55 protein-coding genes (1 of these 55 only partly in view) are annotated in these 55,251 nt (G+C 62.8%); 31 read left to right on the forward strand and 24 right to left on the reverse strand.

Annotated features, from left to right (window positions below; all coding sequences use genetic code 11):
- The 5 genes from CAG18_RS00005 to dapA form a co-directional block, all read left to right on the forward strand.
- Positions 1-1,534: T6SS effector BTH_I2691 family protein (locus CAG18_RS00005; protein WP_305879968.1), on the forward strand; the 1,534-nt coding region annotated here is incomplete at its 5' end.
- Positions 1,531-2,346, forward strand: coding sequence for a DUF6708 domain-containing protein (locus CAG18_RS27195; protein ID WP_256573324.1), 816 nt, complete (start codon positions 1,531-1,533; stop codon positions 2,344-2,346). The genes CAG18_RS00005 and CAG18_RS27195, both read left to right, overlap by 4 nt.
- Positions 2,343-2,600 carry a PAAR domain-containing protein gene (locus CAG18_RS00015; RefSeq protein WP_039613302.1) on the forward strand — a complete coding sequence of 86 codons (258 nt, stop codon included), beginning with the start codon at positions 2,343-2,345 and terminating at the stop codon, positions 2,598-2,600. Before CAG18_RS27195 ends, CAG18_RS00015 begins: the two co-directional genes overlap by 4 nt.
- A 103-nt stretch (positions 2,601-2,703) precedes the next feature.
- Entirely contained in the window at positions 2,704-2,856 is a 153-nt protein-coding gene (locus tag CAG18_RS26995) for a hypothetical protein (RefSeq protein ID WP_023661540.1), read from the forward strand.
- A 121-nt stretch (positions 2,857-2,977) separates the two neighbouring features.
- The gene (dapA, locus tag CAG18_RS00020; RefSeq protein WP_061550797.1) at positions 2,978-3,844 is read left to right on the forward strand and encodes a 4-hydroxy-tetrahydrodipicolinate synthase; all 867 of its coding nucleotides are present in this window, start codon (positions 2,978-2,980) and stop codon (positions 3,842-3,844) included.
- 214 nt (positions 3,845-4,058) lie between these two features.
- On the opposite strand, the gene CAG18_RS00025 is transcribed toward dapA, so the two are convergent.
- The gene (locus CAG18_RS00025) at positions 4,059-5,735 is read right to left on the reverse strand and encodes an NAD(P)H dependent flavin oxidoreductase family protein (protein ID WP_143492612.1); all 1,677 of its coding nucleotides are present in this window, start codon (positions 5,733-5,735) and stop codon (positions 4,059-4,061) included.
- Positions 5,736-5,813: 78 nt separating this feature from the next.
- On the opposite strand from CAG18_RS00025, the gene CAG18_RS00030 reads away from it, so the two are divergent.
- On the forward strand, positions 5,814-7,361 hold the full coding sequence (locus CAG18_RS00030) for a PLP-dependent aminotransferase family protein (RefSeq protein WP_085719650.1): 1,548 nt from the start codon (positions 5,814-5,816) through the stop codon (positions 7,359-7,361).
- Between the two features lie 208 nt (positions 7,362-7,569).
- Here the strand turns inward: CAG18_RS00030 and CAG18_RS00035 are convergent, their stop codons facing one another.
- Positions 7,570-8,814, reverse strand: a complete 1,245-nt coding sequence (locus tag CAG18_RS00035; protein WP_015270015.1) for a DUF1835 domain-containing protein — start codon at positions 8,812-8,814, stop codon at positions 7,570-7,572.
- A 189-nt stretch (positions 8,815-9,003) separates the two neighbouring features.
- Positions 9,004-9,402, reverse strand: a complete 399-nt coding sequence (locus CAG18_RS00040; protein WP_085719651.1) for a tetratricopeptide repeat protein — start codon at positions 9,400-9,402, stop codon at positions 9,004-9,006.
- A 253-nt stretch (positions 9,403-9,655) separates the two neighbouring features.
- Between CAG18_RS00040 and CAG18_RS00045 the strand changes: the two genes are divergently transcribed.
- Positions 9,656-11,281, forward strand: coding sequence for a methyl-accepting chemotaxis protein (locus CAG18_RS00045; RefSeq protein WP_085719653.1), 1,626 nt, complete (start codon positions 9,656-9,658; stop codon positions 11,279-11,281).
- Between the two features lie 108 nt (positions 11,282-11,389).
- Here the strand turns inward: CAG18_RS00045 and CAG18_RS00050 are convergent, their stop codons facing one another.
- The 4 genes from CAG18_RS00050 to CAG18_RS00065 all read right to left on the reverse strand — a co-directional run bounded on the left by CAG18_RS00050 (position 11,390) and on the right by CAG18_RS00065 (position 16,473).
- Positions 11,390-11,710, reverse strand: a complete 321-nt coding sequence (locus CAG18_RS00050) for a hypothetical protein (protein ID WP_015270018.1) — start codon at positions 11,708-11,710, stop codon at positions 11,390-11,392.
- Between the two features lie 146 nt (positions 11,711-11,856).
- The gene (locus CAG18_RS00055; RefSeq protein ID WP_080604860.1) at positions 11,857-13,698 is read right to left on the reverse strand and encodes a potassium transporter Kup; all 1,842 of its coding nucleotides are present in this window, start codon (positions 13,696-13,698) and stop codon (positions 11,857-11,859) included.
- A 301-nt stretch (positions 13,699-13,999) separates the two neighbouring features.
- Positions 14,000-15,226, reverse strand: coding sequence for an MFS transporter (locus tag CAG18_RS00060; protein WP_085719655.1), 1,227 nt, complete (start codon positions 15,224-15,226; stop codon positions 14,000-14,002).
- A gap of 371 nt (positions 15,227-15,597) precedes the next feature.
- Positions 15,598-16,473, reverse strand: coding sequence for a universal stress protein (locus CAG18_RS00065; protein WP_085719657.1), 876 nt, complete (start codon positions 16,471-16,473; stop codon positions 15,598-15,600).
- 245 nt (positions 16,474-16,718) lie between these two features.
- Between CAG18_RS00065 and CAG18_RS00070 the strand changes: the two genes are divergently transcribed.
- Positions 16,719-16,952, forward strand: coding sequence for a hypothetical protein (locus CAG18_RS00070; RefSeq protein ID WP_003259758.1), 234 nt, complete (start codon positions 16,719-16,721; stop codon positions 16,950-16,952).
- 101 nt (positions 16,953-17,053) lie between these two features.
- On the opposite strand, the gene CAG18_RS00075 is transcribed toward CAG18_RS00070, so the two are convergent.
- Complete coding sequence (locus CAG18_RS00075; protein WP_015270021.1) at positions 17,054-17,431, reverse strand: hypothetical protein; 378 nt, start codon at positions 17,429-17,431, stop codon at positions 17,054-17,056.
- A 289-nt stretch (positions 17,432-17,720) separates the two neighbouring features.
- On the opposite strand from CAG18_RS00075, the gene pstS reads away from it, so the two are divergent.
- From pstS to CAG18_RS00130, 11 genes are all read left to right on the forward strand, one after another.
- Entirely contained in the window at positions 17,721-18,752 is a 1,032-nt protein-coding gene (gene pstS, locus CAG18_RS00080) for a phosphate ABC transporter substrate-binding protein PstS (RefSeq protein WP_003259756.1), read from the forward strand.
- Between the two features lie 72 nt (positions 18,753-18,824).
- Positions 18,825-19,790 carry a phosphate ABC transporter permease subunit PstC gene (gene pstC / locus CAG18_RS00085; protein WP_085719659.1) on the forward strand — a complete coding sequence of 322 codons (966 nt, stop codon included), beginning with the start codon at positions 18,825-18,827 and terminating at the stop codon, positions 19,788-19,790.
- Positions 19,790-20,683, forward strand: coding sequence for a phosphate ABC transporter permease PstA (gene pstA / locus CAG18_RS00090; RefSeq protein WP_085719661.1), 894 nt, complete (start codon positions 19,790-19,792; stop codon positions 20,681-20,683). Before pstC ends, pstA begins: the two co-directional genes overlap by 1 nt.
- Positions 20,684-20,758: 75 nt before the next feature.
- Positions 20,759-21,520: a phosphate ABC transporter ATP-binding protein PstB gene (pstB, locus tag CAG18_RS00095; protein WP_031324478.1), complete on the forward strand. Its 762-nt coding sequence runs from the start codon at positions 20,759-20,761 to the stop codon at positions 21,518-21,520.
- Between the two features lie 93 nt (positions 21,521-21,613).
- Positions 21,614-22,312, forward strand: a complete 699-nt coding sequence (locus tag CAG18_RS00100) for a hypothetical protein (protein ID WP_015270024.1) — start codon at positions 21,614-21,616, stop codon at positions 22,310-22,312.
- Positions 22,312-22,911 (forward strand): hypothetical protein, encoded by a 600-nt coding sequence (locus CAG18_RS00105; RefSeq protein ID WP_085719663.1) that lies wholly within the window; start codon positions 22,312-22,314, stop codon positions 22,909-22,911. The genes CAG18_RS00100 and CAG18_RS00105 overlap by 1 nt, the downstream gene beginning before the upstream one ends.
- Before the next feature lie 160 nt (positions 22,912-23,071).
- On the forward strand, positions 23,072-23,626 hold the full coding sequence (locus tag CAG18_RS00110; RefSeq protein WP_015270026.1) for a helix-turn-helix domain-containing protein: 555 nt from the start codon (positions 23,072-23,074) through the stop codon (positions 23,624-23,626).
- A 27-nt stretch (positions 23,627-23,653) separates the two neighbouring features.
- Entirely contained in the window at positions 23,654-25,000 is a 1,347-nt protein-coding gene (locus CAG18_RS00115; protein ID WP_085719665.1) for a glutamine synthetase family protein, read from the forward strand.
- Between the two features lie 84 nt (positions 25,001-25,084).
- The gene (locus CAG18_RS00120; RefSeq protein WP_061550787.1) at positions 25,085-25,858 is read left to right on the forward strand and encodes a gamma-glutamyl-gamma-aminobutyrate hydrolase family protein; all 774 of its coding nucleotides are present in this window, start codon (positions 25,085-25,087) and stop codon (positions 25,856-25,858) included.
- A gap of 70 nt (positions 25,859-25,928) precedes the next feature.
- A complete protein-coding gene (locus CAG18_RS00125; protein ID WP_085719667.1) occupies positions 25,929-27,287 on the forward strand; it encodes an aspartate aminotransferase family protein in 1,359 nt (452 codons plus the stop codon).
- A gap of 227 nt (positions 27,288-27,514) precedes the next feature.
- Positions 27,515-28,069, forward strand: coding sequence for a helix-turn-helix domain-containing protein (locus CAG18_RS00130; RefSeq protein ID WP_054572893.1), 555 nt, complete (start codon positions 27,515-27,517; stop codon positions 28,067-28,069).
- A 26-nt stretch (positions 28,070-28,095) separates the two neighbouring features.
- On the opposite strand, the gene CAG18_RS00135 is transcribed toward CAG18_RS00130, so the two are convergent.
- Positions 28,096-28,866 carry an SDR family NAD(P)-dependent oxidoreductase gene (locus tag CAG18_RS00135; protein WP_085719669.1) on the reverse strand — a complete coding sequence of 257 codons (771 nt, stop codon included), beginning with the start codon at positions 28,864-28,866 and terminating at the stop codon, positions 28,096-28,098.
- Positions 28,867-29,024: 158 nt separating this feature from the next.
- On the opposite strand from CAG18_RS00135, the gene CAG18_RS00140 reads away from it, so the two are divergent.
- Genes CAG18_RS00140 through CAG18_RS00150 form a run of 3 tightly spaced genes read left to right on the forward strand, consistent with a single transcriptional unit; the run spans position 29,025 to position 31,295 of the window.
- Positions 29,025-29,546 carry a chalcone isomerase family protein gene (locus CAG18_RS00140; protein ID WP_085720410.1) on the forward strand — a complete coding sequence of 174 codons (522 nt, stop codon included), beginning with the start codon at positions 29,025-29,027 and terminating at the stop codon, positions 29,544-29,546.
- A gap of 43 nt (positions 29,547-29,589) precedes the next feature.
- Positions 29,590-31,116, forward strand: a complete 1,527-nt coding sequence (locus CAG18_RS00145; RefSeq protein WP_015270032.1) for a cryptochrome/photolyase family protein — start codon at positions 29,590-29,592, stop codon at positions 31,114-31,116.
- Complete coding sequence (locus CAG18_RS00150; RefSeq protein WP_015270033.1) at positions 31,113-31,295, forward strand: DUF2256 domain-containing protein; 183 nt, start codon at positions 31,113-31,115, stop codon at positions 31,293-31,295. The genes CAG18_RS00145 and CAG18_RS00150 overlap by 4 nt, the downstream gene beginning before the upstream one ends.
- Here the strand turns inward: CAG18_RS00150 and CAG18_RS00155 are convergent.
- The 7 genes from CAG18_RS00155 to CAG18_RS00185 form a co-directional block, all read right to left on the reverse strand.
- Positions 31,233-31,721: a DUF2878 domain-containing protein gene (locus CAG18_RS00155; RefSeq protein WP_015270034.1), complete on the reverse strand. Its 489-nt coding sequence runs from the start codon at positions 31,719-31,721 to the stop codon at positions 31,233-31,235. The two genes, CAG18_RS00150 and CAG18_RS00155, sit on opposite strands and share 63 nt — an antisense overlap.
- Positions 31,721-32,983, reverse strand: coding sequence for a cyclopropane-fatty-acyl-phospholipid synthase family protein (locus CAG18_RS00160; protein ID WP_015270035.1), 1,263 nt, complete (start codon positions 32,981-32,983; stop codon positions 31,721-31,723). The genes CAG18_RS00155 and CAG18_RS00160 overlap by 1 nt, the downstream gene beginning before the upstream one ends.
- Positions 32,958-33,767: a DUF1365 domain-containing protein gene (locus tag CAG18_RS00165; protein ID WP_085719671.1), complete on the reverse strand. Its 810-nt coding sequence runs from the start codon at positions 33,765-33,767 to the stop codon at positions 32,958-32,960. Before CAG18_RS00165 ends, CAG18_RS00160 begins: the two co-directional genes overlap by 26 nt.
- Positions 33,764-35,011 carry an NAD(P)/FAD-dependent oxidoreductase gene (locus tag CAG18_RS00170; protein ID WP_015270037.1) on the reverse strand — a complete coding sequence of 416 codons (1,248 nt, stop codon included), beginning with the start codon at positions 35,009-35,011 and terminating at the stop codon, positions 33,764-33,766. The genes CAG18_RS00165 and CAG18_RS00170 overlap by 4 nt, the downstream gene beginning before the upstream one ends.
- A 6-nt stretch (positions 35,012-35,017) precedes the next feature.
- Positions 35,018-35,770, reverse strand: a complete 753-nt coding sequence (locus tag CAG18_RS00175) for an SDR family oxidoreductase (protein WP_013972160.1) — start codon at positions 35,768-35,770, stop codon at positions 35,018-35,020.
- Entirely contained in the window at positions 35,767-36,189 is a 423-nt protein-coding gene (locus CAG18_RS00180; RefSeq protein ID WP_015270038.1) for a nuclear transport factor 2 family protein, read from the reverse strand. The genes CAG18_RS00175 and CAG18_RS00180 overlap by 4 nt, the downstream gene beginning before the upstream one ends.
- Before the next feature lie 102 nt (positions 36,190-36,291).
- Positions 36,292-36,738: a PAS domain S-box protein gene (locus tag CAG18_RS00185; protein WP_003257626.1), complete on the reverse strand. Its 447-nt coding sequence runs from the start codon at positions 36,736-36,738 to the stop codon at positions 36,292-36,294.
- Between the two features lie 154 nt (positions 36,739-36,892).
- Between CAG18_RS00185 and CAG18_RS00190 the strand changes: the two genes are divergently transcribed.
- The 4 genes from CAG18_RS00190 to CAG18_RS00205 all read left to right on the forward strand — a co-directional run bounded on the left by CAG18_RS00190 (position 36,893) and on the right by CAG18_RS00205 (position 42,479).
- Positions 36,893-37,780: a MerR family transcriptional regulator gene (locus CAG18_RS00190; protein WP_085719673.1), complete on the forward strand. Its 888-nt coding sequence runs from the start codon at positions 36,893-36,895 to the stop codon at positions 37,778-37,780.
- A gap of 217 nt (positions 37,781-37,997) precedes the next feature.
- A complete protein-coding gene (locus CAG18_RS00195; RefSeq protein WP_003257627.1) occupies positions 37,998-39,182 on the forward strand; it encodes a porin in 1,185 nt (394 codons plus the stop codon).
- A 269-nt stretch (positions 39,183-39,451) separates the two neighbouring features.
- Complete coding sequence (gene nosP / locus CAG18_RS00200; RefSeq protein ID WP_013972164.1) at positions 39,452-40,615, forward strand: nitric oxide-sensing protein NosP; 1,164 nt, start codon at positions 39,452-39,454, stop codon at positions 40,613-40,615.
- A complete protein-coding gene (locus CAG18_RS00205) occupies positions 40,584-42,479 on the forward strand; it encodes a NahK/ErcS family hybrid sensor histidine kinase/response regulator (protein ID WP_085719675.1) in 1,896 nt (631 codons plus the stop codon). The genes nosP and CAG18_RS00205 overlap by 32 nt, the downstream gene beginning before the upstream one ends.
- A 171-nt stretch (positions 42,480-42,650) precedes the next feature.
- Here the strand turns inward: CAG18_RS00205 and CAG18_RS00210 are convergent, their stop codons facing one another.
- From CAG18_RS00210 to CAG18_RS00240, 6 genes are all read right to left on the reverse strand, one after another.
- The gene (locus CAG18_RS00210) at positions 42,651-43,316 is read right to left on the reverse strand and encodes a response regulator transcription factor (RefSeq protein ID WP_013972165.1); all 666 of its coding nucleotides are present in this window, start codon (positions 43,314-43,316) and stop codon (positions 42,651-42,653) included.
- Between the two features lie 57 nt (positions 43,317-43,373).
- Positions 43,374-43,934: a PQQ-dependent catabolism-associated CXXCW motif protein gene (locus CAG18_RS00215; protein WP_085719677.1), complete on the reverse strand. Its 561-nt coding sequence runs from the start codon at positions 43,932-43,934 to the stop codon at positions 43,374-43,376.
- 292 nt (positions 43,935-44,226) lie between these two features.
- A complete protein-coding gene (locus CAG18_RS00225; RefSeq protein WP_013972167.1) occupies positions 44,227-45,018 on the reverse strand; it encodes an ABC transporter permease in 792 nt (263 codons plus the stop codon).
- Positions 45,015-45,755, reverse strand: a complete 741-nt coding sequence (locus tag CAG18_RS00230; RefSeq protein WP_015270045.1) for an ABC transporter ATP-binding protein — start codon at positions 45,753-45,755, stop codon at positions 45,015-45,017. Before CAG18_RS00230 ends, CAG18_RS00225 begins: the two co-directional genes overlap by 4 nt.
- Positions 45,752-46,741, reverse strand: coding sequence for a YVTN family beta-propeller repeat protein (locus tag CAG18_RS00235; RefSeq protein WP_085719679.1), 990 nt, complete (start codon positions 46,739-46,741; stop codon positions 45,752-45,754). The genes CAG18_RS00230 and CAG18_RS00235 overlap by 4 nt, the downstream gene beginning before the upstream one ends.
- Positions 46,742-46,772: 31 nt before the next feature.
- The gene (locus CAG18_RS00240) at positions 46,773-47,966 is read right to left on the reverse strand and encodes an ABC transporter substrate-binding protein (RefSeq protein ID WP_085719681.1); all 1,194 of its coding nucleotides are present in this window, start codon (positions 47,964-47,966) and stop codon (positions 46,773-46,775) included.
- A 151-nt stretch (positions 47,967-48,117) separates the two neighbouring features.
- Between CAG18_RS00240 and CAG18_RS00245 the strand changes: the two genes are divergently transcribed.
- Both CAG18_RS00245 and CAG18_RS00250 read left to right on the forward strand, forming a co-directional pair.
- The gene (locus CAG18_RS00245; RefSeq protein WP_085719683.1) at positions 48,118-49,392 is read left to right on the forward strand and encodes a histidine kinase; all 1,275 of its coding nucleotides are present in this window, start codon (positions 48,118-48,120) and stop codon (positions 49,390-49,392) included.
- On the forward strand, positions 49,392-50,030 hold the full coding sequence (locus tag CAG18_RS00250) for a response regulator transcription factor (protein WP_003257635.1): 639 nt from the start codon (positions 49,392-49,394) through the stop codon (positions 50,028-50,030). Before CAG18_RS00245 ends, CAG18_RS00250 begins: the two co-directional genes overlap by 1 nt.
- 179 nt (positions 50,031-50,209) lie before the next feature.
- Here the strand turns inward: CAG18_RS00250 and CAG18_RS00255 are convergent, their stop codons facing one another.
- Together CAG18_RS00255 and exaA are read right to left on the reverse strand one after the other, a co-directional pair.
- The gene (locus CAG18_RS00255; RefSeq protein WP_085719685.1) at positions 50,210-50,869 is read right to left on the reverse strand and encodes a pentapeptide repeat-containing protein; all 660 of its coding nucleotides are present in this window, start codon (positions 50,867-50,869) and stop codon (positions 50,210-50,212) included.
- Positions 50,870-51,057: 188 nt separating this feature from the next.
- Entirely contained in the window at positions 51,058-52,953 is a 1,896-nt protein-coding gene (gene exaA, locus CAG18_RS00260) for a quinoprotein ethanol dehydrogenase (protein ID WP_013972174.1), read from the reverse strand.
- A gap of 254 nt (positions 52,954-53,207) precedes the next feature.
- Between exaA and pedF the strand changes: the two genes are divergently transcribed.
- The 3 genes from pedF to CAG18_RS00280 form a co-directional block, all read left to right on the forward strand.
- Complete coding sequence (gene pedF / locus CAG18_RS00265) at positions 53,208-53,669, forward strand: cytochrome c-550 PedF (RefSeq protein WP_013972175.1); 462 nt, start codon at positions 53,208-53,210, stop codon at positions 53,667-53,669.
- A gap of 5 nt (positions 53,670-53,674) precedes the next feature.
- Entirely contained in the window at positions 53,675-54,550 is an 876-nt protein-coding gene (locus tag CAG18_RS00270; protein WP_054573833.1) for an ABC transporter substrate-binding protein, read from the forward strand.
- Positions 54,551-54,728: 178 nt separating this feature from the next.
- Positions 54,729-55,251 carry the 5' portion of a quinoprotein dehydrogenase-associated SoxYZ-like carrier gene (locus tag CAG18_RS00280; RefSeq protein ID WP_085719687.1) on the forward strand. It continues 245 nt past the right edge of the window, so only the first 523 of its 768 coding nucleotides appear in the window; it begins with the start codon at positions 54,729-54,731; its stop codon lies beyond the right edge, outside the window.

Here is a 55,251-nt window from a genome sequence, read left to right on the forward strand (position 1 = left end):
GTCGATCGCCGAGGCGCGGGACCGGATGCGCCGCAATATCGATGACTTCGAGTTTGGCTCGATGAAGGCCATGCGCAAGGTGCGGCCGATCATCCAGCACGGGCTGATGAGCCTGGCCGTGCTCGATCCACGGTTCACCAACTCGATGATCAGCGTGACGGTGTGGGTCGAGGGCAAGGCTGAGGAAGTGCATGGGCGGTTGTTCAAGGAGGCCAGCATGGGCGTGACCCAGGCGAGCAGCGCGGCGCAGCTTGCCTTGGTGGATATCTCGGTGGCGGCAGGGACGTTGGAAGCCGATGCGCGCAAATTATTGCAGGGGATGAAGATCACGTCGCAGCAGGCGGCCCGATTGGTAAAAACCGGTTTTTCCGGGTTGCGCGGGATTGCTGGCAGCTGGGAAGTCCTGCTGGCGATAGGCGGGTTGTATCTGCAGCAGGACAGCCTGGGCAGGAATCAGGAAAAGGCGGAAACGGAGATCGGGCCCAAGGCGCATGAGGCCAGGTTGGCGTTGCAAGGATCGTACTTGGGAGTGTTGGGAGGAAGTATCGAGCTAATTGGGCTCTTGTTGAGCTCAAGTACTAAGCATACTGGAAAATCGTGGGCTAGGGGCGCCTCAGAAGCTGGAGTATCGCTGATAAAAATCGGTGCGATGATAGGTGCAATAACGGGGGTTTTGGATACGGCACAAGCATTTTCTGCTGCTAAACGTGCACGAGCAGCTGGGGACAACCTAGCAGCGAGGAATTATTTTAGTGCAGGTCTTGTGTCCGTCTCTTCAACTGGCATGTTTGTCTACGCAATATTCAAACCCGTCCTGTTAGGGCCTTTAGGTCTGGCTATCGTACTGGCTCTCATCGCTTACGCATTTGCCAAGTCAGCTGAAAAAAGCGAATCTAATGCATTAGAGTGCTGGGTGCGACGCTGCTGCTTTGGAACTAACGATGAAAATCCGGTCGTGTCTTGGAAGACACCTGAATATGCAGATATAGCGTTTGCAGAGCTGAATGCCGCCACGCTCGGCGTATATACGGCGGTTCATTTCGAATCCAAGCGTTTAAGCGACCCGACCACTTCTAAGATTGGTGGCTTGCTTAGCTTGGAGCTAGAGCAAAAACTAAAATTCCAAACCATATTGCCCAAATACCGTGATGAGCATTCGGCCTATCGTTTGACGCTTGTGGTACATCGTCATGGTGACGGAACCTTCCCCGACTTCAGTGGCGGAGAGGCTGTCGTTCTTGATGAGTACCAACCTGTTCGAGCCGAGGCGCTTACCAAAGCGGCAACATTCCATGACTTTTTTCAGCCGAGGTTGCCCGATTATAAGAGTGATATTTTAGTTGAAAAAATACTACGGTCGCCTAGCCAAAATGAGCCGCATATGTCTTGGCTAGAAATTACGGGTGCTGTGAGTCTGATGGCTACGATTGGGTCGCATACCATTAGAGCCGCGACACTGCTGATAAGTTATTGGCCGGATAGAAGGCTGCCAGACGCATATGTTGAGGTCTGCATTAAGGAAGCTAACGAATGAAAACTAAGCCCAGGGTCCTTTCGGAGCGAGCTCTGTGTTGGAGTCATGATCTGCCTGGTGTCAGTTCGGATGAAGCTCCGCGTTCAAGCTTTGAAGATATAGATCCACCACCAAACTACTGTGATGATGTGTTCCTGGAGCTTCCCCGATCTACTGTCAGTTTGCGTGGTGTCGCAGTGCTGATAGGGGGGGCAATTCTGGTTTTTTCTGTGGGTGCATTAATCTACATGCATTGGAGGTTTTTTGGTATCTACTGGTCGAATAATTGGGGCGTTGACATCCTCGCATCGTTAGCGATTTTGATTGGCATGTCGGCTACTGCGACATATGTAAAAATGGACCTGTTGCTCCCGCGGGACGAACCCATTCGCTTCAATCGCCTGCGACGCAAGATTTATCTCTATCAATTCAGATTCCACTACATCTATCTGTTCAGCCGCAAACACTGGGGCGTCAAACCGGTCGCCTACAACTGGGACGACGTAACCGCCGAAGTCTACCGAGTCTACGCCCCCGGCCACGGTGGGCTGATCGAAAACGTCATGCTGTCGGTCCGCAACCCGGAAACCAACGAAGTCATCGACCGCGTCTTCTTCACCCACGACCTGTACCACGGTGAAGCCTACTGGGCCATCGCCCGGCTATTCATGCAGCAAGGCCCCGAAGCCCTGCCGAAGTTCGTGCACCCACCCCGTGACTGGAACGATGACGATGGCCTGAGCCACATGCATTGCCTGGCACCCAAGGTTAATTGGCCAGAGGAGATAGACCGTGAATCTCGCACCGGGCCATCAGAAGGAGAGGCCCAATGAATCCTGTCGTACTTGTAGGCCATCGACATGTCTGTCCGCTGCATGGCATCAACGAGGTAGAAAGCGGCAGTGCAACGTACATCTTCAACGGCAGGGCGGTTGCCAGGGTGGGGGATCGGACCACGTGCGGTGCCGTGATCGAGAGTGGGGCTGAGCATTTCCTGGTCGAGGGCGCGGCTGTGGCGCGTAAAGGAGACCGGACGGATCACGGTGGTGTGCTGGAGGAGGGCGATGATGGGTGGATGCTGGATTGATCAAATATCTCTTGTACAAGACCGGGCCCACAGATCTCTGTGCGGCTTTGGCCGCGAACACCGGCGCAGCCGGATGGGTTTGCTATCTCGGTGTTGACACCGAGTGCGCCGCGCCACCATTATCCAGCCATATCCACGCAACGGGCTTGCCGGCATGTCCATTTCCAACCACGCCATTTTCGCTTCGGGCTTCATCGCCCAGGCAGGCGCGTGCGTTGCCGTTGCCAAGAAATCCAAGAAACAGCCGCTCATCTGACCGAGGCGCGCTGTCTCGTCAGGTGGGCTGACGAGACAGAAGGCGCCAGGTATCCCTGCCAGACCACTTCGACTCTCTGCCCTGCTGACGCTGACTTTCGGTCAACATCAGGAGTTTTTGCATGTCGAATTTCCGTGGTATCTGGATTGCCCTCGTCACGCCATTGCGCGCCAATGAAGTCGACTTCGCCGCCCTGGAAAAACTGGTGAAGAAGCTGCTCGAAGAGGGTGTGGCCGGTTTTGTGGTATGCGGTACCACGGGCGAGGCGGCGGCGCTGTCCAAGGCCGAACAACTGGCCGTGCTGGATGCCGTGCTGGCCTGGGTGGAGCCGGGCAGGGTAGTGATGGGCCTGTCGGGCTACAACTTGCGCGAGCTGTTGGCCTTCCAGGCTGAAATCCAGCGGCGTGAGATTGGCGGGCTGCTGGTCCCTGCGCCGTGCTACATCCGGCCTTCGCAGGCCGGCATCGAAGCGTTCTTCAGCACCGTGGCGGATGCCGCCAGCGTACCGGTGATCGTCTACGACATACCCTACCGCACCGGGGTACGTATCGAGCGTGAAACCCTGCGCCGCATCGTGCGCCACCCGCGCATCGCAGCGGTGAAGGACTGCGGCGGCGACAGCGAGACCACCATGGCCCTGATCCAGGACGGCCAGGCCCAAGTGCTGGCCGGTGAGGACGTGCAGATCTTCAACAACCTGTGCCTGGGTGGCGCAGGGGCAATTTCGGCTTCGGCGCATGTGCGGGCCGACCTGTACGTGCGCATGCTGCAGCAGGTCGACCATGGCGACTGGGTAGCCGCGCGCGGCACGTTCTACCAGTTGCTGCCGTGGATGAAGATGGCCTTTGCCGAGCCCAACCCGGCTGTGGTCAAGGCGGCCTTGCAGCTACAGGGGTTGATGACCGACGAACTACGAGAGCCCATGCAGGCGTGCACGGAGATGACCCGGGGCAAGCTGCGAAGCGTTGTGGATTCGCTCGGCGCTTGAGGGTGTACCTACCGGGCTGTTGTTCTGTTGACGAATGCCCGGCCTTTTGAGCTGCGCTGGCGCGTTGAAAACAAATATCGCTCACTTGGCGCGTCCTTTGTAGGAGCAGCCTTGTGCTGCGAAGAGGCCCGTACTGACAATTCGTATCTGTTGCCTGTACCGGCCTCTTCGCAGCACAAGGCTGCTCCTACCGGGCCCCTGCTAAATTTTCACCTCAGGAGAACGACCTGGCCTCACCAATCAGGATGTCTTCGAAAAACGCCCCGACCGGCTCGCTAGGGTGGCACAACTGGATCTCCAGCACCCACACCACTTCGCTCGGGACGATTTCCACCTCGGCCAGTTTGTCCTGCCCATACAGCACATGCGGGAAGTCGGCGATGCGATGCCCGGCCAGGTTGCGCTCCAGCTGCCAGCCTTTTACCTGGGCACTGCGCTCGGCGAAGTCGTACAGTTCGCGCCCGGTCAGGCCACGGCCCCAGGCCTGGCGGGTTTCGTCGAACACCTCATGCAGTGCCTTGACGCAGGCGTGGTGCAGCTCGTGCTGGCCGAACACGAAGGTGTCGCCATAGTCGCCCTCATAGCCATCCCATACCGGGCCGACGTCGACCACGACGATATCCGTAGTACGTAATACACGTTGCAGATCAATGCCTTGGCGCGGCGTGCGCACGGTGTCGTCGCCAAAGCGGATGTAGGTCGGGTGCCAGGTGTGCGATGCACCCATCGCCTGCAAGGTTTGCGCGGCCATCTTCAGCGCCTGGGCAGTGGTCATGCCGACTTTCAGCTGGTTCGCTATCGCAGCAACGGCCCGCACCGACTGCTCGCGGGCAGCGAGCATGCCGTCCAGCGAGTAGCGTGGGCCGACTTTTTCCAGCTCCGGGTGCAACGGGCTGGCTGTTGAAGCCTCTGGCGCCAGTGTGCCGCTGGCAACGAAAGCCTCCGCGACAAAACGATGGGGCTGCAGGCCTGCTGCGAGGCACTGCTCGCGAACCTGGCTGATCATCGTGGCATTGCCGCAGGCATAGACCTGGGTGTCGGCCCAGCGATGGGCCTGGGCCAGCGCCACCTGCTGCACGCGCGCCTGGTCCGACAGCACCGGGTGCCAGCGAAAGTGAGCGTGTGCACGGCTGGCCTGGTCGAGAAACTCACGGTCATAGAAGTCGGCGTCCGATCTGCCGCCCCAGTACAACGTGACCTCGGCATCACCTGCCAGGGCGGTCAGCAGCAATGGCTTGATGCCGGCGTAACCTGTACCGGTGGCGAACAGTACCAGGGGGCGCTGGGCCTCGTGCTGCCAGGTGCAGGCACCCACCGGTCCTTCCAGTTTCAAGGTGTCACCTGCTTGCAGGGTTGGCAGCAGGAGTTCGGTAAACAGGCCGCCACTGACCTTGCGGATGTGAAACACCAGTTTCCCCTGGTCCCGGTCGGGCAGGTTGGCGATGGAAAAACAGCGGCTATCGCCGTTGTCCAGCCGAAAGCGTACGTACTGGCCAGCCCGTGCCGACAACGGCTGCGCAGGCTGAAGCACCAGTTCGACGATATCGGCGCTCAGTTCGCGTTTGCCATGAACCTGCGCGTGGATTTCCAGCGCCTGGGTTTCCAGGGACCAGTCGGGGATTTCCAGGCGCATGTCGCTGCAGGCGTGGCTCTGGCACAGCAACATTTCGTCGTCGGCCAGGGGGTAGCAGGGCGCGGGCATGTCTGCCGTCCGCTGCTTGTCCCGATACTGCCCCGACACCACCTTGACCTTGCACGACCCGCAGGCGCCGCGGCGGCAGGAGAAGGGTACCGGCAGGCCGCTGGCGAGCATGGCATCGAGCAGCAGTTCCTGGTTGGCGTCGAAGGTTTTGCCCGAGGGCGACAGTTCAATGACGTGGCGGTTCTGCATGGGCGCCTCGGGGCAAGTGGAGGTTCGATTGTTGCTATAGTCCAGGACCAGTAGAACCTCCAGTTTCGGTTAATTCACATGGTCCAGCTTCGCAAATGGCAGCCGCTGCTCAAGCTCGACGCGGCGCAGTCGCAGGCCTCGTACAGGCAGATCGTCGAGGGCCTGGTAGCCGCTATCACCGAGGGCCGTCTGCGCCCCGGTACGCCGTTGCCTGGCACGCGGGAAATGGCGCAACTGCTGAACGTCAATCGCAAGACGGTGATCCTCGCCTACGAGGAAGCCGAGACCAAAGGCTGGCTGGAAAGCGTGCAGCGCCGTGGCACCTTCGTCAGTCGGCAGCTGGCGGCTGGCACCCTGGCCGAGCCCGATGCAGCGCAGCCCTTTGCCCTGGTGCTACAGGAGGAGCCTGCCGTTGCCTACTTCGCGGCCAACGAACAGGCTGCCGCGCAGCAGGATCGGCCGGGTGCGCTGTTCTTCGACAACGGCGCCTGTGACCACCGCCTGCTGCCGCAGACCGTTCTGCACCGCTATTACCGTAATGCCTTGCGCAACAGCTTTGCCGCCAACACCGTGCGCCATGGCAGCGCGTGCAGCAGCCACTCCCTGCGCAGCGCCTTGGCCGACATGCTGCGGCACAATCGCAGCCTGAACGTTGGCGCCGAGCATATCTGCCTGACCCAGGGCGTGCAGATGTCGCTGTACCTGGTGGCCAGCGTGCTGCTCAAGCCTGGTGACGTTGTGCTGGTAGAGCGCCTGAGCTATCCGCCTGCGTGGGAGATCTTCCGCCAGCTGGGCGCCCGGCTGGTCACCGTGGACCTGGATGACGAGGGCTGTCGAGTCGAGCAGATCGATGCACTGTGCCGGCTGCACCAGGTGCGCATGCTGTACATCACTCCCCATCACCAGTTCCCGACCACTGTCAGCCTGCCTGCCGGGCGCCGACAGCAGCTGCTGGAGCTGGCGCGGCAGCATGACTTTTGCGTGGTCGAGGAAGACTACGACCATGAGTACCACTTCGCCGGGCGGCCTTACCTGCCGCTGGCCAGCGACCGTCAGCAGCGGCATGTGATCTACATTGGCTCATTGTCCAAGTCCTTGGGCAGTACGTTCCGTTGCAGTTTCATCGTGGCGCCGGCGGAGGTGGCCGCAGCGCTCGAACGCAGGGCGACGCTGACCCTGGGGCAGGGCGATGCGGTGATGCAGCAGATGCTGGCGGACTTGATCAATGATGGCGAACTGAAGAAGCACTTGCGTCGGGTCACCCGGGAGTATCGCCGACGTCGAGAGACCCTGTTGGTTTGCTTGCGCGATGCCTTTGGCGAGCAGGTAACCGTGCGCGAGCCGGAAGGTGGGCTGGCGCTGTGGGTGAGGTTTGCTGACGAGATCAATGTGGATCAGTTGGTTGGCAAGGCGTTGGAGTTGGACCTGGTGGTACGCAGTGGCCGGCAGTTTTCGCCGTTTGGTCATGCGGAAAATGCCTTGCGCCTCGGGTTTGCCTCGCTGGACATGGATGAAATCCGGCTGGCTACACAACGTTTGGCGCAGGCGGCGAAGGCGATTGCAACATCGGTCCAGCGCAATCCCTGTGGGCGATCACCCAGCCCTTTGGGCTGCGCTGTCGAGTAGAGAACTGAATTCGCAAGCGGTCCGCGTACCCTGTGGGAGCGGCTTTAGCCGCGAAGATCCCAACGCGGTGCATGGCACCGGCTGCGCCGGTGTTCGCGGCTAAAGCCGCTCCCACAGGGGCCCTGCTAATGCAATGAGTTATGGGTAGTTCCATGAGAGCTGACTTGCCGGTGCCATCCACCGCGTTACCTGATCAAGCTTGAGCGGGCTATTTGCGCTGCCACACTCCGCCTTGTTCGCTGACCACCCAGGGCTTGTCCGCGGCATCGATAACCACTCCACCCACCCAGCGCTGCGCAGGGTTGTGGTCAAGCCAATGCGCCTGCCCCGCCAGCACCTGCTCGGCAAGTGCGGTCAGCCGCAACGGCCGTTGCGCCCAAGACTCGCCCGGGCCTTCCAGCAGCAGCGGGTGCGGTGCATGGATCAGGGGCTGCAGCAAAACATGGAACATCATGTCACCCAGGTAAGGCAGCGGTTCATCCTGCATCATCAACTGGGCAAACACACGTCCGGCCGGCAGCTCGCCGCGTGAGGCCAGAATGCGCAACAGCAGGCGTTCGGTGAGGCTCAAGCCGTCGTTCGCCCCCGGCAGTTCCTGAAGTTGCCGCGCAAGGGCCCGGCCCAGCAACGGCAAGGCCGTATGCTGGAGGCCCGCCAGGGCAGCCCAGGCCCTTGGGTCAGGCGCGGTATAGGCTGCCCATGTCTGGCGGGCCAGGGCCAGCACGTCCTCACCCAGCGCGCGACGTTGTGGCCATAGCCAGGCGAGCAAGTCCGGGGCCAGCTGGCCGATACCGATGAAGCGCTCGACGCCAGGTACCTGGGTGATTTCGATCAGCTCCAAGCGGCGCGGCAGGCTGGGCAGGCTGGCGAGTACGCGGATCAGGAACAGCTGGTCGTAAGCGTCACCCTCGCACCACAGCACGATCTTGCTGTCGCTGTTCAAGCCGGCCAGGGCGGTGCGCTGTGCCGCTTGGCGTTGCTCAACGTCCTGGATGCTCAGGTTGAACGCCTGCTGTATGTAAGCGGCCCGAACCTGCCAATACTGCTCCTCGGGCAGTGCGCAGACCGGCCCCATGACCATGGGGTCCTCGAACATCTGGAAGGCACCGGCAAAACCGGCCGTGCGCAAGCTGTGGGCGATGTCGTTGCCGCAGCGCCAATGCTGCACGGCTGCCTCGTCATCGGCGGTGAAGCCAGGGTGGCGTGCCGCAAAAGCGACGGCATCGGCATGGGCCTTGAGCTTGGGCCAACTGGCAAAACCGGCCTCGCGGGCCACCAGCCATTGGGTATCGGCAAGCCGGTAGTCAGGGCCAGGCAGGCCGAGTGCGCGTAGCTGCTCGCGGGTGTCGTCGGCCTTGTGGTTTTTCAGGGCGGTGAGCAAGCGTTTGGCGCGTTTGCGCAAGGCGGGCAGGTCGAGCAGGCCGTGGTGGCGGGATGCATTGATGGCGGGCATGCCAACTCCTTTGGGGCTCGGTCCGCCGACAAGCCGGGAGCTGGTATGGGAATGTGATGATGCTTGGCTCGGGAAACCCCTTGGCGCGGACCGCAGGCGCAGCCAGCGCCCTGGCGCCGACTTTACCGGGTAATGCGCGTGGGTGCAAAGAAGGTCGATGGTGGCCTGACGCGCAGCGTCCGATCGCCGTCAATGCGCAGCCGTCGGCAGCATGCCCGAGCCCTGGGCCTTGTGCGCGGCTTCTATCAGCTGCAGGTTGCGGCTGCGCAGGGCGTGATTGTTGCCAACACGCAGGTTGGAGCGAAGCGCCAGGGTTTCGGCCTGTTCATACTGCCCTTGCTGAAGGCGCAAAACGCCAAGGTAGTGCAGCGTTGCCGGGTTGTTCGGCTGAATGTGCAGCGCACGCTCCAGGGTGGCCGCCGCCTGGTCCAGCTGGCCGTCGGCATACTGTTGCGAGGCGGTTTCGATCAGCACCGTCGAGGCATTGTTGCTGCGCGTGGGCGCGTAGCGTTCGCCGGCCAGTGCGCTCTGAGCCGTGATTGCGCTGAACAACAGGAGCAGGGCTGACAGAACAGGTGTGCTGGGCATCGGCGGAAGACTCGGCAGGGCTTGGGCAGGCCAGGTTGCAGGGCGAGGGGATGCTATCGACCGAATTGGAACGTTGAAGTTCCCGCCTGGTCGGCTTGTTGCCCGTTGCCCGGTCTGTGCCTCGACAACATCTGTTCGGTTACCGCCCATAACCGCACTCCGGCGCCTCAAGCCTGGGGCAGTACCTCCGATAGCAGCACACCCACCGTCGAATCATCGACCAGAAGTGGTGCCAACAAGGAGTACTGCCCCCATGCTTGCCAACCTGAAGATCCGCACCGGAATGTTCTGGGTGCTGTCGCTGTTCAGCGTGACCCTGCTGTTTTCCACCGTCAGTGCCTGGCGGGCGGCGGTGGGCAGCGACCAGCAGATCACCGAACTGGACCAGACCGCGCACCAGTCGGACCGGTTGAACAATGCATTGCTGATGGCGATTCGCGCCAGTGCCAATGTGTCCTCGGGCTTCATCGAGCAGCTGGGTGGTCATGAGGAAAGCGCCAACAAGCGCATGGCGCTGTCGGTCGAGCTGAACGACGAGAGCCAGAAGCTGGTGGACGAGTTTGTCGAAAACGCCCGCGAGCCTGCGCTGCACGCACTGGCAACGGCACTGCAGGCCACCTACGGCGAGTATGCCAAGGCGGTCGCCGGGCAGCGTGAGGCAACCCGTCAACGTTCACTCGAGCAGTATTTCAAGGTCAACACTGACGCTGGCAACGCAATGGGCCGGCTGCAGGCTTTGCGCCAGCAACTGGTCGGCGCATTGAGTGAGCGCGGTCAGCAGATCATGCTGGAATCCGACCGGCGCCTGGCGCGCGCCCAACTGCTGAGTCTGGGGCTGCTGGGCGTGACGTTGGTGTTGGCGGTGCTGTGCTGGGCCTTTATTGCCCAGCGCGTGCTGCACCCGCTGCGTGAAGCTGGCCGGCACTTCCAGCGCATTGCCGGCGGCGACCTGAGCGTGCCGGTGCAGGGGCAGGGCAGTAACGAGATCGGCCAGCTGTTCCATGAACTTGAGCGCATGCAGCAGAGCCAGCGCGACACCCTGGGGCAGATCAGCAACTGTGCCAGGCAGCTGGACGCAGCCGCCACGGCGCTGAATACGGTCACCGAGGAAAGCGCCAACAACCTGCGCCAGCAGGGCCTGGAGCTGGAGCAGGCCGCTACCGCCGTTACCGAAATGACCACGGCTGTCGAGGAGGTTGCGCGCAATGCCATCACCACCTCGCAGACCACCAGCGAATCCAACCAGCTGGCGGCGCAAAGCCGCCGGCAAGTCAACGACAACATCGACGGCACCGAGGCCATGACTCGGGAGATCCAGGCCAGCAGCGCACACCTGGAGCAACTGGTCGGGCAGGTGCGGGACATCGGCAAGGTGCTGGAAGTGATTCGCTCGGTGTCCGAGCAAACCAACCTGCTGGCGCTCAATGCCGCCATCGAGGCCGCCCGTGCGGGCGAGGCCGGGCGCGGCTTTGCGGTGGTGGCTGATGAAGTGCGTACGCTGGCTTACCGCACGCAGCAGTCGACCCAGGAAATCGAGCAGATGATCGGGCGCGTGCAGGCGGGTACCGAAGCGGCCATGACCTCGATGCAGGCCAGTACCAGTCGTGCCCAGTCGACGCTGGACGTGACACTGGCCTCGGGGCAGGTGCTTGAGGGTATCTACAGTGCGATCGGCGAGATCAACGAGCGTAACCTGGTGATTGCCAGTGCAGCCGAAGAGCAGGCCCAGGTGGCGCGAGAGGTGGACCGCAACCTGCTGAACATTCGCGAGCTGTCGACATCCTCGGCAGCAGGGGCGCAGCAGACCAGTGAGGCGAGCAAGGCGTTGTCGGGGTTGGTGGGGGAGATGGCGGCGTTGGTGGCGCGGTTCAGGGTTTGAGGTCTGGCGGGCACCAGACTGTGGCAGTGGGCGCGCCCGCGAACACCGGCGTAGCCGGTGCCTTCCACCGCGTCGCCCGGTTCGAGCGCACGCCATGTGTGCTTTCAGTTATCGATCGTGCTTCGAAGAGGAGCGCCCGGCCTTGTTGTGTTCCTTGGAATGGGCAATGCCGGACCGGGTAGTGCCACGGCCGTTGTCATCATTGCGCAGGCTTCCATAGTGATTGCCGCTCTCGCCATGGTTGCGGGTGGCCTTGCCTGCATGATCACTCTCGTAGCCGGCGCCATTACCGTTGAACCCACCTTTGCCACCGCCATTGCCATTACCTTTGGCATATGCGGAACCAATCGGCGAGACATCGGCAGGCAACAATGCAGTTGCGCCGAGCGCCAGGGCACAGGTAAAGACGGCTACCAGGGTTTTTTTCATGTTTGTTCGCCTCCAGAAGGCGCAGGGGGGAAATTTGAGTGCGGATACGACATAAGGTTGCCTTTTAAGTTCCGCAGTGCGCAGCCTTTCGACGAAGCGGCTGCCAGGCCCTTTCAGTACCTGGCAGCCTCAAGCTTCATGACTGCTCAGATCTCGACCTGGGTGCCAAGCTCGATCACCCGGTTCAGCGGCAGCTTGAAGTACTTCAGGTTGCTGTTGGCATTCTTCAGCAGGAAGGCAAAAAGGTGCTCACGCCAGCGGGCCATGCCCATCTGCCTGCCTGCAATGACCGTCTCCCGGCTGAGGAAATAAGTGGTGCGCATGGGGCCGAACTCAAGGTCCGCACGCTGACAGCGGCTTAACGCCAACGGCACGTCGGGCTCCTCCATGAAGCCGAAATGCAGGCTCACGCGGAAGAAACCATCACCAAACTCCTCGACCTCAAAGCGCTTGCCAGCGTTGACCCGTGGCTCGTCCTCGAACACGACGGTCAACAGCACCACCTGTTCATGCAGTACCTGGTTATGCAGCAGGTTGTGCAGCAAGGCGTGAGGCACCGCCTCGGGCCTGGCGGACAGGAATACGGCAGTACCGCCCACGCGGTGAGGCGGCTGGGCCTTGAGGCTGGTAATGAACAGGTCCAGCGGCAGCGAACTTTCGTCCAGCCGCTCGACGATCATCCGTCGCCCGCGCTTCCAGGTAGTCATCAGGGTGAACAGTGCAAGGCCGGCAATCACCGGAAATGCACCGCCCTGGAGGATCTTCGGCGCATTGGCGGCGAAATACAGGCTGTCGACCAGCAGGAATGCCAGCAGCATCGGCACCGCCAGCCAGCGTGGTGCCTTCCACAGCAACAGCACCACTGCCGAAGCCAGCAGTGTGGTGATCAGCATGGTCCCGGTCACGGCTACGCCATAGGCTGCCGCAAGTGCCCCGGACGACTCGAAGCCGACCACCAGCAGCACCACGCCAACCATCAGTGCCCAGTTCACCATGCCGATGTAGATCTGCCCCTGTTCCTCGCTGGAGGTGTGCTGGATGAACATGCGCGGTACGTAACCCAGCTGGATGGCCTGGCGCGTCAGCGAGAACGCACCGGAAATCACGGCCTGGGACGCAATAATGGTGGCCAGCGTGGCCAGCCCGACCATGGGCAGCAGGGCCCATTCGGGCGCCAGCAGGTAAAACGGGTTGCGCACTGCCTGCGGGTCGCCGAGGATCAGCGCGCCCTGGCCGAAGTAGTTCAGTACCAGGCCGGGCAGCACCAGCAGGAACCAGGCCCGGGCGATGGGTTTGCGGCCGAAGTGCCCCATATCGGCGTAGAGCGCTTCGGCGCCGGTCAGCGCCAGCACCACTGCGCCCAGGATCGCCACCCCCATGCCCGGGTGCAGCACGAAGAACTTCACTGCCCAGAGCGGGTTGAGTGCCTGCAGCACCTCCGGGCGCTGGACGATGCCGTGCAGGCCCAGTGCACCCAGCACGACGAACCACAGCACCATGATCGGCCCGAAGAGGATGCCGATGCGCGCGGTGCCATGCTTCTGGATCAGGAACAGGGCCACCAGCACCACCACCGACAGTGGCACGACCCAATGCTCGATACCGTCGAAGGCCAGTTGCAGGCCCTCGACGGCCGATAGCACGGAAATCGCCGGCGTGATCATGCTGTCGCCGTAGAACAGCGCGGCGCCGAACAAGCCGAGCAGCACCAGTATCCTGCCCAGGCGCTGGTAGGGCGCCGCCGCCCGATGCGCCAGGGCGGTCAGGGCCATGATGCCACCTTCGCCCTGGTTGTCGGCACGCAGGATGAACAGTACGTACTTGAGCGATACCACCCAGAGCAACGACCAGAACACCAGCGACAGCACTCCGAGTACGCCAGCGGTGTTGGCCTGTACGCCATAGTGCCCGGCGAACACCTCCTTGAGGGTGTACAGCGGGCTGGTGCCGATGTCGCCATACACCACGCCGACAGCGGCGACGAGCATGCCGACAGGGTTGGACTTGGCGGGAAGGGATTGATTTGCGATGACGGTGGACTGGCTCACGAAAGGTTTCTCTGGACTGGCGAGTATAAATGCATGCCATCCCTGAGCATCGCGCGCCCAGTATTCCTTCTGTCTGCCGGCTCAGTCGTAAAAAGAGCGTAAAAAATCAGCCAGCGCCCCAATACCTGTCAGTCAAGCAATTCGGGGCCGCTTTGCGGCCCGGCCAGCTCCCACAGGTACAGCGCAGACTTCAAGAGTTTACGTGGTCCCTATGGGAGCTGGCCTGCCGGCGATGGTTTGGTCAGCCAGGTTGCGCCGCCAGGCTGTTGCTGACGTTACGCCCCAGCACCAGCACCGTAGCGAAACCGCAGCCCACCAGGGCCGTGGCCAGGCTCAGCAACACCGAGCTGCCCAGCTGGTCGACGATCCGACCGCCGAAGAACGAGCCCAGTGCAATGATCACCTGAAACATGGCAACGAACAGCGGCATGCCACGTTCGACATCCTTGGGCGCGACGACGAACATCCAGATACTGGCGCAGGCCGGGAACGCGCCGAAGGCGAAGCCCCACAACCCGATCAGCATCGCGGCACCGGTCATGCCGGTGGCGAAGTGAGGGAACAGCGCAGTGCTGGTACCGATCATCAGCGCTACCAGCAGCAGGGTGTGACGTACGCTGCGGTTGGCGGCGAAACCGGCGAAGATGTTGCCGAATACCCCGGCCACGCCATAAAGCAGCAGCAACGAGCCAATGGTAGGCCCATCGAAGCCGGAGCTTTGCTTGAAGAAGGGGGCGACATAGGTGTACGCGGCAAAGTGCGCCAGCCCGATCAGCAACACGGCGATCAGGCCAACCCGCGCCTGTCGGTTGATGAACAGGGCCGGCAGGTCGCTGATGCCAATGGCTTTGTCCGGGTTGAGCCGCGGGAGCAACAGGATCTGCGCAAGCAGCACCGGTATGCCCAGTAGCGCGGTTATCAGGAAGGTCATGCGCCAGCCCATCAGGCCACTCAACCAGGTGCCTACCGGCACGCCCAGCACGGTGGCCAGGGTTACGCCGACCATGATGATCGAGGTGGCCTGGGCTACGCCCACGCCCTTCGGTGCCAGGCGGCCGCTGAGGGCGATGGCCGTCGCCCAGAAGCCGCCGATACTCACGCCCAGCAGCACGCGGCCGAACAGCAGCAGGTTGAAGTCACTGGCGTAGGCTACTACCGCGTTGGCGATGATCATGATCAGCGTCAGCCCGATCAGCAGGTAGCGACGGTCCAGAGCGCCAATGCCCACCGACAGTAGCGGGGCAGCGAGGGCGGCCATGATGCCGGGCAGGGTAACCATCAGGCCGGCGTGGCCTGCACTGATGCCAAGGTCGCTAGCGACATCGTTGAGTACGCCCACCGGCAGGAACTCGCTGGTCACCAGGGCGAAAGCGCCGACGGCGACCGAAAGGATTGCCAGCCACTGCTGGCTGACGCTTTGTTGATCATGTTCGGGGAGGCCACGAGGGGCCTGGCTGGCACTTGGCATGGTATTGGATTCCAAGAGAGGGATGTCGCCTGAAGCAGGCGCAAGGAGCGGGGGAAATTTGCCGGGGATTATAGGGGGCGGTTTCGCCTGGCCAACATGCGGGTCGCTCGATAGTAATCATCAGCGCAATCGATGAAACGCCTTGCGCAGAGCGCCCGCTGTTGGATGGGAGCGCAGAGAACAAATATCGCTCGTTTGAAGCGTCCATTGTAGGAGCAGCCTTGTGCTGCGAAGAGGCCGGTACTGACAAAGCCTTTGTATTGCTTGTCCCGGCCTCTTCGCAGCACAAGGCTGCTCCTACAAAACCTCACTTAACCAATGAGTCGCTTGTCCGCGAAGGACAGGCACGTGTCCTCCACATCACATGCATCTTATGGCGATACCAGCACATCGCACTGGGATTCGTTCAGCACATGCTTGGTGACGCTGCCTATCAGCAGCTCTTCAAGCGCGCTTTCCCCTTGCTTGCCAACCAGGATCAGGTCGCATTCCAGCTCTTGTTCCTGCTCGGCAATCCGCCAGGCAGGGTCGCCATGCACCACGATTTGCCGAGCATCTGCCACTCCGGCGGCTTCGCTCAAGGCCGCGAGCTGCTGGACCGCATCCTTGCGGATGACATTGCGGTAGTGTGCAAGGGTCTCATGGTCGATGTGGGCGAAACGCATGCTGCCTTCGAACGGCGCTTCGTAAACATGCAACAAAATGATCTCGGCCTGTGGGGCAATGGCTTTTGCCAGTTCGATGGAGCGCAGTGACGAAGGCGAAAAATCAACTGCAACCAGCAAGGTCCGGTAGGCATCGCGTGGCGCCTGCTTGACCACCAGCAAAGGGCAGGGCATGCGGTTCAGCATCTTCTGCACCGTGGAGCCCAGCAGCAGGCGCCGCGCCACGCTCTGGCCCTTCGCCCCGCATACCAGCAGGTCGCTGTGTTTATCCTGCACCACACGGGTAATCTCCGTGGTCACCGAGCCGTGCGCGACCTGCACGCCCGCGGCGATGTCATGGCGCTGGAACAGCATTGCAGCCAGTGCGCGGATTTTTTCGCCAGCGGTATCCAGCACGCGCTTCAGCAGATCATCACCAGGTGCGACCAGCTGCTTCAAGCGCTCGAAGGGGGCCGGGTTGGCAACGTACAGCAGGTCCAGCGATGCCTGCTGCGCCTTGCTCAGGTGCGCAGCGCGCTCTGCCGCGTTGCGGGCGGAGGTGGACAGGTCGGTTGCTACCAGTACGTGGTTCAGGTGGCTCATGTGGGACTCCTTATCCAAGGTCGCGCACAGTGCTCGATGGCGATGGCCTTGAGCACAATGCGCATGGCGGTTTTCGATTCGTTCCTTGCTGGCAGCCATCGTCGCGCGAACCCGGCCCAGCGGCTTGACGTGCGTCAAGGGAGCACTTCGGCTGATAGGCTCGCAGGGCTATTGCGATTGTTTGCATGAGTCAACTTGATGCTTTCCCGTAGCAGTACTAATACTAAGAGACTGCCGGGAGGGGGATGATCATGCAGATGCGCTTTGTTGTGGTTCCCGCTGTGCCGCTAAAGAAAGAGATTTACCCGCGTAGTCTTGGCTTTCCCGCAACGTTAGGGGAGGGCTATGACCTTTATGACACACAGGAAAAGCTGCGCCTGACCCTCAACTACCCCACACGTGCCGAGGCGGAATTCGTATGCGCATCCCGCAACAGTTGCCGGGATGCCGACACGGCGGATATCGCCGGGAATGGTTGATGCTGTGGCGGACACCGGCGTAGCCGGTGCCATGCATCACATTGCGTTCTTCGCGGGCACGCCCGCTCCCACAGGGATTGCGCCCGGTTCAGGGCTTGCGGTCATGCGTGCTTGAGCGCTTCCACCAACTGTGCCTTGGTCATGGTGGAGCGCCCTTTGATGTTTTTGCTGCGCGCTTCCTTCATCAGGCTTTGCTTGCTCTGGGTTTCCAGGGAGCTGCCCGATGTGCGGGAATGACCTTGGCGCGACTTCGCCGCCCGTTTGGCCGAGTCCGAGCGGGCAGTTTTCTTCTCGCTGGAGGATGTAGCCTTACCCGAGCCACCTTTCTTCTCGCCTCCACCGGACTGTTTGTTCACGGTGGCCCAGGCACGCGCTTCGGCCTGCTCTTTGGGCACGCCTTTTTGCTCGTAGCTTTCCTCGATGTGTTCGGCCTTGCGCTTCTGCTTGTCGGTGTATTTGTCCTTGTCGCCGCGTGGCATGGCACTCACTCCCGTCTGCTTTGCATGTGCGGTTGAATGCCGCGGCAACGCCCGAGTGCCCGGTAATCGACGAGCGGCGCCACGAAGCCTGCTGCCTGCCGGAAGCAGTCATTCAATCGACACATCGAAGCCGTAGGGTTGAGACAGGAACCACTCCAGGGCTCTGGCCCCTGATGTTGCCGTGATGGCGCCGCCAGACGGCTCTACCGTGCGGCCTGCCATTCATCGGTCACAAAGCTGTAACATTGCTGCTGCAAAGTGTGCCGGCCATCACACGGAGCGCTTTTCGATGATACGCCTGATGAAATCTGCTGCACTCGCCGTTGCCGTTTCTCTTTGCGCCACTTCGGCATCCTTTGCCGCAGAGAACATCCGCCTGACCGGTTCCGGCGCAAGTTTCCCGGCACCGATCTACCTGACCTGGTTCAAGGCCTTCAGCAAGGAAACCGACGGTGTCACCGTTGACTACCAGTCCAAGGGGAGCGGGGCGGGTGTTCAGGACTTTCTGAACAAGACCGTCGACTTTGCCGCCAGCGATTCGGCAATGAAAGCCGAAGAAATCGCCAAGGTCGGCGAAGGCGTGCAGTTGCTGCCAATGACCGCCGGTGAAATCGTCCTGGCTTACAACCTGCCAGGCAACCCCAAAGGGCTGAAGCTGCCACGCGATGTGTACTCCAACATCTTCCTCGGCAAGATCACCCAGTGGAACGACCCGCAGATCGTCGCGGCCAACCCTGAGCTGAAACTGCCCGCCACCCCGATCACCGTGGTCGTGCGTGCCGACTCCAGCGGCACCACTGCGGTATTCACCAAGCACCTGTCGGCCATCAACGCTGACTTCAAGCAAGCGCTGGGTGAAGGCAACACCGTCAACTGGCCGGCCAGCGACAAGTTCATCAAGTCGCCGAAGAACGATGGCGTAACCGCCACCGTCCGCCAGACCCCAGGTGCCATCGGCTACATCGAATACGGCTTCGCCAAGCTGGCCAAGGTCGACTTCGCCCAACTGCAGAACAAGGCCGGCCAATACGTCGTGCCGAACGCCGAGAGCGGTGCCGAGGCGCTGGCTGCGGTGAAGATGCCGGAGAACCTGGTGGCCTGGCTGCCTGACCCGGACGGTGCCAAGTCCTACCCGATCACCTCCTACACCTGGATGATCTTCCGCAAGGACAACGGTAACCCGGCCAAGGCCAAGGCCATGCGCGAAATGGTCGAATACAGCCTGACCGAAGGCCAGAAGATCGCCGACTCGATGGGCTACATCCCGCTGCCAGCGTCGGTTGTCGATCAGGTACGCAAAGCGTCGGCCAACATTCAGTAACACGCCCAGGCGCTCCCGGTGTGGTCTGGCGGCCATGCCGGGTGTGTTTGCCCTCTGTCCCGGAACTTGCCAATGAACACTCCTTTTGCCATCCCGGCTAACCCCGACTCCGCGTGCCAGCCACCGTCTGCGAAAGACTTCCTGGTTGATCGCACCTTCCGTGCGCTTGCACGCATCGGTGTGGTGCTGGTGCTGGCGCTGGTCTTCGCGCTGGTCTACGAAGTGGGCCGCAAGGCACTGCCAGGCATCGAGAAGCACGGCTTTGACGTGCTGTTCGGCAATGTCTGGGACGTCAACCAAGGCAAGTACGGTATTCTGCCAGCGATCTGGGGCACGCTCTACAGCGCCCTTATCGCCCTGTTGATCGCCGGTTTCTTCGGCGTCAGCATGGCCATCTTCCTGACCCAGGACTTCCTCCCGGCCCGGCTGGCGGCGGTGTTCCGCACCATCGTCGAGCTGCTCGCTGCCATCCCCAGCGTCGTCTACGGCCTGTGGGGGATCTATGTGGTCATCCCGGCCATTCGCCCGCTGACCACCTGGCTGAACAGCGAGCTGGGCTGGATTCCCTTTTTTGGTACTTCCCTGAGCGGCCCAGGGCTGCTGCCTGCCGCGCTGGTGCTGGCGATCATGATTCTGCCGACCATCGCCGCCGTTTCGCAGGACGCCCTGACCAGCGTGCCAATGAAGACCAAGCAGGCCGCCTACGGCCTGGGCGCCACCCACTGGGAGGCCATTCTCAAGGTAATGGTGCCATCGGCAGCCACCGGCATCTTCGGTTCGCTGGTGCTCGGCCTGGGCCGTGCGCTGGGTGAAACCATGGCGCTGGCCATGCTGGTGGGCAATGCCAACAACATTTCCCTGTCCTTGTTCGCCCCGGCCAACACGCTGGCGGCCTTGCTGGCCCTGAACTTCCCGGAGGCCGGCCCGAACGAGGTCGAGGTACTGATGTACGCCGCACTGGTGCTGATGTTCATCACCCTGCTGGTGAACGTGCTCGGCTCGATGATCATGCTCTACGCCCAGCGGGGTAACAAATGATGACCAACCTCACCACCCCTGCAAACGCGTTGCCCAGCCTGCAGCGCAAGCTGGAAGGCCGTTCCCTGCGCAGCCTGGTGTTGACCACGCTGGCATGGTTCGCGGCACTGGTTGCCAGCGTGCCGCTGATCTCCGTGCTGTACATGCTGATCACTCGCGGTGGCGCACGCCTCAACCTGGAGGTGTTCACCGAGCTGCCACCCACCGGTTTCGAGATGGGCGGGGGCTTTGGCAACGCCATGGCCGGTACTTTCGTCATGGTCGGCATTGCTGCTGCCATCGCCGTCCCGGTCGGTATCCTGGCCGCGGTGTTCCTGGCCGAACTCGGCCCGGACAGCAAGCTGGCCAACACCGCGCGCTTTGCCGCCAAGATGCTCACCGGCCTGCCGTCGATCCTGGCTGGCGTATTCGCCTATGCCCTGGTGGTGATGACCACCGGCACCTACTCCGCGCCGGCAGGTGGTGTGGCCCTGGCGGTACTGATGCTGCCCATCGTCGTGCTGACCGCTGAAGAGTCGATGAAGATGGTGCCCAAGATCATGAAGGATGCCGCCTACGGCATGGGCTGCACCCGTGCCCAGGTGATCTGGAAAATCGTCCTGCCCACCGGCCTGCCGGCCATCCTGACCGGCGTCATGCTGGCCGTGGCCCGTGCCGCCGGCGAGACCGCGCCGCTGCTGTTCACCGCGCTGTTCAGCAACTACTGGATCCTGCATGACGGCGACCTGGCGGTCATGAACCCGACGGCCTCGCTGGCCGTACTGATCTACAACTTCTCCGGCATGCCATTCGACAACCAGCTCGAGCTCGCCTGGGCGGCCTCGCTGGTACTGGTGATGATCGTGCTGGTAATCAACATTCTGAGCCGAGTATTCGGCAAGCCCAAGTATTGAGAAAGGGAGCATCCGACCTTGAACGTATCCACTGCGCCAAAAGCCGCTCCCGTGGTCAGCGAAGCCCCCATTGTCATGGACTGCAAGCTGGACAAGATCTTCTACGGCAATTTCATGGCCGTTCGCGACAGCCATGTGCCGATCCGCAAGAACGAGATCACCGGTTTCATCGGGCCGTCTGGCTGCGGCAAGAGTACCGTGCTGCGTAGCCTCAACCGCATGAATGACCTGGTGAAGGGCTTCCGTTTCGAAGGCCATGTGCACTTCCTGGGCCAGGACGTCTACGGCAAGGGCGTCGACCCTGTGGTGGTGCGCCGCTACATCGGCATGGTGTTCCAGCAGCCCAACCCGTTCTCGATGAGCATCTTCGACAACGTCGCCTTCGGCCTGCGCCTGAACCGCTACAAGGGCGATATTGGTGACCGCGTCAAGCACGCGCTGCAGGGCGCCGCGCTGTGGGACGAGGTGAAGGACAAGCTCAAGGTCAGCGGCCTGGCACTTTCCGGTGGCCAGCAACAGCGTCTGTGCATCGCCCGCGCCATCGCCACCGAGCCGGAAGTGCTGCTGCTGGACGAACCCTGCTCGGCACTCGACCCGATTGCCACCCGCCGGGTGGAGGAGCTGATGGTCGAGTTGAAGAAGGACTACACCATCGCCCTGGTGACCCACAACATGCAGCAGGCGATTCGTGTGGCCGACACCACCGCGTTCTTCTCGGTCGATATCTCCAAGGGCACCCGTACCGGTTACCTGGTCGAGATGGGCCCGACCACGCAGATTTTCCAGAACCCGCGTGAGCAGCTGACCGCCGACTACATCAGCGGCAAGTTCAGCTGAGGCCGTACGTGCCAAGGTGGCCGGGTGTTGCAGTCAGGAAGGCTGCAACACCCGGCCGCATTACCTTCCGTCAAGTGTTACCAGGGATTTCCAATGCCAGCGACGCGTCGTCTTGATCTGCCAGCGGTAGAGCGCGCACTGCGTGAGGTGCAGGCCCGCTTTGCCGAACTCAGCCAGCATTTCACCGAACCGCGCGATCCGTTTACCGACGAGGTGCTGCTGAATGTGGTTGAAGGCTATGCCCTGATTGACGACTATGTCGCCCGGGGTGTCGACCTTTTCGACCTTCAGCAACTGAACCTGATGCTGGAGATCAATGCCACCGTGCTGTGCGGCAGCGACCCGGCACGCAGGCTGGAGTTTGCCCCGCACCTGGCGGCGACCGAGGCGCACTTTTTCAACAACGTGGAGGGCGGCATCAAGGACCTCTACAACTGGTATTGCTCGTATGGCAGCGATTCGATCTGGAAGCGCGCGGCGGGTGTCTACGTTCGAATTCTCAGCAAGCCGCAGCTGTTCATCGAAGGCAACAACCGCACAGGGTCGCTCATTGTCAGCTACCTGCTGATGCGCGCGGGGTTACCGCCATTCGTGTTGTCGCTGGACAATGCCGAGGGTTACTTCAACCCATCCTCGGTCATACGCAACTCTGCCAAGCATGGTGTCAAGGCTTTGTACGAACTACCCAAGATCAAGAAAAAGTATGCAGCTTTCCTTGAAGCGCACGCGCCTGAGCCCGGCAAGTTCTTCCTGGGCGTCACATCCATGCCTGCGCGCGAGAGGTGCCGCTGATGCAAAGCTCTTCTCTGTTCCAACGCGGGCGGCAAGCCATCGAGCGCACGTTCAACCGCCCGCAGATACGCATTTCGTTCGATATCGACGACACGCTCGCCTGCCAGGCCGACCATGCCGCCGCCGAGGACAGCAAGCTGCCGGCGTTCATCCACCGCTGGTTGGGTGAACCCCTGCGCAGTGGCACGCGCTCACTGATCCGCGACCTGCGCCGCCAGGGCTGCAGCATCTGGATCTACACCTCGTCGGGGCGCACGCCGTCCTACATCCGCCGTTGGTTGATGCTCTACGGTATCCGGGTCGATGGCGTGGTCAACAGTGACCGGCACCAGCATATCCTGGCCGTGAACGGGCTTGAGAATGCGCCTTCCAAGTTGCCGTCGGCCTTCGATATCGACCTGCATGTCGATGATTCCGAGGGCGTGCGGCTGGAAGGCGTCGACCACGGTTTTCGCGTGGTGGTGGTGTGCCCCAAGGATGAGAACTGGGCGCAGAAAGTGATGGATGCGGCGGTCGATGTGCAGGCACAGCTGGCCTGGCAGCAACCGCACCGCTATGAAATGCCGGTACGGCAGCGTTCGCAGGCCCTCGCTTCCTGAGGGCTTCAAGGTACTTTTCTCGTTACGCCTCTTCGCTACTTGTTGCCCCCCCACACCTCCCTTCGCGGTTTCCCATTTTCAGCTTCGGCTTGACTCGTGAAATTTTTCATGTAATTTTTCATGAAAAATAACTCTAAAAATTTCACGGCAGTCTCAAACGATGAAGATGCACGAAGAGGTTGAAGCCCTCGCGATCCTTATTCACGACCTGCGCAAATTCAAGAACCTGACCCTGGGCGAACTGGCCGAGCGCATCAACCGCTCGGTGGGCTTCCTGTCCCAGGTCGAGCGCGGTGTTTCGCGCCCTACCGTGGCCGATCTCACCGCCATCAGTGAAGCGCTCGGCGTATCCACCGCGTACTTCTACAACCTGAGCAAGCCCCGCAGCGTCAGCTGGGTCACGCGCCCCCACGAGCGGCGCACGCTGTACCTCGAGTCGGGCATCACCGATGTGCTGGCTTCGCCCACCATCGGCGGCGCGTTCTCCATGCTCGACAGCCATCTCGAGCCAGGCGCCAGCAGTGGCGAGCTGTACCTGACCGACCGTTCCGAGCAAGGCTGTTTCGTGCTCGAAGGCGAACTCACGGTCTGGCTGGACCACGGCGACGCCGTGACCCTGCAGGCCAACGACTGCTTCCAGCTGCACCCCCACGCGCAGTTCCGTTACGCCAACCTGACGGAAAAAGCCACTCGCGTGCTCTGGGTCTTCAACTGAATTCGTTCACCTCACAAGGACAAGAAGATGAGTGTCGTCTTTCCGGATCTGCTGACTGAAGTGCGCTCGTTCCGAGCGAAACACCCAGAAATACGTTATGTCGACCTGATTGCGCTGGATATCCCCGGGCACTTTTACGGCAAGCGCTACCCCATGGACATGCTGGAAAAAGTCGCAGCCGGCGCGCCGCTGAAGTTGCCGCAGAACTGTGTGCTGCTGGGCACCCAGGGTGGCCTCTACCCGATCGGTGACTACTGCTTCGCCGACGGTGACCCGGATGCCGCCCGCCGACTGGTGCCGGGTACCCTCAGGCCGGTGCGCTGGGAAAAGGAACCGATCGCGCAGATGCTCATAACCTCCGACGGCACCGCCAATCCCATCGAGTTCGAGCCCCGTGAAGTGTTGGCCCGGGTGATCCAGCGCCTGGCCAGGCGCGGCATTCGCCCGGTGGTGGCCTTCGAGCTGGAGTTCTACCTGTTCGACCGCAAGCTCGATAACGGCCTGCCACAGTACCCACGCGACAAGGCGACCGACGACCACGACGACCAGCCGAACATGCACATCGAGCGGCTGTCGCGCTTTGCACCGGTGCTGCACGAAATGGTCGATGGTGCCAACGAGCAAGGCGTGCCGGCGAACGTCATCACCGCGGAGCTGGGCCCAGGCCAGTTCGAGATCAACTTCTCGCACAGCGACGATGCCATGAGCGCGGCGGACTGGTCGGCGCTGTTCGGCCGCAGTACCCGCGGGATCGCGATGAAGCACGGCTACCGAGCCAGCTTCATGAGCAAGCCGTACCTGGATGCGCCGGGCAGCGGCATGCATGTGCACGTCAGCCTGTACGACAACGCCGGCAACAACATCCTCGCCGGCGATGACCAGCGCAAGCTGCGCCATGCGGTGGCAGGGTGCCTGGAGTTGCTGCCGCACTGCATGCCGATCTTCGCCCCGAACCACAATGCCTACCGCCGTTACGGTGCCATGGTCAACGCGGCGAGCAAGGCCAGCTGGGGTTTCGAAGATCGCGATGCATGTATTCGCATCCCCGAGTCCGACCCCCGCAACCTGCGCATCGAACACCGCCTCGCTGGGGCCGATGCCAACCCGTACCTGGTGCTGGCGGCCATCCTGACCGGGATGGAGCATGGCCTGGAACGTGGCGTCGAGCCCATCGCCCCGCTGAACGACAACCGCCAGAGCGGCATCGAGTTCCCCAAGGATGCCTTCAGTGCCCTGGCCGCCATGCGTCACCACCCGGAGGTCAACGCGGGCCTTGGCAGTGAATTCGTGATGGTCTACTGCGAAAACAAATACCAGGAGCAACTGGATTTCATGCGCCACATCGATGCCCGCGAATACCGCTGGTTCCTGTAGGTGCCGGGGTCGGGACAGCGCCGCTGCACCCTGCCTTTCTACCGTTTCAATACAACGCGCAATATGGATTTGCCGGAGGAAGATATGCCACGTGTGCCCGTTATCGGCATTACCGCATGCACCAGCATGATCGAGCTGCATGCAACCCAGACCATCAGCGAGAAGTACGCGCGCGCGGCGGCCAAGGCAGCGTGTGGGCTGCCCATCGTGATACCCAGCCTCGCAGACCTGATGGACAGCGCCGATATTCTCGACGTGGTGGATGGGCTGATCTTCACCGGTTCGCCGTCCAACATCGAACCGTTGCACTACAACGGCCCGGCCAGTGCAGCGGGCACCCATCACGATCCGCTGCGTGATGCCACCACACTGCCACTGATGCGTGCGGCCATCGCCGCCGGAGTGCCGGTGCTGGGCATCTGCCGTGGTTTCCAGGAAATGAACGTGGCGCTGGGTGGCACCTTGCACCAGAAAGTGCATGAGACCGGCATGTTCATGGACCACCGCGAAAGCAAGGGTGAGCCCATCGAAAAGCAATACGGCCCGCGTCACGCCCTGCATATAGAGCCCGGCGGCATGCTCGACCGCATGGGTTTGCCGGCGGTTATCGATGTCAATTCCATCCACGGCCAGGGCATCGATGTACTGGCCCCCGGGCTGAGGGTGGAGGCGCTGGCGCCCGATGGCCTGGTGGAAGCTGTTTCGGTCGAGAACAGCAAAGGCTTTGCCCTGGCCGTGCAATGGCACCCCGAGTACCAGGTCATGGACAACCCGCATTACCTGACCATCTTCCAGTCCTTTGGCAAGGCCTGCCGGCATCGCTCGGTACTGCGCCAGATGCTGTTGAAGACCGCCTGACAGCGATCTTTCCCAATTACAAAAAAAGTACCTGCGCAGCACGGCTGCGCAACTTGATGGAGTGAAGTCAATGAGTGAGCAGAATTCGCAGACCCTTGCCTGGCAAGCCATGAGCCGCGACCACCACCTGGCCCCGTTCAGCGATGTTCGGCAGCTGGCCGAGAAAGGCCCGCGCATCATCACCTCGGCCAAAGGTGTGTACCTCTGGGACAGCGAGGGCCACAAGATTCTCGATGGCATGGCGGGCCTGTGGTGCGTGGCGGTGGGCTATGGGCGCGATGAGCTGGCCGACGTCGCCAGCCAGCAGATGAAGCAGCTGCCGTACTACAACCTGTTCTTCCAGACCGCGCACCCGCCCGCGCTGGAACTGGCCAAGGCGATCGCCGATGTGGCCCCGCAAGGCATGACTCACGTGTTCTTCACCGGCTCTGGCTCCGAAGGCAACGACACCGTGCTGCGCATGGTCCGCCATTACTGGGCGCTCAAGGGCCAGAAGAACAAGAAGGTCATCATCGGCCGCATCAACGGTTACCACGGCTCCACCGTGGCCGGCGCGGGCCTGGGCGGCATGAGCGGCATGCACCAGCAGGGCGGGCAAATCCCGGATATCGTACATATCCCGCAGCCATACTGGTATGGCGAAGGCGGCGACATGACCGAGGCCGACTTCGGCGTGTGGGCGGCCGAACAGCTGGAGAAAAAGATCCTCGAAGTTGGCGTGGACAACGTTGCCGCCTTCATCGCCGAACCGATCCAGGGCGCTGGCGGGGTGATCATTCCACCGCAGACCTACTGGCCGAAGGTGAAGGAGATCCTGGCCAGGTACGACATCCTCTTCGTCGCTGACGAAGTGATCTGCGGCTTCGGCCGTACAGGCGAGTGGTTCGGTAGCGACTACTACGACCTCAAGCCCGACCTGATGACCATCGCCAAGGGCCTTACCTCCGGCTATATCCCCATGGGCGGCGTGATCGTGCGAGATGAAGTGGCCAAAGTCATCAGCGAAGGCGGCGACTTCAATCACGGCTTCACCTATTCCGGCCACCCGGTGGCGGCTGCGGTCGGCCTTGAGAACCTGCGGATCCTGCGTGACGAAAAGATCATCGAGCAGGTGCACGACAAGACCGCGCCTTACCTGCAACAACGCCTGCGCGAGCTGGCGGACCACCCGCTGGTAGGCGAGGTACGCGGCCTGGGCATGCTCGGTGCGATCGAGCTGGTGAAGGACAAGGCCACCCGCGCGCGCTATGAAGGCAAAGGTGTCGGCATGATCTGTCGCCAGCACTGCTTCGACAACGGCCTGATCATGCGTGCCGTGGGCGACACCATGATCATCGCGCCGCCGCTGGTTATCAGCATCGAGGAGATCGACGAACTGGTGGAGAAGGCCCGCAAGTGCCTGGACTTGACGTACGAGGCTGTTCGGTAAGGGGGGCTGCTGTGCAGCCCATCGCCGGCAAGCCAGCTCCCACCTCGACCGCATCGACTTCAAGTGCTGCGCAGTACCTGTGGGAGCTGGCTTGCCGGCGATGGGCCGCAAGGCGGCCCCGAATTACACTGCCGGTTCCCGCAATTCCTTGAAGAATCTTGCTTTGTGAAATGAATCATGTACTTTTCAGGGCATCAATTTTCCCATCCGAAAGTCGCGATTCAACCATGAAAGTGCACGAAGAGATCGAAGGCCTGGCCGTACTGATTCGCGACCTGCGCAAGTTCAAGGGCCTGACACTGGGCGAACTGGCCCAGCGCATCGGCCGTTCGGTGGGCTTTCTGTCCCAGGTCGAACGGGGCGTATCCCGCCCAACCGTGGCCGACCTCACGGCTATCAGCGAAGAGCTCGGCGTTTCCACGGCCTATTTCTACAAACTGGACCAGCCCCGCGAACTCGAGTGGGTCACCCGCCCTCACGAGCGTCGTACCCTTCACCTGGCCGGTGGCATCACCGATGTGCTGGCATCCCCCACGATAACGGGCGCGTTCTCCATGCTCGACAGCCACCTGGAGCCGGGGGCCAGCAGTGGCGAGGAGTACCTGGACGACAGCTCGGAGCAGGGCTGCTTCGTGCTCGAAGGCGAACTGACCGTCTGGCTGGATGGCGGCGAGCCGGTAACGCTGCGCGCCAATGACAGTTTTCAGCTGCAACCCCACGCGAGCTTTCGTTACGCCAACCTGACAGACAAGCTCACCCGCGTGCTCTGGGTATTCAGCTGAGAGGGGAATCCAGGCTGGCTCTGGAGTCACCAGGCATTCGGTGTCCCGTCCCACGCCCAGAATGTACCGCTCTGTTCCGGGCCGTGTCGGCTCACCAGCGCTAGAATGCATGTCGCTGCAAACGCCGGCGAGAACAGTTTTCCTGGCGCCACATTGCCCTGAAAGGGTTGGGAAAGGCGGGTGTCGGTGGTCCCGGGATGCAGCAACAGTACCGTGGAAGCGGGGTTCAGTCGCTTGAGCTCGATGCTCGCGGTACGCAGAAGCTGGTTGAGCGCCGCCTTGCTGGCGCGATAGCTGTACCACCCGCCAAGATTATTGTCGCTGATCGACCCGACCCGCGCCGACAGCGCCACATAGGTCATCGGTTGCTGTCGCAACAAGGGCAGCAAGTGCCTGAGCAGCAGGACAGGGGCGAAACAGTTGGTCGTGAAGCTGGCCAGCAGCCCCGCCATATCCACCTGTGTCAGCGCTTTTTCGGCCCGTGCGGGTGGCGCTTGCAGCACGCCAAGCGTGCAAAATACCAGGTTCAAGTGGTTGCAGCAGGCGCCCACCCGCGCCGCCAGTGTTTGCAGTGCCACTTCGGAACACGCGTCGCAGTCGATGCGAACCAACTGTCGTGGGTGCTCGGCGAGCAAAGCATCCAGCGCAGGGCTACTGGTGGCATGTCGCGAGACGGCAAACACCCGTCCGATGTCGTCGCGCGCCAGCAGTTGTGTACACAGTGCAAGGCCGATGCCCTGGCTGGCTCCGCAGACCAGCACGTTGGCGGGGGTATGAAGGTCATTGATAAGGCTCACTGAACTGCCTCCTTTGCCGGCCCCGACGCAGGTATGCCACTGTCACTGGCTCTGTCGAAACAAGGCCCTGAGACCTGCAAGTAAAAGTTGTACAACCTCATAAAAAACTGTACATAGTTTCTAATATTGTACAGGTATTTCACGTGCTCGAGGTCAGTATGGGGCACACGACTCGTTGGGCCTGGCTTTGCCTGCTATTGACTGCCCTGTCGGAGGCGGCGGACTGGCGAGCGGAGCTGCCGGCAGCGCAACGGCTGGGCGTCGGTGAGTTCAGCTGGTTTGGCTTGCGCCTTTACACCGCACAGCTCTGGGCGGCAGGTCCGGTCCAGGACTGGAGCCGGCCTTTTGCCCTTGAGCTGGCCTATCACCGAAGCCTGTCCAGGGACACGCTGGTACAGGCCAGCCTCGAGGAAATGTACCGCCTGGCACCTGAAAACGTGACGCCGCAGCGGCGCGCGGCGTGGTCCCAGGCCATGCAGCAGGCGTTTGTGGATGTACGGCCAGGCATGCGCATCACCGGCTTGTACATGCCGGGGCAGGGCTGCCGCTTCTACGTCGATGGCAAACTCAGCCGGGCGGTCGCCGACCCCGTTTTTGCACGGGCGTTCTTCGCCATCTGGCTCGATCCGCGGGCCAGGGATCAACAACTGCGTCAGCGTCTGCTGGGGGGCATGCCATGAATCTGCATAGCGGTAACGCTGACCAGCCAGGGGTAGCCTGAAGATGCGCCTGGGTCTGGTACTGGGTGACCAGCTGTCCTTCGACCTGGCAAGCCTCAACGCCCTCGATCCTGCCCGCGATGCTGTGCTGATGGCGGAAGTGGAAGGGGAAGCCAGGTACGTGCCGCATCATCCGCTGAAGATCGTCCTGATCTTCAGCGCCATGCGGCACTTCGCACTGGCACTGCGCGAGCGCGGTTGGCAGGTGCATTATGTGCAACTCGATGATGACGGCAACAGCGGAACCATCGTTGGCGAGTTGCGGCGCTGGCAGCAGGCCCTGGGAGCCACGCATATTCACCTGACCGAGTGCGGAGAGTGGCGCCTGGAGCAGGCGTTGCGCGATGCCGCACTGCCGCTTGTGTGGCATCGCGACACGCGGTTTCTATGCTCTCGCGAAGCTTTCGCGCGCTGGGCCCGGGAGCGCGGCCAACTGCGCATGGAGCACTTCTACCGTGGCATGCGCAAGCGCACCGGCCTGCTGCTGGAGCCTGACGGCAGCCCGGCAGGTGGAACCTGGAATCTCGATGGCGACAACCGCAAGGCCTTGCCTCGCCAGCTACGTGGCCCCTTCGCCGCACATTTCGCACAGGACGACATCACAGTTGCAGTAATAGCTCTGGTACGGCAACGCTTCAGCGACCACTACGGAGCCATCGACGGTTTCGACTACCCGGTGACCCATGCCGAGGCACAGCAGCTCTGGCAACACTTTCTGGATTTCGGCCTGGCGGCTTTCGGTGACTACCAGGATGCGATGGCCGAGGGCGAGCCGTACCTGTTCCATGCGCGCATCAGTGCAGCACTCAACATCGGGCTTCTTGATGTGCGTTTTCTATGCGACGGGGTCGACAAGGCCTGGCGCGAGGGGCGAGTGCCGCTCAATGCAGCAGAGGGCTTCATCCGCCAGCTGATCGGCTGGCGTGAGTATGTACGCGGCATCTATTGGCTGCGCATGCCGGAGTATGCCGCGCTCAATTACCTGGGTAACGAGCGAGCGTTGCCGGAATTCTACTGGACCGGTCGCACCCGCATGCGCTGCATGGAGCAGGCCATCGGGCAGACCCTTCGCTTGGGTTACGCTCACCATATCCAGCGCCTGATGGTCACCGGCAACTTCGCCTTGTTGGCCGGTATCGCGCCTACTGCAATCTGTGAGTGGTACCTGGCTGTCTACATGGACGCCTTCGACTGGGTCGAACTGCCCAATACGCTTGGTATGGTGATGTACGCCGACGGCGGCTACCTGGGCTCCAAGCCTTACTGCGCCAGCGGTCGCTACATCCAGCGCATGTCCGATCATTGCAAGGCGTGCAGTTACAGGGTTGACCAGGTGGCCGAGGAGGACGCCTGCCCGTTCAATGCCCTGTACTGGCATTTTCTCATCCGTCATCGCCACCTGCTTTCGGCCAACCCGCGTCTGGCGCTGGTCTATCGAAACCTCGATGGCATGTCGGCTGACCGTCGCGATGCCATCTGGCAGCGTGGCCAGTCACTTTTGGCGCGACTCGATGCGGTGCAGCCGATATGAAAAAGGGTCTTTTGCCCAGCAAGGTCTGCGTGGTGTGTGGGCGGCCGTTCAACTGGCGCAAGCGCTGGTCACGTTGCTGGGAGCAGGTGCGCTACTGCTCCGAACGATGCCGCAGGTCAGCACCGCACCGCAAGGCGCACGAGCAGGGGGAGGGTAACGGCCCATATCGGCATCAGTAACAGGCCGGTTACCGGTGCGCCCATGGGCAAGTCGACATTTGCCAGCCCCGCTCCGCCTATATAGGCCAGCGGGCCGCCAACTGCACCTAGCAGTGCACCGAGCTGCCAGTGCCTGTCGGCCCATGCCAGGCTGTGGCGCATGCCGCTGGCCAGTACCAGCCACAGCAGCGCAAGCCACAGCGGCAATGGCCAGGTGTCGAAGCTGAACACGCCCAGCGCGCCCAGCACGCTATCCAGCACACACCCGAGCGGCGTTACCAGCAACAGCGCCTTGACCTCTGCGTGGACGGCCGGGCACAGGCTCAGATGCACGGCCAGGCCAGCAATCACCAGCATCGACAGGAAGGGTTTTTCGGCCCCCAGTATGCATAGCCACCAGCCAGCCTGTAGCCACAAGGCATTGGCGAGCAGCCAGCCACGGCTCATCAGGCACTGCCAGGCAAGGGCGCGCGCCGTGCCTGGGGCGCTGCCCAGAGCAGATGCGCGACACCGATGGTGCGCTCCTCGAAACCGCCTTGGCAGTAACACAGGTAGAACTCCCACAGGCGCTGGAACATGTCGTCGTAGCCCAGGTCCGTCAGCGCTGCGCGTGCCTGGCGCAGGTTTTCTCGCCAATGCCGCAATGTGTGGGCATAGTCCTGGCCGAAATCTTCCATGTGCAAGAGGTTGAGTGCGGTGTGCCGGCTGGCAGTTTCCAGCATCACGCTCAACGAAGGCAGGGCGCCACCGGGGAAGATGTAGCGCTGGATGAAGTCGACCGACCGCCGCGCCTGCTCATAGCGCTGGTCGCGTATGGTGATCGCTTGCAACAGCATCAGGCCGTCGGGCTTGAGTAGCGAGGCGCACTGGCGGAAATACACCGGCAGGTAACGGTGGCCGACAGCCTCGATCATCTCGATCGAGACCAGTTTGTCGAAGGTGCCTTGAAGATCGCGGTAGTCTTCGCGAAGCACTTTCACGCGCTGCTCCAGCCCCAGGGCCTGAACGCGTTGCAGGGTATGGCTGTACTGCGCCTCGGAAAGCGTGGTGGTGGTGACCTTGCAGCCATATCGGGTGGCGGCGTGGATTGCCAGGCTGCCCCACCCGCAGCCGATCTCCAGCAGGTGGTCGGCAGGGCTCAGCTCCAGCTTCTGGCAGATGCGCTCCAGCTTGTGCAGCTGTGCTTGCTCCAGTGTCTGCCCCGGGTGTTCGAACTGAGCTGCCGAATACATCATGGTGGGGTCGAGCAGCCGCTCGAACAGGGCATTGCCCAGATCGTAGTGCGCCAGAATATTGCGGCGGGCACCGCGCCTGTTGTTGCGGTTGAGTTTGTGCTGCAACCGCAGGGCAGGGCGGCCGAAGCGGGCCAGGCCCCCCTCGAGGGCGTCAAGTACCTCAAGGTTTGCGACGAACAGACGAGTCACCAGCGCCAGGTCGGGACTGCGCCAATAGCCGTGAATGTAGGCTTCGCCAGCACCGATCGAGCCATTGCCGGCTATCAGGCCCCAGGTGATGTCATCAAGGATCTCCACCTCGGCCTGCAACGGGCTGTGGGCGTCACCGAAACTCCACTGCTGCCCGTGGCTGAGCAGGCGCAGGTGGCCATGGCGCAGCCTGCCCAGCCGGGCGAGCACGGCATTTCGTGCCAGCCCGCCGAACAATGGCCCGAGGCCTGCGAACTTGCTAACGCTCAGGGTGGGGTTCGACATCATCAGGGTCCTCGCAGGAATGGCCGAGCGCCAGGTTACGCTGGCTGGCCGTGTGGTCATGGACGGGTGTGCGTTTGAACAGCAGGCGCAATGCCTGCCAGTAAATGGCCGAGACGGTGCGCAGGCTCATCCATGGGAAGGCCAGTACGTATCGGTGCACAGCGGCTCTATCCAGCGCCTGGCGTTGCAAGGCCAGGTCGGCCTCGAACACCTTGCTATCGGCTTGCCAGTTCTCCATGTGGATGCGTACATGTTCAGCGTCCAGGGCGAAGCGCAAGCGATAGTCCATGTGCAGTGGCATGAACGGCGACACATGGAAGGCCTTGGCGACGGTGAAGGGCCCGGCAAGGTTTCCGCGCACCGGCAGCACGTAATGGAAGCGTTCACGCCATGGTGTGTTTCGCACCTCCAGCAGGATTGCCGTCAGCCGTCCGTCACGGTCATGGCAGAAATAGAAACTGACCGGGTTGAACGACAGCCCCCAGCAACGCAACTGCGTGAGCAGGTGCACCGGCCCCTCAGGCATTTCTCCCGTCGCGCTGCGCACCAGCAAGCGTGCAGCCTGGGCCAGGGTCTCGCCCCGGCGGGTCTGGGCTGGCAGGTAATCTGCCTGGTTCCAGCTCAGCGGCGCCAGGCGCCAGCGCCACAGCCAGCGTGACAGGCCTGTCAGCAAGGCTTGCTCGTCCAGGTCCAGGTAGAACATGCCGATCCTGTAGCGGAAGGCGTGGGGGCGCGGCGCCAGGCGCCGGTGGCTGACCCAGCCCACGCAAAGGCTGCTGTTCACAGGTGCTCTCCGAAATGCGCGGCCACCTTCAACGCACTGACCACGCCATCTTCGTGAAAGCCGTTGCCCCAGTAGGCGCCGCAGAAGTAACTGTGGCGCTGGCCCTGCAGCTGCGCCTGGCGCGCCTGCGCGGCGCACGCCGCAAGGCTGTATTGCGGATGGTCGTACTGGAAGCGGGCAATGATCTGCGCCGGATCCACCAGCGCGGTCTGGTTGAGGCTCACGCAGAAGGTCGTCGCTGCCTGGATACCTTGCAGAATGTTCATGTTGTAGGTCAGCGCGGCAGGCGCCTGCTGCGGCCCGCCGAGACGGTAGTTCCAGCTGGCCCAGGCGCGCTTGCGGCGGGGTAGCAGACGGGTATCGGTGTGCAGCACCACATCGTTGCTGGCATAACCGATGGCGCCGAGCACTTCCCGTTCCTGCACGCTCGGCGCTTCGAGCAAAGCCAGGGCCTGGTCGCTGTGGCAGGCGAACACCACATTGTCGAAACGCTCGGTACCGGCAGCGCTCGTCAGGGTGACGCCACCTTCGTCGCGGCTGACCCGGAAAACCTTGCAGTCGAGGCGGATGCGCCCGGCAAACGGCCGGCACAGCGGACTGACGTAGCTGCGCGAACCCCCTTCGATCACGCGCCACTGTGGACGTTGGTTGACCGACAACAAGCCGTGGTTGCGACAAAACCGCACAAAGAACGCAAGTGGGAAGGCGAGCATGTCCGCGCGGGACATCGACCAGATCGCCGACCCCATCGGTACGATGTAATGGTCGATGAAGCGCTGTCCATAGCGCTGAGCCCGGAGGTAGGCGCCCAGGGTCGCGTTGGCATCGATACGCTGGTTATCCAGGTCGGCGAGCGCCTGACGATTGAAACGCAGAATATCCCGTAGCATCCCCCAGAACCCCGGGGACACCAGGTTGCGGCGTTGGGCGAACAGGGTATTCAGGTCGTGCCCGTTGTATTCCAGGCCAGTGACCGGATCATGCACGGAGAAGCTCATTTCGGTCGGCCGTGAGGCGACCTTCAGGTGGTCGAGCAAGCGGATGAAGTGCGGGTAGGTCCAGTCATTGAAGACGATGAAGCCGGTATCTATTGCATGGCGTTCACCCTGCCAGATCACATCGAGGGTATGCGTGTGGCCCCCGATCCATTTCTCGGCTTCGAAAACCGTCACCTCATGCTTGCGTGACAGCAGATGAGCGCAGGTTAACCCTGCAATGCCGCTGCCGATGATTGCTATACGCATGGATCATCATTCCTGTTCATGACGGGCAAGGCGTTGCCCAAGCCCCAGGCGCAGGCGCGCGGGCAGTGCGCCAAGCAGGCGCAATACCAGGATGAAAAGCCGGGGAAAGTTGATTTCCAGCGGGCGCTCGGGAAGGCGTTTGGCAATATGGCTGGCTGCGCGCTGCGCCGACCACAGCTGCGGCATGGGGAAATCGTTGCGACGGGTCAATGGCGTGTCGACAAAGCCCGGGTTGACGAGGGTGACGGCGATGCCTTCGCGGGCCAGGTCGATGCGCTGCGATTCCACCAGATAACGCACGGCTGCCTTGGACGCGCCATAGGCGCCGGCACGGGGCAAGGCCAGCCAGGTCACCGAACTGCCCATGACCACCAGATGAGGGCGTTGACCGGCGCGAAGCAAGGGCAGGGCCGCTGCCAGGCAGTAGCTGACAGCAAGGAAATTGGTACGGACCACGCGCTCGACCAAGGCAGGGTCGAAATGGTCCGGCTCCAGGTACTCGCAGGTGCCTGCATTGAGGATCACCCTGTCCAGCGCTCCCCAGGCCTGCTCGATACGGGTTGCGATCCCGGCGACCTGTACGGGGTCGTCCAGGTCGCCAATGGCCAGCAGCACCTGCCCGGGAAAACGTTCAGCCAACGGGGCGAGACGATCTGCATGTCGTGCGCCCAAGGCAACCTGGTGGCCTTGCTCCAGCAGGCATTGTGCAAGTGCGGCACCGATACCGCTGCTTGCGCCTGTCAGCCAGCAGCGGCTCATGCCATCCGGCCTTTGAGCCATCGAATCGCACCGCCCATGACCGGAACATGTTCGTAGAGCAGGGCTGCTGCGTCGAAATAGTCCTGGTGAAAATGGACCCGGTCATGCCATTGCAGGTAACTGCATCCTTGCAAGCTGATCTGCTGACCGCGGGCCAGGCGTGGGTGGCGAAACTGCAGGGTCCAGCGCAGGTAACCTTGCCCGGGCATCACTTCGTCGATGCTGGAAAAGGCATAGCGAATGTCATGAGCGTTGGCGTACAACTGCGCGAAATAGGTTCGCAGAGCGCGCAGCCCCTGGATCTGATGCAACGGATCGCGAAAAGTGACATCGTCGCTGTACAGCTTTTCAAGGGTGCCGAGGTTGCCCCCGTCGAGTCTGCTGAAGTGCTCGGCGAATTGCTGCAGATACGCTGACATGCTGGACTCCAGGAAATCCTGTACAGAAATGGCTTGTTGTACAGGTATATCTGAAGTCTAAGCGTAAATCTATACAAGTCAACGATCTTGTATAGGTTTTGTTCAGCGCTCAGCCTGGCCCAGTTGTCGGCGCAATTCAGCCACCTCGGCCTCCAGCTCGCGTAGCTTCTCCTCAGCGAAAATCTGCGCTGTGACATCGCGCTGGATGCCGATGTAGTACGTCAACTGGTCCGCCTCGTTGTACACCGGCGTGACGGACAACTCGTTCCAGAACAGGCTCCCGTCCTTGCGGTAATTGCGCAGCACCTGGCAGCACGGCAGGCCTCCACGGATCGCCTCGCGGATGTTGGCAAGGCCGGCCTGGTCATGATCGTCGCCCTGCAGAAAACGGCAGTCCTGATACAGGATGTCCTCGGCGCGATAGCCGGTCAGGCGCTCGAAGGCGGGGTTGACGTAGATAAGGATGCTGTCGTCGCCCTCCTGCTCTGCGACGACGATGCCATCGTTGGAATGCTCGACCATCAGTTGCATGAGTTTCGCGTTGATCATGGGGCCCACCTACAGGCATTTAGGATGCTAAGTGCGCAGCCTGGCCTGCGTGCAGAAGGCCTCGGCGCCGTTTGTTGCATGATGACCCAAGGAGGCTCGCCGCAGAAGGTGCATATGGGTTTAGAATGTGCCACCCCCCAGATAAACCCTCATCATGACTGACGCCACCCCAGCCGATTTGCTACCCATGCGCGATGTGGTCAGCCTGACCGGCATCAATCCGGTGACCTTGCGGGCATGGGAGCGGCGCCATGGGTTGATAAGCCCGCAGCGCACCGAGGGTGGCCATCGCCTTTATACCGCCCGCGATGTCCAGCGCATACGCGACATCTTGCGCTGGACCGGCAATGGGGTGCCCATCAGCAAGGTAGGCGGCATGCTCGCAGGCCAGCCGGATGCGCCGGTGCAGCAGCACTCGGCGTTCGACGACTGGCGCGCTGCCGTGGAGCGTGCAACCAAGGCATTCGATACACAAGCGCTGGAAAGCATCCATGGGCAGTTGTTCACCGTCCTGCCCAAGGCCACCGTGCTGCGTGAGGTGCTGATGCCAGTCTGGCATGGCCTGGCCTCAGGCATTGCGCCGGGCCAGCGTAGCCAATGGCTGTTTCTGGACATGTTCCTGCGCGCCCGCCTGCTGATGCGCCTGCAGATGAACCAGGCCGATGCACCGCGCGTGCTGCTGGCAGGCACCGAGGGGCAAGCTGAACTGCAGGTGTTGTGCACCGGGCTGCTGTTGAGCAGCGAGCAGCAACGCATCGAAGTGCTCGGTTGCGGGCAGCCGCTGGAAGAAATACCCATGCTGTGTGCAGCAATGCAGCCCGCAGCAGTGGTGATCAAGGTCCAGGTGCCGGTGGACCCTGCCTTGGCCAGGCGCCTGCGTTCGCTGCAAATGGCAATCGTTTGTCCGCTGGCCTTGATTGGCGAGGGATTGGCCGATTTACAACCAGCCTGGCAAGGCCTCCCGCTGTGTCTGCTGGACGAGCAGCGCGCTGACGTCGCACCCATGCTGAACGCCTTGCTCAGTGGTGCCCTGGACCTTTGACAGGGGCCCGCTGTAGTCTGCCGTACTGATCCTCGCCTGCTCCTGTGGGTTACGCCAGAAGTCTTGCCTCTGGGCGTAACCCGGTCCTGGGCCGGAATCATCACGCCGCGCGCGCAGGCCCAAAGCACCTGGCAGCCCCCTCCAAGGCAGCGTTTCTGGCTGTTTGCCAGCTTCTGATAATCGCCTCCGACATCCCGTCCCCGTTTCGGAGCGCGCCATGTACAACAATAAGAATCTGTCCCCACGTTTGCTGGCGGCTGTTACCGTCAGCCTGTCGACCCTTTGCCTGAGCAGCCTGGCCCAGGCCGAGATCATGCTGTACGACAAGGACCAGACGACGTTTTCCACCGACGGCTATATCAACGCCTTCTACGTCAACAGCGATGTCGATCGGCAGGGCGAGCAGTTCGATCGCCGCCAGTCACGGGTGAAGATGGGCTTTCTGCCCAACTACCTGGGCTTCAACATGGGCAAGCAGGTGGATGACCTGAAGCTCGGCGCGCGAGCCTCGTTCTGGGTGACCATCAACGACAGCGAAACCAACGGCACCGACACCGCCATCGACGTGCGCCAGTTCTACGGCACCGTGGCCAACCCCGAGTGGGGTGAGGTGCTGATCGGCAAGGACTTCGGGCTGTTCGCCCGTTCCAATATCCTGCTCGACGAACTGCTGGCCGGTTATGGCCAGGTCAGTGACACCCTGGGGCTGGTTGACGGCGGCGGGGTCTCGTTCGGCAACATCGGTAGCGGCTACCCGTACCCGTTCCCCACCTCGCAGATCACCTACCGCACCCCAGTGATGGACGGCCTGCGGGTGGCGGTGGGCATCATGGACCCGGTGGACACCAACGACAGCAGCCCGACCGGCAAGGCCTACCAGGAAAACCCGCGTACCGAAAGCGAGATCACCTACCAGTTCGACCTGGGTGGGGCGCAGATCTACAGCTGGCTCAACGGCAGCTACCAGACCTCCGACAACACCGACCCGGCGGTGCAGTCGGTCACCTCCAAAGGTGTCGGCTACGGTGTGCAGGCGAAGATGGGGGGGCTGTCGCTGACCGGCTCGGGGTTCCAGGCCAAGGGCATCAACCCGTTCTTCACCAACAACGCTGGCGAACCGACCTTGCGCAATGTCGACAGCGACGGCTACCTGCTGCAGGGCTCCTACAAGGTCGGCAAGAACCGGGTGGCGCTGTCGTATGGCAAGACCAAGGACGATGGCAACGGCGCGGTGGGCAGCGGTGCGGACTATGAAACCCGTGGCGTGGCGCTGTTCCATGACGTCAACGACAACCTCAAGCTGGTTGCCGAGTACAACCAGTTTTCCATCGACGGCCATGAAACCAGTGACCAGAACGAAGACACCGATACCTTTGCGGTGGGGGCGGTGTTGACCTGGTAAGCCTTGCCAGGCCGGGCAACACGGTCAATTGTAGGAGCGGCCTTGTGTCGCGAAAGGGCCGCAAAGCGGCCCCAGGATTTCAGCAGCGATGCACAAATTGCTGGGGCTGCTTTGCAGCCCTTTCGCGACACAAGGCCGCTCCTACATGGTCCCGCGCATGCCGGTGAAATTACGTCCATGGAACCGCCCACCCGCTACCCAAGTAGCATTCGTCCTCGATGATCGCCTTCGTACACTCATCACTCAGCCACCCCGCGCCGGAGACCACGATGCAGCAGGCTCACAACGACGGTGTGGTCAGCGCCATGTCCCAGGCAACCGACGCCCGGCAGGCAGCCCAGGAGCTGGCGGCGCAGTTGCTGCACCCGCACCTGGGCTTCGTGCTGTTCTTCTGCTCCGCCGAATACGACCTGCAGGCCCTGGGCGAAGCCCTGGAGCAGGGCTTTGGCGGCATCCGCCTGGTCGGTTGCACCAGCGCCGGGGAAATCACCCCGCAGGGCTATGGCCGCAACTGCATAACGGCAGTGGGGTTCGATCATCGGCACTTTTCCATCGCCACCGAGCTGATCGACGAAATGGAGCGCTTCAGCCTGATCGACGCCCAGCAGATGGTCGAGCGCCTGGTCGGCACCTGCCGCAGCAATAACCTGGCGCCGATCAAGGGCCACAGCTTTGCCCTGACCCTGCTCGACGGCTTGTCCAGCCGTGAGGAAATGGTGCTCGCCGCCCTCAGTGCGGCCCTGGGCGATATCCCGCATTTTGGCGGCTCGGCCGGCGACGACAACTACCTGACCCGCACCCACGTGTATTTCGGCGGCGCGTTCCACCACGGCGCGGCGGTGGTGGTGCTGGTCAATACCTGGCTCGACTTCGAAGTGTTCACCACCCACCACATCCTGCCGCGCCAGGAAAAGCTGGTGGTCACCGGCGCCGACAGTGCCCAGCGCCGGGTCTTCGAGCTGAATGCCGAGCCAGCTGCCGAGGAATACGCCCGGCACATCGGCGTGCCGGTGGCCGAGCTCGATCATCGTGTGTTCGCTGCCCATCCGCTGGCCGTGCGCATCCACGACCAGTATTACGTGCGGGCGATACAGCAGGTGCACCCGGACCTGAGCCTGAGTTTCTACTGCGCTGTGGAAAACGGCATCGTGCTTACCGCCATGACCCCGGGCCCGCTGTTGCCGAACCTGCACCAGTTGTTCGACGGCTTGCAGCAGCGCCTCGGCCCGCTGCTGCTGACCATTGGTTGCGATTGCTTCCTGCGGCGGCTGGAGCTGGAAGCCCGAGACGGGCTGGAAGCGGTCGGTGCGTTCCTGCGCGAGCAGCGGGTGATCGGCTTCAACACCTACGGAGAACAGTTCGATGGCATGCACATCAACCAGACCTTCACCGGAGTCGCCATTGCCCGCAACCGGCCTCCTGTCGGTCGCTGAACTGCAGGCCGAGGTCGCCCGGCTGCAGCACCAGAACCACAAGCTGCAGCGTATCAACGGCGCCCTGATCGAGCGTATCGAGTCCGGCGTCACGCGTGGCAACGACCCTTATGCCGCGTTCCAGCATTCGGTGGTGCTGGCCGAGCAGGTGCGCGAACGCACCGAAGCGCTGAACCAGGCCATGGCCGAGCTCAAGGCCGTCAACCACCTGCTCAGCGAGGCCCGGCAGAGGGCCGAGACGGCACACCAGCACCAGATTCGCCTGATCACCGACCATGTACCGGCGCTGATCGCTTACCTGAATGCCGACCTGGTCTACGAATTCACCAACAAGGTCTATGAAGAATGGTATTGCTGGCCTCGCGGCGTGATGCTGGGCCAGAGCCTGCGCGAAGCCCACAGCGAGCAGCATTACCAGCGCCTGGAGGCCTACGTGGCGCGGGCGCTGGCGGGGGAGAGCGTAACCTTCGAGTTTGCCGAAACCAACATCAACGGCCAGGAACGCTACATGCTGCGCTCCTACGTGCCGAACCGCCTGGCCAATGGTGAAGTGGTGGGCATTTTCGTGTTGATCCGCGACATCACCGAGCGCCGTAATACCGCACAGGCGCTGCACCAGGCGTATCAGCACCTGGAGCAACGGGTACGCGAGCGCACGGCCGAGCTGACCAGCCTCAACGAGCAGCTGCTGCGCGAAATCGAGGAGCGCAGCCGGGTGGAATCGCGCCTGCGCGAGGCCAAGCGCGAGGCCGAGCAGGCCAACCTGTCGAAAACCAAGTTCCTTGCCGCCGTCAGCCATGACCTGCTGCAGCCACTGAACGCGGCACGGCTGTTCACCAGCGCCTTGCTCGAACACCGCGAGCCGCACAACAGTGCCCACCTGGTGCGTAATGTCAGCAACTCGCTGGAGGATGTGGAGAACCTGCTAGGTACCCTGGTGGATATTTCCAAGCTCGATGCTGGCGTGATCAAGGCCGATGTCGCCCCGTTCGCTCTGCGTGAACTGATGGACAACCTCGCTGCCGAATACGCCCAGGTGGCGCGCAGCGAAGGGCTTGAACTGCATTTCGTGGGCTGTTCCGCCGTGGTGCGCAGTGACATCCAGCTGCTGGCGCGGATCCTGCGCAACCTGCTCAGCAATGCCATTCGCTACACCCACAGTGGGCGCGTGGTGCTGGGCTGCCGGCGCCAGCGTGGCGGCTTGCGGATCGAAGTATGGGACAGCGGAATCGGTATCGCCGAGGAGCACCTGGAAGAAATGTTCCAGGAGTTCAGGCGCGGCGATGTGCAGCGTCCGGACCAGGACCGTGGCTTGGGTCTGGGCCTGGCGATCGTGGAAAAGATCGCCGGCATTCTTGGCCACCGGATTCGGGTGCGGTCATGGCTTGGCAAAGGCTCGGTGTTCGCTGTCGAAGTGCCGCTGAGCACCACCGCGCCCAAGGCCCAGCCGAGCCAGGCAATCAGCGAGCCGATGCTCGAACGCCTGCGCGGGGCGCGGGTGTGGGTACTGGATAACGATGCGGCGATTTGCGCTGGCATGCGTACCCTGCTGGAGGGGTGGGGCTGCCGGGTGGTCACCGCGCTGTCGGAGGAGGACCTGGCGCGCCAGGTGGACAACTACCATGCCGAGGCCGACCTGCTGATCGCCGACTACCACCTGGACAACGACTGCAATGGCGTCGACGCCGTGGCGCGGATCAATGCCCGCCGTACCCAGCCCTTGCCGGCGATGATGATCACCGCCAACTACAGCAACGAGCTCAAGCAACAGATCCGCGAGCAGGGCCACACCCTGATGCACAAGCCGGTGCGGCCGATGAAGCTTAAGGCGGCGATGAGCCATTTGCTGGGCAGCCAGGGCTAGCCGTGATGCCAGACAATCGGACCCAAAGGCTGCTCAGTACCTGTAGGAGCAGCCTTGCGCTGCGAAGAGTCCATTACTGCTAGAGAAGATTTTTGTCTTGTCGGCCTCTTCGCAGCACAAGGCTGCTCCTACAGGGCAATGAGGTAGCCTTGGAAAATGAGCAGGGACAGATCAACGCCGCAGGTAATCACCGAAATCGATATCACCGGCACTGAGGATGGCCTGCACCCGGTTGTGCACGTTGAGCTTGCGCAGGATCGCCGAAACGTGGGCCTTGACTGTGGTCTCGGCGATATCCAGGGTGTAGGCGATCTGTTTGTTCGACTCGCCCTTGGTCATGCGCTCGAGCACCAGCAACTGCTTGCGGGTCAGGGCCTGGAGCATCTCCGGCGGGAAGCTCGGGGCATCGTTCAGGCGCCGGCTGGTGCTGCTTTTCTGGGCTCGGATGATGTCGGGCGGCAGGTAGACATTGCCGTTGAGGATCTGCTCGATCGCTTCGATCATCTGTGAACGTGGCGAGGACTTGGTGATGAAGCCCACCGCGCCATAAGTGATGGCCTGCAGCACGATCTGCTTTTCCTGCTCGGCCGAGACGATCACCACCGGCGTGGTCGGTGCCTCGTTGCGCAGGGTGATCAGGCCATTGAGGCCATGCATACCGGGCATGTTCAGGTCGAGCAGGATCAGGTCGAGGTCGTCATGTTCGTGGGTCAGCGCCAGGGCGCTGTCCAGGTCGGCAGTTTCCATGACTTCGCTGCCCTGGAAACCATCGCTGATAACGTTGTGGATGGCTTCGCGAAACAGGGGGTGATCGTCGGCAATCAGAATTTTGTACATGGCCTTTTCACCTCGTTTTTATTGGATGGAGCGGGCACGCGTTTGCAGGCGATGAATTCAGGGGAAGGGTTCCGGCTGCGCTGGCTGCAGCGGCAGGTTGGCCTGTTGCCAGGCGTCCAGGCCATCGCGGTACCAATACAGATTCTTATAGCCCAGTGCTTTCGCGCGTTTTACCGCGTTCCAGCTTAACCAGCAATCGGAGCGACAGTAAAAAACTAGCGGTTGCTCCGTGCGCCCGGCGGTTGCTAGTTGCAGGTTGCGCACGAAGTAATCGTGCCACGCCGGGCTCAGCTCGCCGTCGCCGGTGTTGGCCAGCCAGCGGCTGCCGGGGATGTTGGCGTGGGGTTCATCTTCGATGAAGCGGCCTTGCAGCCATTGGCGGCGATAGACGTCGATCAGCACCGGCTTGGGGGTGTGCCCCAGCAGGCCTTGCAGCATGGCGGTGTCGATGACCTGGCCGCCCTCGACCTGCTGTGGGGTCGGGCTGCGGTAGAGGGTGGTGCGGTAGCCGTCGGCAGAGAATAGCGGCGTGGTATCGGCCTGGGCAGCGCCTAGCGTCAGGCTCAGGGAAAGCGCCGCCAGCAATGGGCGTGGCAGCCGGGGCAGGGCACGTGGCATGGGGGTTGTCCTTTTTGTTATAGGCCCATTACATGCCAGTGGCGGTGCATTGTGAATGCGACGATCAGACAGCAAAGGCAGTACCAAAGTAGTAGAAAGCCGGGCGCCTCTGGCCTGATCCTGCCCAATATCTGAATGCATGCGCGATCCCTGTGGGAGCGGGTTTACCCGCGAACACCGGCGTAGCCGGTGCCATGCACCGCTTCGCCTTCTTCGCGGGTGAACCCGCTCCCACACGGACCGTGTTCCTTCAACGGGTTCGGCGAAAGGTCCGATGGGAGACAGCTGCCAATCAGCGCGGCTTGCGAAGCGCCGCATGCTGGGGGTTGAAGGTAAGGATCGCCAGCAGGGTGAACAGCACGGTCAGCCCCAGGCATACCGCCAGCGCCAGCGGGTTGAAGCGCTCATACAAGGCAAAGCGCACCAACTCCACGGCATGGGTGAACGGGTTCACTGCACACAGCCAGTACAGCCACTGGCTGGCCTCGCGCATCTTCCACAACGGGTACAGCGCCGAGGACAGGAAGAACAGCGGGAATATCACGAAGTTCATCACCCCGGCAAAGTTCTCCAGCTGGCGAATCGCATTCGATAGCAACAGGCCCAGGGCGCTGAGCATCAGCGCCACCAGCAACAACGCCGGCAGCGCCAGCAACAGGCCCGCAGCCGGTGGCTGCACGCCATACAACCAGGCGATGGCAAGGAAGGCGTACACCTGCAGCAGGGAGATCAACGAGGTCGCCAGCAGCTTGCTGCCGAGCAGGAAGGGCCGCGGCAACGGGCTGGTCAGCAACACGCGCATGCTGCCCATCTCCCGGTCATAGACCATCGACAGCGAGCCCTGCATGCCGTTGAACAGCAGGATCATGCAGGCAAGGCCCGGAATGATGTACACCTCGTAGGGGATGTAGGTGTCGTAGGGCTCGATGATCGCAATGCCCAGGGCCGCGCGAAAGCCGGCGGCGAACACCAGCAGCCACAGCAGCGGGCGCACCAGGGCGCTGAGAAAACGGGTGCGTTGCAGGACGAAACGCAGGCATTCGCGCAGGAGAATGCCGTTGAAGCACTGCCAGTAAGCGTTCATCGGGCATTGGCTCCTGTGGGGGCGCTGGTCAGGCGGGCAAAGGCATGGTCGAGGTCACCGCCGTGCTCCAGGCTCAGGGCATCGGCCGTGCCGCTGGCCACCAGGCGCCCTTGATGCAGGATCAGCAGGTCATCGCTGGGCTGCACTTCGTCCAGCAGATGGGTGGTCCACAGCACACTGAGGCGCTGCTCGCGGCACAGCAGCCGCAGGTGCTGGTTGAGCGCCAGGCGGCTGGCCGGGTCGAGGCCGACGCTGGCCTCGTCGAGCAACAGCAAACGCGGCTCATGCAGCAGCGCGCGGGCAATCTCCACCCGGCGCCGATGGCCGATGTTCAGCGCCCGGACCGGTTCGCGCCGCCGCTCATCGAGGCCCTGGCGGGCCAACTCGGCATCGACCCGAACATTGCCCTGGCGCCGCGACAGGCCGTGCAGCGAGGCGTGGTAGCGCAGGTTCTGCTCCACGCTCAGGTCCAGGTCGAGGGTGCTTTGCTGGAACACCACGCCCAGCTGGCGCAAGGCCGGGCGTGTGGCGTTGCGCAGCGAGCAGCCGCACACGCGGATGTCGCCATGCTGCAGGTCGTACAAGCGGGTGAGCAGGGCGATCAAGGTCGACTTGCCGGCGCCATTGGGGCCCAGCAAGGCGGCGAAGCGCCCGGGCGCCAGGCTGAAGCCGACGTGCCTGAGCGCCTCGCGCTGGCCGTAGGCAAAGCTCACGTCACTGACTTCGAGGGTATTCATGGCGTCACCACCACGCCCCAGGGGTAGCGGCCGACCTTCACCGACTTGAGCACCTTGAGGTTTTTTGCATCGATCACCGAAACGTCGCCACTGACCCCGTTGGTGGCCAGCAACTGGCTCTGGTCCGGGGTGAACGCCAGTTGCCAGACCCGCCGGCCCACCAGCAGGTAGTCGAGTACCTCATAGGTCTTGGCATCGACCACCGCCACATGGTTGGCAGGGCCCAGGGCGACGAACGCGTACTTGCCATCGGCGCTGAGCTTGATGCCTACCGGCTGGACCTTGTCCGGGTGCACGCCCTTGATCTGGAAGTTCAGGGTTTTCAGCACCTGGCGGCTGGCCACGTCGAGGATGGTCACCGTGCCGCCGATTTCTGCCGAGGCCCACAGCCGCGAGCCGTCCTGGCTGAACTCGACGAAGCGCGGCCGCTGGTCCACCGGGGTGCTGTCCGCCAGTGTCTGGGTGCTGGTGTCGATCCAGTGCAGCATGTTGGTGGTTTCGCTGGTGTTGACCGCCCATTTGCCATCCGGGCTCACTGCCATGCCTTCGGGCTCGATGCCGACGTCGATCTGCCCGAGCACCTTGTCGGTCTGGGTATCGATTACCGTCACCAGCGCGTCGTCCTCGTTGGACACGTACAACCAGCGGTCGTTGGGGTGCAGGGCGAACTGCTCGGGGTCCTTGCCGGAGGGCAGTTCCTTGATGATCTTGCGGGTGGCCACATCCATCACTTGCACCCGGTCCGAATCGCTGGCGCAGATGTACAGCAGCCTGTTGTCGTGGGACAGCAGCAGGCCGCGCGGGCGCTGGCCCACTGGCAGGGTTTCGGTGACTTGCAGGGTCTGCATGTCGATCAGGCTGAGGCTGTTGTCCTTCTCGTTCGATACCCAGGCGGTGGCGGCCACGGCGTGCCCGCTGGCAAGGGCCAGGGCGCCCGACAGCAGGCTGGGGTAAAGCAGTGCCCGGTGAAAAGGGGAGCGACGCATGGCGAAATCCTTTTTTGTTGTGGTTATCGGGTCAGGGGTAGCCGCAGGTCACTTCGGGCCTGTCGTAGCCCAGGCTGTCCATTTCGTTGAACGGGTGCAGGAAGCCCTCCTGCGGTGAGGTACTGACCAGGGCCCGCGGCTGCACCAGCGGGATCGGCTGGCGCAGCTCGCCGTTCCACGGGCGGTAGCTGAGCTTGCGGCCCTTGAAGCCGTCCAGCGGCAACTGCTCGCTGAGCAGCAGTTGCTGCAGGGCGCGGGGCTCGGCCTGGCGCAGTTTGCTCACTGCGCTGGCGACGCTGCGCACGGCCATCCAGGCGGCGAAGTCGCGGTCGTTCATCCAGCGCCCGGCCTGGGCTTCGAAGCGCTTTTGCAACTGCGCCGCGCCGAAGGTTTCAACGGTCTTGTGCCAGCCGGTGGGGGTCAGGCCCTGGGTGCCGGCTACCGGCCGCGGATACCAGGTCTGGTAGGGCAGGTACTCGCCGAAGTCGCCGCGTTCGTCGGCCACCAGCACCACGTCGTACTCGGCGGTTTGGGTGAACAGCGGCATGTCGGCCTGGGCGCTGCGGCGCTGGTCGTTGTCGAATGTCCAGGCTTTCTCCGTGACCAGCTGCATGCCAAAGCGCTTCATGGACCGGCGCAGGGCCGCCGCGTAGGCGCGGTCGTCGTCGGTCTGGCCGACGATCAACAGCGCTCGCTGCCATTTGCGCAGCACCAGAAATTGCGCCAGGGCATCGGCCAGCATGGCGCGGCTGGGCAGGCTGTGCAGCACATTGCCCAGGCACTGGCTGCTGCGCAGGCTGTCGTCCGGGCTGCCGGCGTTGAACAGCAGGCTGTCGGGCAGGGCGGCAGACAGCGCGCGCAGGCTGGCGGCGGGGGCATTTACCACGAACAGCCGCAGGCCCTGGTCATGCTGGGCCTTGGCAGCCTGCAGCAGGGCTTCGGGGCTTTCGACCGTGGCATTGGCCAGGTGGAATTCCTGTTTGAGAAAACGCCCGCTGCTGTTGCTGTCGACAATCGCCAGTTCGGCGCCCTGCAGCCCGGCATCGGTGGGTTCGGGAATGATGTTGGACAGCAGCGGGCCGGGATCGGGGCGATAGCCGAGATAGCCGATGCGCACCTGCAACGGTTCCCCGCCCGGGGCCTGTGCGGCGAGTGCCGGGCTTGCAGAAAACGTTGCGGCCAAGGCCAGCAGGCAGGTCATGGCAAGGTGGGCAGGCAGGCGCATAAGGCAACTCCACGGCAGATGGCGCCAGCATAGGAAGCCCGCCGGGAGGGGGAAATATGCAGAAAGTAGCGCTCGCCCGGTACCAAGGTAGTAATTCACCACATGGGCGCGGGTTTTACGATGGCCGCAGCAACCCCGAGGAGAACTGCCCATGCGCCTTGTCAACCTTTCGGCCCTGTGGCGGATCAACCTCTGGGTCACTTGTTGCTTCGCGATGTTGACGCTGGCCTGTGCCGGGGTGCTGTTGCACCAGGCGGTGGCTGACGTGGAGCGGGAGTTGCAGTCAGCGCAAGCCGTGGTGGCATACCTAGGCGACACTGCCGAGCGCGACCCGCAGAGCCTGCAACCACGGCTGACGCAAAGCCTGCGCCATGTGCGGGTGCACTGGCTCGCGGCGGATGAACCTGCGCGGCTGCCGCAAGCAACCGGCCTGGATGCCTGGCTGGGCCGCCAACTGCTTGGCCAGCGCCACGACAGCAGCCGGTTGCTGGAGCTGGGTGACGGCCGCCGGGTAATGATCGCCGTGGATGCGCGGGATGAAATCGATGAGGTCCGCGACTCGCTGCAGCAGCTGTTGGTCCTGTGCGGCCTGGCGTTGTTGCTGAGCTTGTTGACCATCCGTTGGGCGGTGCGGCGGGGCATGGGCTTGCTGGACGATCTGCTGCAGGCCTTGCGCCAGGTCTCGGGTGGGCAATTGACCGCACGCCTGCGCGAGGCCGGCCTGCCGGAGGCGCGCCAACTGGCGGAGCACTTCAACCGCATGACCGCGTCTCTGGAGCAGGCCCGGGCCGACAATACCCAACTTACCCAGGCCCTGCTGGCGGTGCAGGAGCAGGAGCGCACCCAGTTGGCGCAGACCCTGCACGACGACCTCGGGCAATACCTGGCGGGTATTCGGGCCCAGCTCTGCCTGCTGCGCATGGTCGCCGACCAGCCAACCGCGGTGGCGCAGACGACACGCACCCTGGAGCTCGATTGTGAACGCCTGCAGCAAGGTTTCCGCGCCCTGGTACATGACCTGTACCCGCTGGCGTTGCAGCACATGCCGCTGGCCGAAGCCTTCGGCCTGCTGGTGAGCCAATGGCAGGCCAGCCAGGGTATCGATTGCCGCCTGCGGGTAGGCGAGCATTTGCCGGTACTACCCGGGCCGAGTCGCACGCATTTGTATCGTTTGCTGCAGGAGGCGTTGACCAACGTCGCCCGTCACGCCGGCGCAAGCCAGGTGCGGGTGCGCCTGCAACGCAGCGCCAAGGGCTTGCGCCTGCTGGTTCGCGACAACGGTTGCGGTGCCAGCCAGCCCCAGCGCCCCGGGGTAGGCCTGCACTCGATGGCCGAGCGCGCCCGCAGCCTGGGCGGTGAACTGCGCATCCTCAGCCGACCGGGTGCCGGCTGGGCGCTGGCCCTGAACATTCCCATGGAGGTGTGATGAATATCGTGTTGGTCGATGACCACGCCGTGGTCCGCCAGGGCTATGCCAGCCTGCTGCGAGCGGTGCTGCCGAAGGTACAGGTGCGTGAGGCTGCCAGTGGCGAAGAGGCGCTGGCGCGGGTTCAGGAACAGGTGCCCAACCTGGTGATCATGGACTTTGGCCTGCCAGGCATCAGCGGCCTGGAAACCACCCGGCGCCTGCGTCAGCGCCTGCCGCAATTGCGGGTGCTGTTCTTCAGCATGCATGACGAACTGCCGCTGGTGCGCCAGGCGCTGGATGCCGGGGCCTCGGGCTACCTGACCAAGAACTCGGCGCCCGAAGTGCTGATCGAGGCGGTGCAGCGGGTGTTGGCCGGGCATGCCTATATCGAACAGCCCTTGGCCACCCAGCTGGCCTGCACGTCACAGCAGAATGCCAGCGACCCGCGCCTGCAGCGCATGACCCAGCGTGAGCTGGAAATTTTCGTGATGCTGGCCAAGGGCACACCGGTGCGGGGGATTGCCGAGCAGTTGTGCATCAGTGCCAAGACCGTGTCCAACCACCTGACCTTGCTCAAGAGCAAGTTGCAGGTCAGCTCCCATGCCGAGCTGGTGCATCTGGGGATTGACCTGGGGGTGGTGCGGGTGGCGGGGTGAGGTGTTCTGCTACCTGGACGCTGCGCAGAGCCCTGTAGGAGCGGCCTTGTGTCGCGATGGGCCGCAAAGCGGCCCCCAGGGGCTTCAGCGTCAACGCAGCAATCGTCGGGGCTGCTTTGCAGCCCATCGCGACACAAGGCCGCTCCTACAGGGGGCCTGCGCAAGGCAGGATATCGGGCTCAATTGTCCCAGGTCTCGGGGCACCCCTTGCACCCCTCCATGTTGGCCTCCTGAAAATTCCCGTAATGCTGCCGCGTCCCGCGCAAGTCGGCGCGGGCCAGGTTGCTCTGGCCAAACTTGGCCTCTTGCAGGTTGGCATCGCCAAGGTCGGCCCCTTGCAGATCAGCCTTGCTCAGCCAGGCCATTTCCAGGTCCGCCGCGCGCAGGTTGGCCTGCTGCATCTTCGCCCCTGACAACCTTGCGAACTGCAGGTAGGCCGCGCTGAGGTCGGCCTTGGCAAGTTGCGCACCTTGGGCAAACAGGCCCCAGCCCTGAATCGCAACGAGCCGGCTTTGGCTCAGGTCGGCCAGGCGCAGGTTGCTTTGCTGCAGGCTGGCGCGGGTCAGGTTGGCGCCTTGCAGGTTGGCCTTTTCCAGGTTGGCCAGGTCCAGCCGGGCATGGCGCAGGTCCGCATCGCGCAGGTCGGCGCCGGCCAGGTTCATCTTGCGCAGGTCCTGGTTGGCCAGGTTGGCGCCCCGCAGGTCGGCCCCCGGGCACTGGCTGGCTTCGGCAATCACGCAGCCGTTGATGGTCAGGGGGGTATCGTTGCCAGCGTCGTCGGCATTCTCGGCCATGGCAGGAGACAGCACGATCAGCAAGGCAAGTGGCAGATAGGTCATGGCAAAAGGCTCTCAATGTGAAGTCGAGCATTCATCCCGGGCCGCATTGCGGCCCATCACCTGTAGGAGCAGCCTTGTGCTGCGAAGAGGCCAGCAAGGCCACAGCTCTGCTTCGGCTGTAATGGCCTCTTCGCAGCACAAGGCTGCTCCTACAAGCAATAGGCTGCACCGCAGGTCACCTCATGCAGTCAACGCTGTGCAGTCTTGTTGTCCCAGCTGGGGATCTTGAACACCCAGAACGAACCGCCCTGGGCCACCGGCTTGGTCAGTTCGGCCATGTCGCCGCCCCACAGCGGCACCGCGCCGCCGTAACCCACGGTCACGCCGATGTACTGCTCGCCGTCCTGTTCCCAGGTGATCGGCGGCGAGACGATGCCGCTGCCGGTCTGGAACTTCCACAACTCCTTGCCCGTCTTGGCGTCGAAGGCCTTGAAGAAGCCGTCGCCGGTGCCGGTGAACACCAGGTTGCCCTTGGTCGCCAGCACGCCGGCCCACAGCGGCAGGTGCTCCTTGTGCTCCCAAACCAGCTTGCCGGTGGTCGGGTCCATGGCGCGCAGGGTGCCGACGTGGTCGTCGTACATGCGCTTGATGCGGAAGCCCATGCCCAGGTAGGCCGAGCCCTTCTTGTAGTTCACTTCCTCGGTCCAGTACTCCTCCTTCCACTGGTTGCCGGGGATGTAGAACAGGCCGGTGTCCTGGCTGTAGGCCATGGGGTTCCAGTTCTTGCCGCCAAGGAAGGGTGGCGAGACCTCCACCGGCTTGCCCTTGGTTTCTCCCGGCAGCGGTTTGGCCGGGCGCTGCCCAGGGTTTTCCACCGGGCGCCCGGTCTTGAGGTCGATGTGGCTGGCCCAGGTGATGTTGTCGACGAAGGGGAAAGCGTTCTGCAGTTTGCCGTTGCTGCGGTCCACCACATAGAAGAAGCCGTTGCGGTCGGCGTGGCCGGTGGCCTTGACCAGCTTGCCGTCCTTGCCCTTGTAGTCGAACAGCACCAGCTCGTTGTTGCCGGAGAAATCCCAGGCATCGTTGGGCGTGTGCTGGTAGAACCACTTCACTTCACCGGTGCTCGGGTCGACGCCGACCTGCCCTGAGGTATACAGGCTGTCGAAGTCATGCGGGTTGCCGTCCTTCGAGGTGCGCGCCCAGGTGTTCCAGGGGCCAGGGTTGCCGGCGCCGACAATGATGGTATTGGTCTCGGGGTCGAAGCTGGCGCTTTGCCAAGGCGCGCCGCCGCCGTGGCTCCAGGCTTCGACCTTGCCGGTTTCGGTGGTGGGGTCGTCCGGCCAGGACGGCGCCTTGACGTCACCGGTCGGCGTGCTGTCCTTGCCGTTCAGGCGGCCCATGTGGCCCTCGACGAAGGGCCGCATCCACACCTCTTCACCGGTGTCCGGGTCGCGGGCGAACAGTTGGCCGACCACGCCGAATTCATCGCCGGAGCTGCCGTGGATCAGCAGTACCTTGCCGCTGGTCTTGTCCTTGATCAGCACCGGGGCACCGGTCATGGTGTAGCCGGCGGCGTGGTCGCCGAACTTCTTGTTCCACACCACTTTGCCGGTGCGCTTGTCGAGGGCGATGACCCGCGCGTCGAGGGTGCCGAAGTAGATCTTGTCGCCGTAGATCGCTGCGCCGCGGTTGACCACATCGCAGCAGGGGCGAATGTTGTCCGGCAGGCGGTGGTTGTAGGTCCACAGGCGCTTGCCGGTTTTCGCATCGAGGGCGAACACCCGCGAATAGGAGCCGGTGACGTAGACCACGCCGTCGCTGACGATGGCCTGGGATTCCTGGCCGCGTTGTTTCTCGTCGCCGAAGGAATAGGACCACGCCGGGGTCAGCTTGAACACGTTCTTGTCATTGACCTGGGCCAATGGGCTCCAGCGCTGGGCGTTGGTACCCATGCCGTACTGCAGCACATCCTGGGTGGTCAGGTGGTCGTTGGCGATGTCTTCCCACGTCACGTTCTTGCTGGCAGGTGCCGCAGGGGTGGTGGCTGCCGTGGCCACGCTGCCCAGGGCCAGGCTACCGGCCAGCAGCAAGGCTCGCACGCTCAGGGCCAGAGGGGAAAGGGCGGGTAGCGTTCTTGTTGTCATGGTTGCAGTTCCCAGTGGAGGTTTTGGCCTGCACAGGGTGGGACGGGGCGGGCCTTGCGGGATACGGAAAAAGTCCCGCCCTTGCCGGGAATAGTTCCCACGGGGCACCTCATTTGGCCGTTCGCCACAAGCCCTACTACCAAGGGAGTAAGGCGCGGCCACCAAAGCAGCATTCGGCCGCCTGCGGGCTGTTTCTAAGATGGCGACACGGCCTCTGTGGTTGAGGCCTTGCGTGCAATCGTGAGGGCATAAAAATGACAACAAAACGCAACGTCTTGCTGGCTGCCGGGCTGCTTGCCAGTGCAGTGCTGACCGGCACTGCCTGGGCACATGGCAATGTGGTGCCCCAGGCCGTGGAAACCAAGGGCCTGACCCCGATCAAGGACGCTGGCGTAACCCTGGACGGCGATGGCTGGGCAGCGGTCAACCCGTACCGCAGCTCTCCCGAGCACGACAAGGCCGTGGAGATCGGTGCCTCGGCCTACAACCAGAACTGCGCCGCCTGTCATGGCCTGGAGGCCAAGTCGGGGGGCATCGCCCCGGATCTGCGCATGCTCGATGCCGGCGAGGCCGGGGATGAGTGGTTCGTCGAGCGGGTACGCCACGGTGCGGTCCGCGACGGCCGGGTGTACATGCCGAAGATGGCCGACTACCTGAGCCAGGAGGCCCTGTGGGCGGTGCGCACCTACCTGGACAGCGTGCACGTCGAGGAATGACGGCCATGCGTCTGTTGGCGGTGCTGTTCAGTGGCTTGCTGCTGTGCTGCGCGGCGGCGCAGGCGCAGGTGCGCAACTACGACGCGATCATCGCCGCCGGCGAATTGAAGGTGGCTGTGTACAAGGACTTTGCGCCCTACAGTTTCGAGGACCACGGCCAGCCGCGAGGTGTCGACGTGGAGCTGGCGCAGGCCCTGGCCACGGCGTTGGGGGTGCGCTTGCAGCTGATCTGGGCGCCACCCGGGGAAAAGCTCGACGACGATCTGCGCGACTACATCTGGCGCGGCAGCCCGTTGCGCCATCAGCAACTGGCCGACCTGATGATGCGGGTGCCATACGACCATGCCTATGCGCAGCGGCGCAACGAGGTAGGCGAGCTGGAAAACGCCCAGGTGGTCATGTTCGGCCCTTATCAGGAGGAGCGCTGGCAGGTCGCCTATGATCGCCGCCGCCTGCCCTCGGTGGCCAGTGTCGCGGTGTTCCAGCAGCACCCGATCGGGGTCGAGGTGGACAGCGTGCCGTCGTTCTACCTGACTTCTGTGTTCAACGGCATGCTCAGTGCCAAGACCCATCATTACCCCAATGTGCAGCAAGCTTTCGGCGCCATGCAGGCCGGTCAGGTGGACGCGGTGATGGCGATGCGCGGCGAAGTTGACTGGCAACTGCATCAAGCCGCCGACCCGCAGCTGGCCCTGGCGGAAAACGCCTACCCGAACCTTGGCAAGCAGGCCTGGGAGATCGGCATGGCGGTGCATGAAAGCAACCGGCAGCTGGCCTATGCGGTGGAGGAAGCGCTTGAGACGCTGATTCGTGATGGGCGGATGAGGGCGATTTATGCCAGTTATGGCCTGCGTTACCAGGTGCCGGAAATGTATCAGTAACAAGCTTCGCAGGCTTGTGAGTTTGTAAAAGCAACACATCCCCCTGTGGGAGCGGGTTCACCCGCGAAGAATGCGACGCGGTATATGGCACCGGCTTCGCCGGTGTTCGCGGGTGAACCCGCTCCCACAAGGACCGTGCACTGTCAGCCAGGTTTGCGTTGATCAAAAGGAGTGGGCGATGAACTGGCGAGCGACTTTCCTGCTGGCCTGCTGGATGCCCTGGGCCGCACAGGCCCAGGCCAGCGAGCCGAGTAACCACAAGGACCCGGTGCCGTCGGTGATGTGGGACTTCTACCACAAGCAGCTGCTGGGCCAGGCCGCATTCGTGTTCGATGATCGGGTCAAGCTGCTGGCGCCACCCTTTGCCGAGGACGCACGCCAGGTGCCGTTGGAGATCGACGCTCGGGCGTTCAGCGGCGAAGTGGTGCGGATCATCGCCTGGGCCGAACTCAACCCGCTGCCGCGTATCGTCGACTTCCAGCCCGGCGAGCGCGTGCTGCCCTGGTTGTCGATCCGCATTCGCGTCGAACAGGCCACACCGCTGCGCGCTGCGGTACTGACGCGCGACGGCCTGTGGCATGTCGGCTCGACCCTGATCGATGCTGCCGGCGGCGGTTGTACCGCGCCCAGCGTGGTACGCACTCAGCCCGGCTGGGAGGAACACCTCGGTGAAGTCCTGGGCGGGCGCTACCCGCGCGGCG

Origin of the sequence: Pseudomonas sp. B22(2017) (genome assembly GCF_002113105.1) — a bacterium.
In the GTDB taxonomy this organism is placed as follows: Bacteria; Pseudomonadota; Gammaproteobacteria; order Pseudomonadales; family Pseudomonadaceae; genus Aquipseudomonas; species Aquipseudomonas asiatica.

Excerpts from the sequence above, each read along its gene's own strand:
- CAG18_RS00210 (WP_013972165.1), bottom strand. The coding sequence starts at position 43,316 with ATGTACAAAATTCTGATTGCCGACGATCACCCCCTGTTTCGCGAAGCC.
- CAG18_RS00060 (WP_085719655.1), bottom strand. The coding sequence starts at position 15,226 with ATGCCAAGTGCCAGCCAGGCCCCTCGTGGCCTCCCCGAACATGATCAA.
- CAG18_RS00215 (WP_085719677.1), bottom strand. The coding sequence starts at position 43,934 with ATGCCACGTGCCCTGCCCCGGCTGCCACGCCCATTGCTGGCGGCGCTT.
- CAG18_RS00050 (WP_015270018.1), bottom strand. The coding sequence starts at position 11,710 with ATGAAAAAAACCCTGGTAGCCGTCTTTACCTGTGCCCTGGCGCTCGGC.
- exaA (WP_013972174.1), bottom strand. The coding sequence starts at position 52,953 with ATGACAACAAGAACGCTACCCGCCCTTTCCCCTCTGGCCCTGAGCGTG.
- CAG18_RS00235 (WP_085719679.1), bottom strand. The coding sequence starts at position 46,741 with ATGCGTCGCTCCCCTTTTCACCGGGCACTGCTTTACCCCAGCCTGCTG.
- CAG18_RS00250 (WP_003257635.1), top strand. The coding sequence starts at position 49,392 with ATGAATATCGTGTTGGTCGATGACCACGCCGTGGTCCGCCAGGGCTAT.
- CAG18_RS27195 (WP_256573324.1), top strand. The coding sequence starts at position 1,531 with ATGAAAACTAAGCCCAGGGTCCTTTCGGAGCGAGCTCTGTGTTGGAGT.
- nosP (WP_013972164.1), top strand. The coding sequence starts at position 39,452 with ATGCAGCAGGCTCACAACGACGGTGTGGTCAGCGCCATGTCCCAGGCA.
- CAG18_RS00120 (WP_061550787.1), top strand. The coding sequence starts at position 25,085 with ATGCCACGTGTGCCCGTTATCGGCATTACCGCATGCACCAGCATGATC.
- CAG18_RS00045 (WP_085719653.1), top strand. The coding sequence starts at position 9,656 with ATGCTTGCCAACCTGAAGATCCGCACCGGAATGTTCTGGGTGCTGTCG.
- CAG18_RS00155 (WP_015270034.1), bottom strand. The coding sequence starts at position 31,721 with ATGAGCCGTGGCTGGCTGCTCGCCAATGCCTTGTGGCTACAGGCTGGC.
- CAG18_RS00115 (WP_085719665.1), top strand. The coding sequence starts at position 23,654 with ATGAGTGTCGTCTTTCCGGATCTGCTGACTGAAGTGCGCTCGTTCCGA.
- CAG18_RS00190 (WP_085719673.1), top strand. The coding sequence starts at position 36,893 with ATGACTGACGCCACCCCAGCCGATTTGCTACCCATGCGCGATGTGGTC.
- CAG18_RS00100 (WP_015270024.1), top strand. The coding sequence starts at position 21,614 with ATGCCAGCGACGCGTCGTCTTGATCTGCCAGCGGTAGAGCGCGCACTG.
- CAG18_RS00125 (WP_085719667.1), top strand. The coding sequence starts at position 25,929 with ATGAGTGAGCAGAATTCGCAGACCCTTGCCTGGCAAGCCATGAGCCGC.
- CAG18_RS00030 (WP_085719650.1), top strand. The coding sequence starts at position 5,814 with ATGGTCCAGCTTCGCAAATGGCAGCCGCTGCTCAAGCTCGACGCGGCG.
- pstC (WP_085719659.1), top strand. The coding sequence starts at position 18,825 with ATGAACACTCCTTTTGCCATCCCGGCTAACCCCGACTCCGCGTGCCAG.
- CAG18_RS00185 (WP_003257626.1), bottom strand. The coding sequence starts at position 36,738 with ATGATCAACGCGAAACTCATGCAACTGATGGTCGAGCATTCCAACGAT.
- CAG18_RS00175 (WP_013972160.1), bottom strand. The coding sequence starts at position 35,770 with ATGAGCCGCTGCTGGCTGACAGGCGCAAGCAGCGGTATCGGTGCCGCA.
- CAG18_RS00270 (WP_054573833.1), top strand. The coding sequence starts at position 53,675 with ATGCGTCTGTTGGCGGTGCTGTTCAGTGGCTTGCTGCTGTGCTGCGCG.
- CAG18_RS00150 (WP_015270033.1), top strand. The coding sequence starts at position 31,113 with ATGAAAAAGGGTCTTTTGCCCAGCAAGGTCTGCGTGGTGTGTGGGCGG.
- CAG18_RS00195 (WP_003257627.1), top strand. The coding sequence starts at position 37,998 with ATGTACAACAATAAGAATCTGTCCCCACGTTTGCTGGCGGCTGTTACC.
- CAG18_RS00055 (WP_080604860.1), bottom strand. The coding sequence starts at position 13,698 with ATGCTCGTCGCCGCTGTCGGCGTGGTGTATGGCGACATCGGCACCAGC.
- CAG18_RS00230 (WP_015270045.1), bottom strand. The coding sequence starts at position 45,755 with ATGAATACCCTCGAAGTCAGTGACGTGAGCTTTGCCTACGGCCAGCGC.
- CAG18_RS00075 (WP_015270021.1), bottom strand. The coding sequence starts at position 17,431 with ATGCCACGCGGCGACAAGGACAAATACACCGACAAGCAGAAGCGCAAG.
- CAG18_RS00245 (WP_085719683.1), top strand. The coding sequence starts at position 48,118 with ATGCGCCTTGTCAACCTTTCGGCCCTGTGGCGGATCAACCTCTGGGTC.
- dapA (WP_061550797.1), top strand. The coding sequence starts at position 2,978 with ATGTCGAATTTCCGTGGTATCTGGATTGCCCTCGTCACGCCATTGCGC.
- CAG18_RS00160 (WP_015270035.1), bottom strand. The coding sequence starts at position 32,983 with ATGTCGAACCCCACCCTGAGCGTTAGCAAGTTCGCAGGCCTCGGGCCA.
- CAG18_RS00225 (WP_013972167.1), bottom strand. The coding sequence starts at position 45,018 with ATGAACGCTTACTGGCAGTGCTTCAACGGCATTCTCCTGCGCGAATGC.
- CAG18_RS00025 (WP_143492612.1), bottom strand. The coding sequence starts at position 5,735 with ATGCAGAACCGCCACGTCATTGAACTGTCGCCCTCGGGCAAAACCTTC.
- pstB (WP_031324478.1), top strand. The coding sequence starts at position 20,759 with ATGGACTGCAAGCTGGACAAGATCTTCTACGGCAATTTCATGGCCGTT.
- CAG18_RS00070 (WP_003259758.1), top strand. The coding sequence starts at position 16,719 with ATGATCATGCAGATGCGCTTTGTTGTGGTTCCCGCTGTGCCGCTAAAG.
- CAG18_RS00145 (WP_015270032.1), top strand. The coding sequence starts at position 29,590 with ATGCGCCTGGGTCTGGTACTGGGTGACCAGCTGTCCTTCGACCTGGCA.
- pstA (WP_085719661.1), top strand. The coding sequence starts at position 19,790 with ATGACCAACCTCACCACCCCTGCAAACGCGTTGCCCAGCCTGCAGCGC.
- CAG18_RS00065 (WP_085719657.1), bottom strand. The coding sequence starts at position 16,473 with ATGAGCCACCTGAACCACGTACTGGTAGCAACCGACCTGTCCACCTCC.
- CAG18_RS00255 (WP_085719685.1), bottom strand. The coding sequence starts at position 50,869 with ATGACCTATCTGCCACTTGCCTTGCTGATCGTGCTGTCTCCTGCCATG.
- CAG18_RS00110 (WP_015270026.1), top strand. The coding sequence starts at position 23,072 with ATGAAGATGCACGAAGAGGTTGAAGCCCTCGCGATCCTTATTCACGAC.
- CAG18_RS00035 (WP_015270015.1), bottom strand. The coding sequence starts at position 8,814 with ATGCCCGCCATCAATGCATCCCGCCACCACGGCCTGCTCGACCTGCCC.
- CAG18_RS00240 (WP_085719681.1), bottom strand. The coding sequence starts at position 47,966 with ATGCGCCTGCCTGCCCACCTTGCCATGACCTGCCTGCTGGCCTTGGCC.
- CAG18_RS00130 (WP_054572893.1), top strand. The coding sequence starts at position 27,515 with ATGAAAGTGCACGAAGAGATCGAAGGCCTGGCCGTACTGATTCGCGAC.
- CAG18_RS00105 (WP_085719663.1), top strand. The coding sequence starts at position 22,312 with ATGCAAAGCTCTTCTCTGTTCCAACGCGGGCGGCAAGCCATCGAGCGC.
- CAG18_RS00040 (WP_085719651.1), bottom strand. The coding sequence starts at position 9,402 with ATGCCCAGCACACCTGTTCTGTCAGCCCTGCTCCTGTTGTTCAGCGCA.
- CAG18_RS00180 (WP_015270038.1), bottom strand. The coding sequence starts at position 36,189 with ATGTCAGCGTATCTGCAGCAATTCGCCGAGCACTTCAGCAGACTCGAC.
- pstS (WP_003259756.1), top strand. The coding sequence starts at position 17,721 with ATGATACGCCTGATGAAATCTGCTGCACTCGCCGTTGCCGTTTCTCTT.
- CAG18_RS00140 (WP_085720410.1), top strand. The coding sequence starts at position 29,025 with ATGGGGCACACGACTCGTTGGGCCTGGCTTTGCCTGCTATTGACTGCC.
- CAG18_RS00015 (WP_039613302.1), top strand. The coding sequence starts at position 2,343 with ATGAATCCTGTCGTACTTGTAGGCCATCGACATGTCTGTCCGCTGCAT.
- pedF (WP_013972175.1), top strand. The coding sequence starts at position 53,208 with ATGACAACAAAACGCAACGTCTTGCTGGCTGCCGGGCTGCTTGCCAGT.
- CAG18_RS00170 (WP_015270037.1), bottom strand. The coding sequence starts at position 35,011 with ATGCGTATAGCAATCATCGGCAGCGGCATTGCAGGGTTAACCTGCGCT.